The following is a 56,361-nucleotide window of genomic DNA, read 5'->3' on the forward strand; positions in this document are numbered from 1 at the left end:
GCACAACTGCGCGCCTCGTCCTTGGACACACCGTTTGCAAGTTGCGGCAGAACGATATTCTCCAGTGCCGAAAATTCGGGCAGCAGATGGTGGAGCTGGTAGATAAAGCCCACATCCGTCCGCCGCACCGCAGTGCGCCGCCTGTCGGACAGACCCACCATATCCGCGCCACCGATCCGCACCGATCCCGCATCCGGCGTATCCAGCAGACCTGCAATATGCAGCAACGTGGATTTGCCCGCACCTGACGGGGCCACCAGCGCCACGACCTCGCCGCGCCGGACGGTCAGATCGACTCCTTGTAGCACCTGCACCGCGTTGGGCTTACCTTGATTATAGGTCTTGTCGACCCCTGCCAGTTCCAGCACCACCTCACTCATAGCGCAGCGCCTCGACGGGGTTCATCCGCGCGGCGCGCCGTGCCGGAAAGATCGTGACGATGAACGACAGCCCCAGCGAAAGCGCCACAGCCGAGATCACATCACCCAGTTGCAGCTTGGCGGGCAGCGCATAGATGCCGCGCACCGCAGGGTCCCAGACCCCGCCACCCGCGACGTAATTCACGAAAGAGAAAATCGGGTCGATATAGATCGCAAACAGACAGCCCAGAATAACCCCTGCTACAGTCCCGATGATCCCCGTGAACGCCCCGCAAATAAAGAAAACCCGCAACACCGACCCTTCCGACAGGCCCATCGTCCGCAAGATGCCGATATCGCGGCCCTTGTTCTTGACCAGCATGATCAACCCCGAGACGATGTTCATCGCCGCGATCAGCACTAGGATCGACAGGATCACGAACATCACATTATCCTCGATCTCAAGCGCGCGCAGAAACCCGCCGCTGGTATCGCGCCAAGTCCAAAGCTGTGTGCGCGGCCCTGCGGCCTCGAGCAGGGCGTTTTCCATATTCTCGATCCGCTCGGGTGCTGCGACCATAACCTCGATCTCGTCGGCGGTCCCTTCGCGGTTGAAATAGACCTGCGCTTCCGCGAATGGCAGATAGACACGGGTGCGGTCGATATCCCAGCGCCCTGCGGTGAAGATATAGACCACCTCATAGGCTTTGACGCGTGGACTGGTGCCAAAGGCCGTCTTGGCCCCATCGGGCGAGATGACCCGGATGCGGTCGCCCAGACCCAGCCCCAACTCGCGCGCTACGCCCGAGCCGATGGCAATGCCCTCGTCGAACCGCGCCAGATCGCCCTGGGCCTGCGCCGCGTCCCCGCCCACGCGCGGAATTTCCCGCAGGTCCTCGGCACTGATCCCGAAAACCTCGATCCCCGCATTGCGCCCCGATGCGTTGGCCATCACCTGCCCCTTGATCAGGGGGGCAGCACTGGTCACGCCGGGCACGGCGGCCAACGCTTCGGCCAGCGCCGCATAATCCGGCAGGCTGCGGTCAATCACACCGCTGACCGGATCAACCTGTCCAAGGCTATAGACCGTCACATGGGCATTAGCCCCAAGGATGGTATCCACGAATTCCGCACGGAAACCGGACCTAACTGCCAGCGTCGCAATCAAGGCAAAGACCGCCAACGTGATCCCGATCAGGCTGATCCATGTCATCACCGACACGCCGCCCTCGGCGCGGCGCGCCCGCAGGTAGCGCCAGGCAATCATCCATTCGAATCCTGCAAAAGGGGGCGTGGTCCCTGCCATCTGCTTTTCCTTACATGCCTCGGGTCAGCGGGGCGTGGACGTTTCGGCGCCCTGCTTCGTTTTGCAACAAATAACCGTAGCAGCGCCGCATCCGTGACGCTGCTCAGGCATAGATTTCCTGCACCCGCGCAACAGCCGCTTCGGGCGTCATCTCGACGCTTTCGCCCGTACGGCGCGAAGTCAGTTCGACCACACCTGCCGCCAGCCCCCGCGGACCGACGGTTATACGCCACGGCAGACCGATCAGGTCCATGGTAGCGAATTTCGCGCCCGCGCGCTCGTCACGGTCGTCGTAGAGCGGATCAAGCCCTGCCGCGACCAAAGCCATGTAAAGCCCCTCGCAAGCCGCGTCCGCTGCTGCATCGCCTTGCTTGAGGTTCACAATGCCGCAATGGAAAGGCGTGACACCTTCGGGCCAGATGATGCCCTTATCGTCATGGCTGGCCTCGATGATCGCGCCCACCAGACGGCTGACGCCGATGCCGTGGCTGCCCATATGCACCGGGACTTTGGCACCGTCCGGCCCTTGGACAGTGGCGCCCATGGCTTCGGAGTATTTGGTGCCGAAATAGAAAATCTGTCCCACCTCGATACCGCGTGCGGTGCGGCGGCGTTCCTCGGGGATCTGGTTGAAGATCGCCGCGTCATGGGTCTCGTCCGTGCGGGCATAACGGCTGGTAAATTCCTCCAGCACTGCCTTGCACTGATCCACACTGTCATAGTCGATCTCGCGTTCGCCGAATGTCAAATCGGTGATCTGGCTGTCATAGAACACTTCCGACTCGCCCGTCTCGGCCAGAACGAGGAATTCATGCGTATCATCGCCACCTATGGGGCCAGAGTCGGCGCGCATCGGAATGGCTTGCAGGCCCATCCGCTCATAGGTCCGCAGATAGCTGACCAGATGGCGGTTATAGGCATGCAGCGCCGCCTCTTTATCCAGATCGAAGTTATAGCCGTCCTTCATCAGGAATTCGCGGCCCCGCATGACGCCGAAACGCGGGCGCATCTCGTCGCGGAATTTCCACTGGATATGATAAAGGGTCAGCGGCAGATCCTTGTAGCTGCCGACATGGGCGCGGAAAATGTCGGTAATCATTTCCTCGTTGGTGGGACCATATAGCATATCGCGGTCCTGCCGGTCGGTAATGCGCAGCATCTCTTGCCCATAATCGTCGTAGCGCCCGCTTTCACGCCACAGATCGGCAGGTTGCAGTGTCGGCATCAGCATGGGGATATGGCCAGCGCGCACCTGTTCCTCATGCACGATCTGCTCGATCCGGCGCAACACCTTGAAACCCAGCGGCAACCACGAATAGATCCCGGCGGAGGATTGCTTGATCATCCCCGCCCGCAGCATCAACCGGTGGCTGACGATCTGCGCCTCGGCGGGATTTTCTTTCAGAACGGGCAGGAAATAGCGCGACAGACGCATGTGAGACCCCTTGGGAATGGCATTTGCGCACGTTTAGGGCACGGGGCAGACACAGGCAAGCACGATAGGCTTTACCAACTTCACCAGATCTGTCGGCACGTGCGATTCTTCACCGTCACAGGCTGATTACTCTTCATTGCAGAAGTTGTTGACCACTGGGTGATATCAACCCACGCCCTTCTGATTTTCAGCAATAGTTTTTTGGGGAGTAAGCTCGATGACCGGATAGAATCGCATTATCTGCCATGTCGTTGCCGCTCTCTTTTGTTTTCCCAGTGTTGTGGCAGCGCAGGGCGTGAAAACAGGCACCTACAAAGCCAAGGGTGCGGAAGGCTGCGCAACATTGCTCTTGATAGGCGCAGGACCTGGTGGAAACGAATATTCTTTTGATGACGGCTGCGATGGCAATGGCGTGTTTGTCGCAAAATCTGTCAAAGTAACGTCGCGGGGTCTCCAAATTGACCAAGGCTGCTATTTGAACCGAGAAACACATGCAGACGGATTTACCGGCGATTGGTCGTTGGGCGGCACAAGAATTCCCGATGTGAGATTTGTGCGGCAGCAATCAGATACCCGAGCAGACTGTCGGTTCCGAGATGAATGGAATTGAGTAATGCCATGACGCTGCGCGTCATGGCACACTTTGGCTGGATGAAAACCAGCCAAACGTCAAACAATGGGCACTGCAACCCGAACCAAGTACCATACAGAGCGTCACGTGCGCTTTTTCGCATCTGTTTGTAAGTATGGAATTCCATACCTTTTCATACTTCCTGGCCCCCCTTGGCAACACCGCCCGCAACGACAGGCCTTGAATTGCCAAACCCGAAGCGCGACATAGGAAAAAGCCCGAAAAAGGAGCGCGCATGGCCCTGCCTGTCAAAGATCAATTCCGGTATTGGGGCATCGCCACAGCCGCGTTTCTTGTCATCCTGTGGTTTCTGGGGGATGTGATCCTCCCTTTCGTGCTAGGCGGTGCCATCGCCTATTTCCTGGACCCTGTGGCCGACCGGATTCAGCGCCTTGGCGCATCGCGGACCGTGGCGACCACGATCATCACCCTGTCCGCCTTGCTGATCTTTATTCTGATGGCCCTACTGGTCATTCCGGCACTGGTCCAGCAGGCCGTATCCCTGTTCGACACAGCACCCCGGCTATTCCAGGATTTACAGGCCTTCCTGACCGCGCAGTTTCCATCGCTGGTGGACGAGGATTCGGCCCTGCGGCAATCGCTCATCTCGATCGGCGAGACAATCCGCGAGCGAGGGGGCGAGTTGTTGAACACCTTGCTCACCTCGGTGAACTCGCTGGTCAGTATCGTCTTGCTTTTCGTGATCGTGCCGGTTGTGGCCTTCTATCTGCTTTATGACTGGGACAACATGATCGCGCGCATCGACGACTTGCTGCCGCGTGACCATGCGCCGATGATCCGGCATCTGGCGGCCGAGATTGACCGCACACTAGCCAGTTTCATCCGCGGCATGGGCACGGTCAGCCTGATCCTGGGCACCTACTATGCCGTGGCGCTGATGCTGCTCGGTCTGCAATTCGGTCTGGTCGTCGGGGCCATTGCGGGGCTGGTCACCTTCATTCCCTATGTCGGCGCGCTGGTCGGTGGCGCGCTGGCAATCGGGCTTGCCCTGTTCCAGTTCTGGGGCGACTGGGTGTCGATCGGCCTTGTTGGAGGGGTCTTCGTGCTGGGACAGGTCGTCGAGGGCAATATCCTGACGCCCAAACTGGTGGGCAGTTCTGTCGGCCTGCACCCTGTCTGGCTGATTTTCGCGCTCTCGGTTTTCGGGACATTGTTCGGTTTCGTCGGCATGCTGGTGGCTGTGCCGGTCGCTGCGGCTCTCGGGGTTGTGGCCCGCTTCGGGATCAGCGGCTACAAGAAAAGCCAGCTCTATCGCGGCGTTGATTCCGACACAGGTGTCTGATGCACAGGCAACTCAGCTTTGACCTGCCCGTGCGCGCCGCATTGGGGCGCGGGGATTTCTTTGTTGCGCCCGCCAATGCGATGGCCGTGGCGTTGATCGAGGGCTGGCAGAACTGGGTGGGGTGCAAGCTGGTGCTGGAAGGGCCGACAGGATCGGGCAAAACCCATCTTTCCCATGTCTGGGCGCAAGCCTCGGGTGCCCTGATTATCGAGGCCAAGCAGTTAGTTGCAGCCGATATTCCCGCCCTTGCCTCAAGTCATATCGCGGTCGAGGATGTGCCCCTGATCGCAGGCGACACTGCAGCCGAAAACGCCCTGTTCCACCTGCACAATCTGGCACTGGCCGAGGGCAATTCCCTGTTGCTGACCGCAGACCGGCCCGCTGCGCGCTGGGGTCTGGCCCTGCCGGATCTTGCCAGCCGCATGCAGGGCACGCAAGCTACGCGGCTGGAGGCCCCTGATGACAGGCTGCTATCGGCGGTGCTGGCAAAACTCTTCGCGGACCGCCAGTTGATCCCCACGCCGGACACGATCCCCTATCTGGTCGCACGGATGGATCGCGCCTTTGATACAGCGCGCCTGCTGGTGGCTGATCTGGATGCGGCGGCCCTGTCTGAAGGCCGCGCCGTTAACCGCAAGCTTGCCGCTGAGGTGCTGGAGCGGTTCAGCCAGCCGGGCCTGCTGGACAATCCGCCCGACTAAGCGCAGCATCCGGCAAAACCTTTACCAAACCGTCACATTCAGGCAGCATAAGCCGCTCATGACTCACGCAGATTTCCTCAAGGTGCCGTTCGATGCGCCGCTTGACATGCCGGATCTGGACCTGACGGGTCCGGGCCGCTTTTACAATCGTGAACTCAGTTGGCTGGGCTTCAACTGGCGCGTGCTGGAAGAGGCGGAAAATCCTCGTGTCCCCCTGCTGGAGCGGGTGCGGTTCCTGTCGATTTCGGCCAATAACCTTGATGAATTCTATACCGTGCGGGTCGCGGGCCTGCGCGAGCTTGCCCATGCCGGTAACATCACCCCCGCCGCCGACGGGCTGACACCTGCCGAACAGCTTGTGCTGATTAACGATGATGCCCGCCAGTTGATGCAGCGCCAGCAATCCGTATTCGACGCATTGCGCCGCGAGATGGAGGCCGAGCAGATCAGCCTGCTGGACCGGAGTAACCTGTCCGACAGCGACAAGGCCGAGTTGGAGGGGATATTCCTCAACAAGGTCTTTCCGGTTCTGTCGCCGCTGGCTATTGATCCGGCACATCCGTTTCCCTTCATCCCCAACACCGGTTTCAGTCTGGCGCTGCAACTGGAACGTCGCCGCGACAAGCGGGCCTTACGCGCTTTGCTACCAATCCCCGCGCAGATCGCGCGCTTCGTGCCGCTGCCCTCATCCGATGCGGGCCACCGCTTTCTGCCGCTGGAAGAATTGCTGTTGCTGCATGTCGACAGCCTGTTTCCGGGCTATGCGGTCAAGGGACATTGCGCGTTCCGTGTGTTGCGCGACAGCGATCTTGAGGTCGAGGAAGAGGCCGAGGATCTTGTGCGCGAGTTCGAAACCGCCCTGAAACGCCGTCGCCGTGGCGAGGTGGTCCGCATGAAGATTACCGCAGGTGCCCCCGAGGCATTGCGCGATATCATCATGGAAGAACTGCATGTCGATACCGACGAAGTAGTCGAGGTGGACGGCATGATTGGCATTGCCGATGTCAAGGAACTGGTGCTGGACGCGCGGCCTGATCTGCTTTGGCCTGCCTTTACCCCGCGCATTCCGGAACGGGTGCAGGACCATGACGGCGACATGTTTGCCGCCATGCGGCAAAAGGACATGCTGCTGCATCATCCCTACGAGACCTTCGACATGGTGGTGCGCTTCCTTCAGCAAGCCGCGCGCGATCCCGATGTGGTGGCGATCAAGCAAACGCTTTACCGCACATCGCGCAACTCGCCCATTGTCGAGGCGCTGTGCGAGGCCGCCGAGGACGGCAAATCCGTCACCGCACTGGTCGAGTTGAAAGCACGCTTTGACGAGGCCGCGAATATCCGCCAGTCTCGGAGATTGGAACGCGCGGGCGCGCATGTTGTTTATGGCTTCATGGATCTGAAAACGCATGCAAAAATCAGCACTGTTGTGCGCCGCGAAGGTGATACGCTGGTCACCTATACCCATTACGGCACGGGCAATTACCACCCGATCACGGCGCGGATCTATACCGATCTGTCACTCTTTACCTGTGATGCGAAACTGGGACGCGACGCGACCAAGGTGTTCAACTACCTGTCGGGCTATGCGCAGCCCGAACATCTGGACAATCTGGCCATCTCGCCCATCAGCCTCAAGCCGCGCCTGCTTGAAATGATCGCGGCCGAGATCGCGCATGCAAGCCAGGGGCGCCCCGCCGAGATCTGGGCCAAGATGAACGCCCTGATCGACCCCGAGGTGATCGACGCGCTTTATGCGGCCTCAAAAGGCGGGGTGAAGATCAGCCTTGTGATCCGTGGCATTTGCGGCCTGCGTCCGGGCATCAAGGGCCTGTCCGAAAATATCCGCGTCAAATCCATCATCGGCCGATTCCTTGAACATTCCCGCATCGTCTGTTTCGGCAACGGGCACGGTCTGCCCTCGAAAAAGGCGCGCGTCTACATGAGTTCCGCCGACTGGATGGGCCGCAACCTGAACCGTCGCGTGGAAACGCTGGTCGAGATCGAGAACCCCACCGTCAAGGCGCAGATCGTCAGCCAGATCATGGCTGCCAACATGGCCGATGTCGCTCAAAGCTGGGTCATGCTGCCGGATGGACATTTCCAGCGCGCGCCCGTGCCCGAGGGCGAATTTGCGTTCAACTGCCATCGTTTCTTCATGGAAAACCCGTCTTTGTCGGGGCGTGGTTCTGCTGGCGCAAGTGACGTTCCGAAATTGACCCACACGGATGATTGACCTTGCCGCCCGTTCCGGCGCATTTAGGGGGCGGACCAAGGAAAGACGGCATGGACGGCACGACAGAACCCGCCCCGCATGATTGGGGCCCTTTCGGACGGCCTTTGTTCAACGACGCCTCCTCGCGCGCTCTGGCGAGGGTCGGTGTTGTGGACGTCGGATCGAACTCGGTCCGACTGGTTGTTTTTGATGGCGCGGCGCGTTCGCCCGCCTATTTCTACAACGAAAAAATCATGTGCGCCTTGGGCGAAGGGCTGGCTGAAACCGGCCGCTTGAACCCGCAAGGCCGCGTGCGCGCCCTGAATGCGCTGCGCCGCTTCCAGAAACTGGCCGAAGGCATGGCGATCGCACCGCTCACAGCCGTCGCGACCGCCGCTATGCGCGAGGCCGAAGACGGGCCGGAATTTCAGGCGCTGATCGAGGAACAGACTGGCCTGAGGCTTTGGGTGATCGACGGCGAGGAAGAGGCGCGCCTGTCCGCACAAGGCGTGCTGCTGGGCTGGCCCGGGTCTTACGGGCTGGTCTGCGATATCGGCGGCGCCTCGATGGAACTGGCCGAAATCGCGGGCGGCCATGTCGGGCGACGCGTCACATCCCCTTTGGGTCCGCTGAAACTGAGCGCGGTCAAGGGCGGCAAGAAAGGGCGCAAGGCGCATATCAAGGCCGTTCTCGAGGATCTAGCCACCACACTTGGTCCTCAGAAAAACCGGCTGTTTCTTGTGGGCGGGTCATGGCGCGCCATCGCGCGGATCGACATGGAGCGGCGCGGCTATCCGCTTCATGTGCTGCATGAATACAGGATGAGCGCGAAATCCATCGCCGCCACCATCGACTACATCGACCGAAGCGATCCGGTCGAGCTTCGCAACCGCTGCGGTGTGTCGAGCGCGCGTATGGATCTGGTCCCGCTGGCCTGCGAGGTCTTGCGCGGGGTCGTCAAGACCTTCCAGCCGCGCGACATTGCCGTGTCCAGCTATGGTATCCGCGAAGGCATGCTCTATGAGCAGATGCCGCAATCGCTGCGCGACCGCGATCCCCTGATCGAATCGTGCTATTTCGCCGAGGCCAAAGACGCGCGCCTGCCCGGTTTCGGCAAGCAGCTATACAGCTTCATCCTGCCGCTGTTCAAATCCGCCCCGCTGGAGCGCAAGCGTCTGATCCAGGCCGCCTGCCTGCTGCATGATGTCAGCTGGCGCGCGCATCCCGATTACCGCGCCGAGGTCTGTTTCGACAATGCCACACGCGCCAATCTGGGGGGGCTCAAACATTCCGAACGCGTGTTTCTGGGGCTGGCGCTGTTGCACCGCTATTCCAACAAGCGCGAGGGTACACGGTTCGAGCCGATGTTCCGCCTTTTGGACGACGCTGCGATCCACCAGGCCGAAGTGGCAGGCAAAGCCATGCGTTTCGGGGCGATGCTCTGGCTGCAAAAAGATGCGCCGATGGGCGAGATGAAGTGGTTTCCCAAGAAAAAACTGCTGGAATTGCACCTGACCGAAGCCGCCAGCCCGCTTTACGGCGAAGTGGCCGAAGCGCGGTTCATGTCGCTTGCAAACTCGCTTGGCGCGCAGACCTATATCCGCATCAAAGGGTAACAGGGCCGCCTGCCGTCAGATATCAATCTCGCCTTCGGCGGGGGGTGGCAATGGGCCTGCATCGGGTTTACGACGGATAATGATATCACCATTGGGCAGCAGTTCCGGTGCCTCGTAAACCGACAGATCGTCGATCCGGTCCAGCAGTTCTGTCATTGCGGGGCCCATACGCTGGATAAAGTCCTGCATCGCAGGCCCCATTCCCGCCACTAGATCGCGCAGGTCTTCCAGTGCCGGAGACATGTCGCGGCGCAGGCCTTCCAGAAACATCCTCGCGCCGCGCTCCATAAGGCTTAGCCCCTCATCGGGGCTACCCCCCTCTTCGGTGGGTCTGGACGGCGCGTCATTCATCTGCGCTTGCGCGGGCATCATTGCCAGCAGCAGCACCAGAAGAAGGGCAAAGGGTGTTCCAGTTCTCATACCGTCACTATAGGCCCAACCAGCCCCAAGTTTAAGTCAAAGATCAATGTCGAGCGTCACCGGATAGTGATCCGAGGCGTCAATCAGCGCATCGCGCAGTTCCGGCACCTGCAGACAGGATGGATCGTGGAACGGATGCCAGATCCGCCATCGCGGGTTGCGGCGCATCAGGTCGGGCGAGATCATGATGTAATCCAGAAGCGCCTCCAGATAGCGGTCTTCATGCTGGATAAAAAACCGCGCCGTTGTGGGGCTGGCCACACCGGGGCGGCGTTGCACCGCGACGCGGGCATGCGGATCATAAAGCCCTGTGTCATCATCATCACCGATTAGCACCTCGACCGAAGAACGCCCGAACAGGCTCTCGTATTCATCAAGCCCGGGACCGTCGTTGAGATCGCCCAACAGGATCAGGCTTTCGCCCCGTATCAGATGGCGCATGATACGCCCGCGTAACCAAACCGCCTGCGCCATCTGTTTGCGCCGGTTGGCGATAGCCAACCGCATCACCGCATCACGCCCCCGCGCCCCGTGCGGCGCTTTCGACTTCAAATGCGCCCCGATCATACGAACCACCTCGCCCCGCTGCGTGATCAATTCGAGCTCGAGCGGAGGTTTGGAAAAGCCGACAAGATCCTCGGTCCCGTCCAGATCCAGATCAATCCGGAACACCCCGTCAAACCGGGGGTCCGCATCCGATCCTTTTTTGCCCGTAGCGTCGCCCACGGGATCATGGCGCGGCGTGACCACATAGGGATCATACATAAGCGCGATTTCCTGCTGCGTTTCATTGGGAAACCCGATGATCGCCTGCTTGATCCGCAGATCAAAGGCCGCTGCAAACCGCGCAAGCGCCGTGACGGTCGATCTGCGCCCGTTGTGATCAGGTGCCTCGATAACCATCACAAGATCTGCATCAATCGCTGTAAAGACGAATCCCAAAGCCTCAAGCTGGCGCGCGCGGCTGACCCCCTGCCTGCCAGAGGGCTCATCATCGGCGATCAACTGCCCTGCATCATCAAAAAGAGAGTTGAACCATTCGACATTATAGGTCGCGATCCGCATCAGCGGTGCGCCTGTTCGATCTCGGCCCATGCACGGTTGATATCCACCATGCGCCGCTCGGCCAGATGCACGGCCTCCTCTGGCAGACCGCGCGCCACCATCGCATCGGGATGCGTGTCGCGGACCAGCCTTTTCCAAGCTGCCCGCATCTCGTCTACCGGCATGTCGGGGCTGATCCCTAGAACATCATAGGGATCATGCGCGGCATCTGGCACGAAGCGACCACGCAGGCTGCGAAAACGCGCGTCCGGAATTTCGAAAGCCTCGGCCACTTGTGCCAGAAACGCATCCTCGGCCGGATGGTAATTTCCGTCCGCCATGGCGATGTAGAACAACCCTTCCATTACATCGCAAAGGGTCTCGCTGCCGGCGCCGAACATGGTGCGGATCTTCACCGCATAGGCCCGGTATCCCGCCACATCCTGCCGCGCCAGATTGAAAACCCGTGCCGCATCCGCCTCATCCGCAGCGGCGATGTGGAACACCTCGCGAAAGGCCGCCACCTCGTCGCGGGTCACCTGCCCGTCGGCCTTGGCCATTTTCGCTCCCAGCGCGATCACGGCGATGGTAAACGCGACAGAACGCTCCGGCGGAGTGCTCAGCCGGTCGAAAACCGCACTTAGCCCCTCGCCAGACCTTAGCGCGCCAAGCGCGTCCATGATGCGGGTCCAGATCGACATGGCCTTACCCTATCGCGCCCTGCGTCAACTGTCAGCGGGGGATCGTTGTCGCAATCACAGGATTTTCTGCATCAGCACAAGATCCATCCAGCGTCCGAATTTGAACCCCACTTGTGGCAGACGCGCGATCTCTGAAAAGCCGATCGCATTGTGAAAGGCAACGCCGCCCGGATTTTCCGCGCTGACGCCCGCCCAAAGCGAATGCACATCGCCCGCGCGGGCATGCTCCTCCAGCGCGCGCATCAGCGTACGCCCGACACCGCGGCCTCGCGCGGAAGGCGCCAGAATGACAGAATGCTCCATTGTGCGCGCATATCCCGGCCCACCGCGAAACTGGAAATAGGTCGCAAACCCCAAGATCTCACCCGCGTCTTCTGCCAGCAGGAAAACCTTCCCCTCCGCCGCGCGTGTTGCGAAATCTGCCACCAAACTCTCGGGGGTTTTCTCCAATGTGGTGAACGTCGCAGCGCTGTCGCGGATCACCGGATTCCAGATCGCGGCCACAGCGGGCGCATCCCGCACCGCGGCTGTACGCAGGATCATTCCAGCACCCGCAACCCGTGCGGGGTTTCGATCTCGGCGCGCAAAGCGATGCTCTCACCCTGCGCGATCACAACCAGCCTGTCGGCCCCCGCCTTGGCCAGCGCCCCCCGCAAGGCTTGTGCCTCGGGGTGGGCCACGACAAGCCGGTGCAATCTGCAGCCTGAGGATGCAAGACGCGCCGCAGGATGTGCGCCTTGCCACTGGATCAGCGCGGGAAAGCCGCCTGCAAAGGGCATCCGTCCGTCCGGGGCAACGCCCATCCGCCACCGCAAATCCCCGCGTGCCAGTTCCACCGGCGCGCCCGCATCATCCGGAGCCTTGTCCAGCGCCGCCTCCAGATCATCGCAGCGACAGATCCATGTGCCCAAACGCGGCCCGCCCGCGAACCGGTCCAGATCGAACCAGCGCGGCGCGGCAGGCAGAGGCACGGCCGGATCAACCGAGATCACCTCAAGATAAAGCCCGTCCTCAAGACCAAGAAGCAGGTTATGAGTCCCGAAATGCGCGTGTTGCCCGCCCGTCTGCATGGCAACACCCAGCGCTGCCTCGACATGGGCGCGGCCTGCCTCAAGCGTTTCCGCGGCAACTGCCAGATGATCCAGTTCCAGCATAGGGCGTCTTCTTGCCTCAACTATCCTCGGGGGGAGTCCCGCAGGGACGGGGGGCAGACAGCCCCCCTGCCCGTATTCAGCCGCGCGCCGCGCGGATCAGTTCAAGGATGTTCTGCGCGGCATCGGGGATATTCGTGCCGGGACCAAAAATCGCCTTCACCCCGACTCCTTTAAGGAAATCGTAATCCTGCTGCGGAATGACCCCGCCGCAAATCACGATGATATCACCCGCATCCTTTTCCTTGAGCGCCGCGATCAGTTGCGGGGCCAGAGTCTTGTGGCCAGCCGCCTGACTGCTGATGCCGACGACATGCACGTCATTGTCCACCGCGTCCTGCGCGGCTTCTTCCGGCGTCTGGAACAACGGGCCGACATCGACGTCAAATCCGATGTCGGCAAAGGCCGTGGCGATCACCTTGGCGCCACGGTCATGCCCGTCCTGCCCCATCTTGACCACCAGCATGCGCGGGCGGCGGCCTTCTTCTTCGGCAAATGCCTCGACCGAGGCCTGGATGGCGGCGAAACCGGCATCGCCCTCATAGGCCGCGCCATAGACGCCCGCCAATGTCTTGACCTCGGCCCGGTGTCGCCCGAATACCTTTTCCATGCTCATGCTGATCTCTCCCACCGTTGCCCTTGCGCGCGCGGCCTCGACCGCTGCTTCCAGCAGATTGCCGCCCTCGGCGGCGCGGCGCTCCACCTCGGCCAGTGCGGTCTGACATGCTGCCTCGTCGCGCGTGGCGCGGATTCTTTCCAGGCGCGCGACCTGGCTCACCCGCACGGCGGCATTGTCGATATCCATGATGTCGATCGGGTCTTCCTTGTCCTTGCGGTACTTGTTGACACCGACGATCACCTCGGTGCCACGGTCGATCAGCGCCTGACGGGTCGCGGCGGTTTCCTCGATCCGCAGCTTTGGCATGCCGGTGGCGACAGCCTTGGTCATGCCGCCCATCTCCTCGACCTCTTCGATCAGGGCCCATGCTTTCTCGGCCAGTTCATGCGTCAGGTTTTCGACGTAATAGCTGCCCGCCAGCGGGTCGATCACATTTGTGACGCCGGTTTCCTCCTGCAAAATCAACTGAGTATTGCGCGCGATTCGCGCGGCAAACTCGGTGGGCAGGGCAATCGCCTCGTCCAGCGCGTTGGTATGCAGCGACTGCGTGCCGCCCAGCACCGCCGACATCGCCTCATAGGCGGTGCGGATCACGTTGTTATAGGGGTCCTGCTCCTGCAAGCTGACGCCAGAGGTCTGGCAATGCGTCCGCAGCATCGAGGATTGCGGGTTCTTCGGTTCAAACTCCGCCATGATGCGGTGCCAGAGCAGACGCGCGGCCCGCAGCTTGGCCGCTTCCATGAAGAAATTCATCCCGATGGCAAAGAAGAACGACAAACGGCCCGCGAACTTGTCCACATCCATGCCCGCCGCAATCGCCGCGCGCACATATTCGCGCCCGTCGGCCAGCGTATAGGCCAGTTCCTGCACAAGGTTCGCGCCCGCTTCCTGCATGTGATAGCCGGAAATCGAGATCGAGTTGAACTTGGGCATTTCGTCGGACGTATATTGGATAATGTCCGAGATGATCCGCATCGAGGGTTCAGGCGGATAGATATAGGTGTTGCGGACCATGAATTCCTTGAGGATGTCGTTCTGGATCGTGCCCGACAGAACAGACCGGTCATGTCCCTGTTCCTCGCCTGTCACGATGAAATTGGCCAGAACGGGAATAACCGCGCCGTTCATCGTCATCGACACCGACACCTTATCCAGCGGAATACCGTCAAACAGGATTTTCATATCCTCGACACTGTCGATGGCTACGCCGGCCTTGCCGACATCGCCCACAACGCGCGGATGGTCGCTGTCATAGCCGCGATGTGTCGCCAGATCGAAGGCGACGGAGACGCCCTGCTGCCCTGCGGCAAGTGCCTTGCGGTAGAAGGCGTTGCTTTCCTCGGCGGTAGAAAAGCCTGCATATTGGCGGATCGTCCAGGGGCGGCCCGCATACATCGTGGCCTTCACCCCGCGCGTGTAGGGCGCGAAACCGGGCATGCTGCCCAGATGTGGCAGAGCCTTCACATCCTCCTCGGTATAGAGCGGCTGGACAGGAATCCCTTCAAGGGTGTTCCATGTCAGATCCTCAAGCGGTCTTGCGCGCAATTCCTTCTGCGCCATTTCACGCCACGCGTCCTTCTTGCCGGTCATTGTCTTGTCCTCTTGTCAGTTGGTCGCGCTGCGGGCTGATCCCCGTCTGCTCGCGCGTCTTTTCCGTATTCATAATCGCCAGACCATCTGCACCTGATGCCAGCCAGAACAGATCGTCCTGATAAAGCTCGCGCAACCGCGCTTTCTGGTCTGCGGTGAAAGGATCGTAGCGTCCCGCGCCCTGCCCGATCCGTGCAGGATCCTCGCCCCGCAGGGTCAGACACTGCCTGAGCATATCCATATCCGCTGCGCGGTTCAGCCACATGCGATTGGTGTCTACAGGGGCGGTGATCGTCGCCGTAGTCATGATCTGCAACCGCCTGTCGGGCAGGCCCGCAAATGTTTCGTGCGGCAAAACGTGGATCTCGGTATCCGGTATAGCGCTGGCAAGCTCTGTGATCACATCGCGCCACCCCCGCCGCAGGGTGCAGATCGCCTCCAGTTGCGCAGGGTCTGGCAAGGGCGATCCGCGCGCGATGCTGTAGGCCAGTGCCGAGGACCAGTAGCTGTCGAAGGCGCGCACCGACAACACGACCCGCGCAATCCGTCCGCCGAACGCTGCGGCGTGACGTGCCATCCGCACACCGGCCCCGCGATAGAGATCGCTGTCGCGCAGATTGCGCCTTGGCGCGCCTATGATGTTCTCGTCCGAAACAATCAGCCAGCGCATCCCCTGTGCCGCGGCACGGTCCAGATGCAGCTCGATCCGACCTTGGGCCAGTCGCGCCTGCCGTCCCAGTCGTGGCGATCCGTTGGTGGGAATGATCCCCGCGAACAATCCGTTGCGCGTCCGGCGCGGCCCCCAGAAGCCGATGCCCTGTTCCTGTAGCGCCGGTAGATTCGCCCGCATATAGGCCTGAAAACTGGTCGATGCCGTCCGATGCGCTCCGATATGCAGAATGACATCCATTGCAAAGCAAGCCCTTTGATTGCGGGATGCAGTCCGCAGCCCGGAGGAAAAGTGATCCCCCGATCATTGCCCTATACCTCTCACCAAGGTCTTAAACTTCAAATTGTCGCAGTCAGGTGCGAAAAACCCATTCGCAATTACGTCTTCACCCCCTATATCTGAAGGGACAGGAGCACATATGAAAAAGATACTGGCCGTTGTTTTTGCAGGCTTATTGGCGTTTCCAGCCGGTGCCGCAGATACTGCTGAAGGACCGCCCGAATTACCGGTCATGTCGGGCGACGATGTGGATTTGAAAGAATTTCTCTGGATAAAGCGGCCCATCGTGGTGTTTGCAGACACACCCAATGATCCCAGCTTCATCCAGCAGATGGATTTTCTCGAGGAAGATATCCCCGCGATCCTGTTGCGCGACATCATCGTGGTGACCGACACAGACCCTGCAGCAAAATCCGAATTGCGTCGCACTCTGCGCCCGCGCGGTTTCATGCTGGTGCTGATGGACAAGGATGGCGGCGTCAAGATGCGAAAGCCCGCGCCCTGGGACATGCGCGAGATACGTCGCAGCATCGACAAGTGGCCCACCAGACAGCAGGAAATCCGCGACAATCTGGGCAAGGAATAGATCGCCGCGCCCGCATACATGCCCCGAAGATCCCCCGCCAGGGGGGACCAGAGGGGCTTGTATGCGGGCGCGGCGGTCATGGCCTCACTCGAATTCCATGATCACAGCATCCACGGACAAGCTGTCACCGGGTGCGGCATTGATCTTGGCGACAACGCCCTTGCGCTCGGCCCGCAGGATGTTTTCCATCTTCATGGCCTCGACGGTACAAAGCGATTGACCGTCCTGCACCTCGTCCCCGACAGCGACGTTGATCTTTACGATCAGGCCCGGCATCGGACAAAGCAGCAGCTTGGACGTGTCGGGCGGCGTCTTCTCGATCATCAGACCGGCCAGTTCGGCCTGACGTGGCGTGCGGACATGCACCTTGAGGTCCGCCCCGCGCGAGCGGATACGGAACCCGCCCGAGATTTTGCCAACCTTCAGCACCAGCGACTCGTCTCCGACCTGCAAAACGGCCAGTTGATCTCCAGGTGTCCAGTCGCTGGTCACCCGCAGGTCGGACCCGTCCTCGAAACACACGGTCGATCCGCTCTGATCGGCCTTGATCGTCACCGGATAACTGTGACCCTGCAGGCTCACGACCCAGTCGCTGCCAACCTTGCGTTCGTGGTTACCCATCCGGCCCGACACCCGCGCACGGCGGATTTCGCCCACGCGGTGCATGGCGGCGGTCGCGGCGGCAATGCGGCGCAACACATCGTCGGGCAGTGCAACACCGTTGAACCCGTCAGGGAATTCCTCGGCGATGAAGGCCGTGGTGATGTTGCCCGACACGAATTTGGGATGGTCCATCACCGCGCTGAGGAAGGGCAGGTTATGCCCGATGCCTTCCACTTCGAAACCGTCCAGCGCATTGCGCATAGCTTCGATCGAATCCGCGCGCGTCGGCCCCCATGTGCACAGCTTGGCGATCATCGGATCGTAATACATGCTGATCTCGCCACCTTCGTAGACGCCTGTATCGTTGCGCACGACATGGCCCGCCGCGACGACCTCGGCAGGCGGACGGTAACGCGTCAGCCGCCCGATCGAGGGCAGGAACCCGCGATAGGGGTCTTCGGCATAAAGCCGGCTTTCCATCGCCCAACCGTTCAGCTTAACATCCGCCTGTTTGATCGACAGCACCTCGCCATAAGCCACGCGGATCATCTGCTCGACCAGATCGACGCCGGTGATCAACTCGGTCACGGGATGTTCCACCTGAAGGCGGGTATTCATCTCGAGGAAATAGAAATTGCGGTCGCCGTCGACAATGAATTCCACGGTGCCCGCCGAGGTATAGCCCACCGCTGCGGCCAGCGCGCAAGCCTGTTCGCCCATCGCCTTGCGGGTCGCCGCGTCCAGAAACGGGCTTGGCGCCTCTTCGATCACCTTCTGGTTGCGGCGCTGGATCGAACATTCCCGCTCGCCCAGATAGATCGTGTTGCCGTGACTGTCGGCCAGCACCTGAATCTCGATATGGCGCGGCTGGGTCACGAATTTCTCGATAAAGATGCGGTCATCGCCAAAGGAACTGGCTGCCTCGTTTTTCGAGGACTCAAACCCCTCGCGGACTTCGTCTTCCTTCCACGCGATCCGCATACCCTTACCGCCGCCACCGGCCGAGGCCTTGATCATCACCGGATAGCCGATCTCGCCCGAAATCTTGACGGCCTCATCCGCATCCGCGATCAGCCCCATGTAACCAGGGACAGTTGACACGCCCGCCTCGGCTGCGATCTTTTTCGAAGTGATCTTGTCGCCCATCTTCTCAATGGCGCCCACGGGCGGCCCGATAAAGGCCACACCAGCCGCGGCCAAAGCTTCAGCGAACTTGCTGTTTTCGGACAGAAAACCATAGCCCGGATGCACTGCTTCAGCACCTGTTTGGCGGATGGCCTCCATGACCTTGTCGATCACAATATAGGACTGGTTCGCCGGCGCCGGGCCGATATGCACCGCCTCGTCCGCCATCTGCACATGCAACGCCTGACGGTCGGCATCCGAGTAGATCGCCACGGTCTTGATACCCATCTTGCGGGCGGTCTTGATGACACGGCAGGCGATCTCGCCCCGATTTGCGATCAGGATCTTCTTGAACATCTCAGGTTCCTTCTGGTGCTTGGCAACGGGCATGCTGTCCCGCCGATGAGAGGTCTTCGGACATGAAAAAACCACCGCGCCCGATAAGGGCCCGATGGCTATCTGCATGTCTGTTCACAAGGTGCGGACGAATGCCCGCAACGGCCTTGGCGTTAGCAGCGGCCGGGATTGCTCTGGCAGTAAAGCACGTTTGCTGCGCCGCCGATGACCGCGCCGCTGACAGGGTTGCCGTCCAGCACGATCGCTGTGCCGGCACCTGCACCCGCACCGATGACGCCCTGTTCGAGCGCCGTGTCGCCACAAGCTGCAAGTGTGAGAGCGCATACTGCGCCGACGACCCATTTCGTGATTTGCATAATGTATAGCCTTCCAGGTTGAACTTTGTTCCAGCGATGGAGGATGACACAACATTCACAACATAAAAAGGCGCGCGGCTAATTTTCCCGGAATGGGCAAGGCTTCGCCTATCGGGTGAACGCATTGACCTTGCTGTCAAAAAAATGGGCGGGGTGCCTAGGGGAAAGGCACACCGCCCATCAGGGGAAGGGTAACGGAACAGACTGCCAGTCTTCGCCCGAAGGGGTTGGGCTACCACTACCGGGCCGAGACTGCCGCAAGTTTTCTGCCCCGCCAAGCGCGATTCGCAGGCTTGAAAAAACTGGGCCATTTCCTGCCCAAAGCGACCGAACGTCTGCAAAAACCCGCCGATCATTCCTCGAACACCTCGGGAAACGCGGCGCGCGCAGCATCGACGTCGATAACCAGCAGCGCTTCATAACTTTCGGGATCGAAAGGCTCGGACGCGGGCACGACCTCGCGCCCGAACAACCAACTCAGGCGGCCTGCATCCAGATTACCGCGCTCGAATGGCTCATCCCCGAAATGCATCCACAAGGCTTCCATGAATGCCGCATCAGCGCGCCTGTCCACGGCCTTGCGGTCGCGGTAGCGTTCCCGTCGGGACAGGGGCGTGATCCCTTTCGGGTTCGCGCGTCGGATAATGAACTGGAAGTCACTTCCCGGCAGACGCCCCGGAAAACCGCGATGCTTCAGCATAATACGCCCTCCAGGTTTGATTGCCCCGGAACCGCGTCACGATAACAGCCTGTCAATGCAGGGGCAGCCGTGCGGTGCTGTGCCCGACTGTCTACCGCCTTTTGCACTACGATTGTCGCCATCAACGGGTTCTGGCTGGCGATCAAAGGTCGGGGCCGGATAGGGGCCGGCAGCGGCCAGAGGCCTGCCGCCGGTCCCGATTGGTGGTTACTTGTATTTGCCGGTGTAGCTCGGCTCCATCGAGATGGGCGCAGGCTCAACAACGACGAATTCTTCTTCTTTAGGCTTCGAGCAGGCTGCCACGAGGACAACCATGCCAAGAACCAACATGCTCGTGATGTTCTTCGACATCTGTTTCTCCAGTTACTTGTTCCAGACAGAACCCCGCCCTGTGACGCGGCCTGCCTCCTGTACGAGGTATCGGTCACATGGATGCGACCAGTTGTGATCATACCGGAACAAGGTGACGAAACATATCGGGAGCCGTGAAAGTGGCTATGCTGTGTCAGAAAAGACTCATTCGGGCCGCTGAATGAAGTCCGCCCCGCAAGATATTGTGGAAGCATCAGAATTCCTCCCAGATACAGCGGCCTTCACGGATCGTGAAAACCTCGAAATATTGTACCGTTCCGGGATCGGACTGACCGAATTCGAGCGGCTTGTCCATGAGAGAGACAACAACTTGCGAAACCTCCTCGCCCGCCGCATCCAGCATCGGCACTGCAGTGCCATCGCAAAGCACAGCGAAGTCACCCTGCACCTTGTCATAGACGGCATCATCCGCCAACGCGGGCATCACATAGCGAAACCGAGCCCAGCGCGCGCCATCGGGCTGGACTTCGACAAACCCCTCCAGCAGTTCGGCATTGAACCCTGAGGGAAGTGCTGTCTGCCCCTCAGCCATACCAGTGGTAAGGGCGCTGGCCGCAACCATCCAAAGTCCGCAAGACCGGATCATGCCGCCCCCCCTGCATGGCGTAGCCAGCGGGATTGACGGGCCGGATCGGAAAGAAGATCGTATAGCATCGCTTCGACCCGCAGGCGCAGCGCCGCAGCAGGCACGCCGCCCTGCAACGCCCCGCCCGCTGTCAGATGCATCGAATCGCCTGCACGCACGACCCGCACCACAGGCCGGAAACCGCGCAGATCGCGCAGGCGCCGCCAAACATCCTGACGCACTTGATGGGCCAGACGCGCACGACCAACCCCGCGGCCCTGCCCTTGTAGCACAAGCGAGGCCGAGACATCGAAGCGCGCAGGCAAATGCCGCGACAGGGTCAGAACCTCCCCGTCACGCACAAGGTGCCACGCACCCTGCCGCGTTATCCGCGCATCTTCTGCAACCCCGACCATCCGGCGCGACACCCTTTTTACCAAGTTGAATTACCGAAAACTCCGGACCCACCCCTCACGCCTCCTCGCGCGGGGGGCAGGCCTCTTGTCCCGCGCTACAGCGGGATGTTGTCATGCTTCTTCCAAGGATTGGTCAGCTTCTTGCTGCGCAACGCCGCAAAAGCCCGCGACACGCGCCGCCTTGTGCTATGCGGCTGGATCACTTCGTCGATGAAACCGCGTTCGGCGGCGACGAAGGGATTGGCAAACCGGTCCTCGTAATCCTTGACGCGACCCGCGATCTTTTCGGGATCGTTCAATTCGCTGCGATACAGAATCTCTGTCGCACCTTTCGATCCCATCACCGCAATTTCGGATGTGGGCCAGGCGTAGTTCACATCGCCCTGCAAATGCTTGGACGCCATCACGACATAGGCCCCGCCATAAGCTTTGCGGGTAATCACCGTAACCTTCGGCACCGTTGCCTCGCCATAGGCGAACAGCAGTTTCGCACCATGCTTGATCACGCCGTTATATTCCTGCGTCGTGCCCGGCAGGAAGCCCGGCACATCCACCAACGTCAGGATTGGGATTTCAAAGGCATCGCAGAAGCGCACGAAACGCGCGGCCTTGCGGCTGCTGTCGATATCCAGACAGCCTGCCAACACCATCGGTTGGTTGGCCACGACACCTACGCTTTGGCCTTCCAGACGGATAAAGCCGGTGATGATATTGCGTGCAAAGTCTTCCTGTATCTCGTAGAAATCGCCCTCATCCGCGACCTTCAGGATCAACTCCTTCATGTCATAGGGCATGTTGGGGTTTTCCGGCACCAGCGTATCCAGACTCATCTCGATCCGCGCGGGATCGTCGAAGAAAGGACGCACCGGCGGCTTCTCGCGGTTGTTGAGAGGCAGGAAATCCACCAGGCGGCGCACTTCGGCCAAAGCCTCGACATCGTTCTCGAACGCACCATCGGCGACGCTGGATTTCTTGGTATGGGTCGAGGCACCGCCCAGTTCCTCGGCGGTGACAACCTCGTTGGTGACGGTTTTCACCACATCGGGACCGGTCACGAACATGTAGGAGCTGTCTTTCACCATGAAGATGAAATCGGTCATCGCGGGGCTGTAGACAGCGCCACCCGCACATGGTCCCATGATCAGGCTGATCTGCGGCACCACGCCCGAGGCCAAAATATTGCGCTTGAACACCTCGCCGTAAGCGGCAAGCGAAGACACGCCTTCCTGAATCCGCGCACCGCCCGAATCGTTGATACCGATAACAGGGGCACCGTTCTGCACCGCCATATCCATTATCTTGCAGATTTTCGCCGCATGGGTTTCGGACACCGAGCCACCCAGCACGGTGAAATCCTGGCTGAACACATAGACCATCCGGCCATTGATGGTGCCCCAGCCCGTGACGACACCATCACCGCGCGGCTTGCTTTCCTCCATCCCGAAATCGGTGCAGCGATGGGTTACGAACATGTCGTATTCCTCAAAGCTGCCCTCATCCAGCAACAGCTCGATCCGCTCGCGCGCGGTCAGCTTGCCCTTGGAATGCTGTGCATCAATGCGTGGCTGCCCCCCGCCAAGACGTGCGGCGGCGCGGCGCTCTTCGAGTTCCTGAAGGATGTCTTTCATCGGCTCTTCCCTGCTGCTGCCGCCGTGCTCCGGAAGAATATCCGGGCCCGACGGCCTTCATCGCGGACAAGACCTTGCGGTCTGTCTTCTTGCGCTCCGGTATAGGGCGGCTTCATCATCAAACAAAGCAGATTTCGGCAAATTTGCAAACTATTGGCAATAGTCATCCTGCAAATTGCAAAGCGGCATATTTCTGCACCCCGGCAATGGACTTCCCCAAATCGGCATCTTACGCATTCAGCCATGCAAGAGCCGAAACCCGTCCGCTATCTGGACCGCTCCACCGCCCCTCATGTGACGACGCTGATCCTGCTGGCAGGGATCTCGGCTATGGCCATGAATATCTTTCTGCCATCCCTCCCCGGTATGGCGCTGCATTTCGAGGTGGATTACAGCGTCATGCAGCTATCGGTCGCCACCTATCTTTCCATGAGCGCGGTGCTGCAAATCCTGATCGGCCCTATATCGGACAAGATCGGGCGTCGGCCTGTGATCCTGTGGGGTGTGATCCTGTTCTGCCTTGCGACACTGGGTTGCCTACTGGCCCCGAATGCGACCGTCTTTTTGATCTTCCGCGCCCTTCAGGCAGTAGTCGCCGTAGCGATGGTTCTCAGCCGCGCTGTGGTGCGTGATATGTATACGCAAGACCGCGCCGCCTCGATGATTGGCTACGTGACGATGGGCATGGCCGTGGTGCCGATGATCGCCCCCGCGATTGGCGGCATTTTGGAGGATGCCTTTGGCTGGCAGGCAAATTTCGGGATGCTGCTGCTGTGTGGTGTGCTGGTTCTGGTCATTGCATGGCGCGATCTGGGCGAGACAGGAACGCCCAGCGAGAATTCCATCGGGCAGCAATTCCGCGAATATCCCGAATTGCTGCGATCACAGCGTTTTTGGGGCTATTGCCTGGCCTCGGCATTCGGCTCGGGTGCGTTCTTCGCCTATCTCGGCGGCGCGCCTTTTGTCGGCACGCAGGTTTTTGGCCTGACGCCCAGCCAGTTGGGTTTGTATTTCGCAGCCCCTTCGATCGGTTATTTCCTTGGCAACTGGGCCACGGGCGTTCTTGCCGCGCGGCACGGAGTCAACCGGATGGTACTCTCGGGCACGATCATCTCGGTGATCGGCATGGGCCTGTCGCTGATCGTCAGCTATTCCGGCTTTTCCGGCCCCATCACCTTCTTTGGCTTCATGAGCCTTGTCGGTGTGGGCAACGGCATGGTGATCGCCAATGCAACCGCAGGCATGCTGTCGGTGCGTCCGCACCTGGCAGGCACGGCATCAGGCCTAGGCGGGGCAATCATGATTGGCGGCGGCGCGGGCCTATCCGCACTGGCAGGCGCATTGCTGAAGCCCGGACGGGGCGAGTTCCCGCTGGTCTGGATCATGTTCGTCACCTCGGTTCTGGCGGTGCTTGCGATCCTCTACGTCATCCGCCGCGAGCGGCAACTGGGCTTCTGACCCCCCTTGCCCCAACAGATTTGCAAAGTTAGGCTTCCGGTCAATCCGGACTTTGCAAAGGCACCTTCATGGCCACGCAGAAACTTTATGCAGGGGCAAAGCTGCGCGAAACGCGCCAGCGTCTGGCCCTGACGCAAAAAGACTTTGCCACCAAGCTGGGGGTGTCCCTGCCATATCTGAACCAGATGGAGAATAATAACCGTCCGGTATCCACGTCGGTGGTGCTGGCCTTGGCGCAGGAATTCGGTTTTGACGTCACCGAACTTGGCTCTGGCGACAGCGAAAGGTTGGTGTCCGACATGCGCGAGGCGATGGCCGATCCGGTCTTTGCCGAAAACGCACCGCCCTTGGCCGATCTGCGCCTGACAGCCTCGAACGCACCCGCCTTGGTGCGCGCTTTTCTGGATTTGCACCGCGCTTACAGGCAAACCCACGAGCGCCTGGCCTCGCTGGACGAGGCCTTGGGCCGCGAGGACGCCAGAACTCAGCCTTCACCTTGGGATGAGGTGCGCGATTTCTTTCACTATTGCGACAATTACATCGACGCTGTGGACCGCACCGCTGAGCATTTCGCAAGTGCAGCAGGTCCCGCAGGCATCCGCGCCCATGCCCTCAGAACGCTTGAACAGGCAGGCGTAACCGTATCGTTTACAGACATTTCTGGTATGCGCCACTATGATCCGGCAGCCAAGCGATTGACGCTGTCGTCGCGTGCAAGTTTGGAGACTCAAGGGTTCCAGCTTTTGCTACAACTTGCCTTATTGAAGCAGAATGCTCTTCTGGAAGCAACGCTCGATCTGGCACGTTTCCAGACTGATCAAGCGCGCGCCATTGCCAAGATTGGCCTCGCCAACTTCTTTGCCGGTGCCGCCATCATGCCCTATACAACCTTTCAGGCGGCGGCGCGCGATACGCGGCACGATCTGGAATTGCTGGCGCACCGGTTCGGCGCATCAATCGAACAGGTTGCGCACCGCCTGTCCACGCTGCAACGACCCGGCGCCAAAGGCATCCCGTTTTTCTTTGTCCGCGTCGATCAGGCCGGTACGATCACCAAGCGCCATTCCGCGACATTGCTGCAATTCGCCCGTTTCGGCGGGGCCTGCCCGCTCTGGAACGTCCATCGCGCATTCGAGACTCCGGGCAGGTTCCTGCGGCAACTGGCGGAAACGCCGGACGGGGTTCGCTATATCAATCTGGCGCGAGATGTGTCCAAGCCCGGCGGAAGCTTCGGCGCACCGACACGCCGTTTTGCCATCGCGCTGGGGTGCGAGGTGCGGCACGCCGCTGATCTTGTCTATGCCGACGATCTTGACCTTGCCAACCCCCGCGCATTCGAACCTATCGGCATTTCCTGCCGGATTTGCGAGCGCAAGGATTGCCACCAACGCTCGGTCCCGCCGCTGGAACGACGTCTGACCATCAACAGCGACGAACGCGGCATCCTGCCCTATACCGTCGATTGACCGCAAAAAGGGCGCAGGGATCCCCCTGCGCCCCCTGCATCTGTGGCTTTCGGGATCAGTCTTTCAGATAGGCGTAGATCTGATCCTTCAGGGCCGCGCGGGTTTTCCGCATTTCGACCTCGACCAGTTCTTCGACAGGTTCCACATGGGTCTCCGCCCTATGAACCGCGCGGTTGATCTTGTGATAGTCCTCGGCCAGTCGCGCGAAATGGGCATCAGCGGTCTTCAGTTCCGCAATCTTCGCGGCTTTCGAGGGGAATTCGTCATGCAGTTCGTGGGGGGTGTTGGACATCGCGCCTGTCTCCTTCTGGTTGCGTTGGTCAAGACTAGCAAAGCCAGCCCAACCGTACCTTGAGACAGATCAATCCAGCCACAAAACAGCCGGCCTCACGACATTTCCGTCCCGTATTCCAGAACGATCGGCACGATGATCTCTTCCTCGTCCATCAGATGCCGGTTCAGAAAGGTTTTGAACCCTTCCTGCACAGCCAACAGGCGACCCGCTTCGTCCCGCGCCTTTTGGCCCTGCTGCAAGGCCCGCAGAACCTGATTGGTATGATCGGCCAGCGCGTTCAGATGGTGGTCCAGCGCGTGATGATCCACGTCCAGAATGTCGAAAGCCTGCTCCAGCCGCTTGTCCATCGCCATGAATTGCGGGAAATAGTGCTGATCCTCGATCTGGTGATGCCCGTGCAACTGGTCCAGAAAAAAACCTGTGTAGCGCGACAGTTCCGGCCCGTAGCGACCTGTATAGCCGTCAAGATGCGCCTGCGTGTCTCCGATCACCTTGTCCAGCACCTGCCGGAACATCAAGTGACGCTCCAGCCAGAAACCGGTCAGGTCATTGAAATTCATATGCCCGCGCCATTCCGCGCGCGGATAGCGGTCTGCCAGCACACGAAGATGCTCGGGCAGGCCGGTGCGGGTTTCTATCGAAAACGGTTTTGACATGGCAGGTGGATACAACGCCGGCAGACACAGTGCAGCCCCTTATTCGCGCACAATCCGTGTGCAGCGTTTCGGCGGCACAGGTTCAGCGACGCGCGGCGCGCCATCCCGCAGCCTGCGCCTCGGCGGGGGAACAGAACCAACGTTCGCCCTGCGCGGTGTTGATGCGCGTGCGATCATAATGGTCCTGACCCGGACTGTGATAGATCCGCTCGCCCTTGGCGCTGATATTTCCCTTGATGTTGCAATCACTTGCAGCACGCGCTGCGCGCGGAGCAGCCCCGCCATCCCGGCGAAACGCTGCAGGGTCCTGCACCCGCATGGCCCAAAGCCCGCGTTCTGCGACCGCTGCCTGTTTCTCGATCAGGTCATAGTCCATCGCGTAGCGCCGATAGGCAAAGGCCAACCCGTCACCGACAAGTGCCGCTCCCATATCCTGCCCACCCACTTTGCAACGGGCCACGACACGACCATAGCGGTCGCTGTCCAGCGCCTCGCAAGCGGCAGACTTGCCCTGATAGCGGGCGCGCACCTCGCGGCTGACCCATGCCCCGCAATCCCATGTGACACCCTGCTCTGTCTCGCAGCGCTGGTTGGCCTCGGGTGCGTCGATCCCGTGCAAACGGACCCGCACACCCCCGACATCCAGCGTATCGCCGTCAATGACACGGATCAGCCCGTTCGGCGTGCCGGCCATTGCAAAGCTGGCGGCCAGAAGAACGATTGCGAAAAGAAGGAAAAAAATGATTTTGAACATGGGGCGATTTCAAACGCTTTTGAAACCATTTCAACCCAAAGCTTTAACGAATGTTAACGAAAAGTTAACTTCTGGATCATTAAATGACTCAAACTGTTACCTATGCGACAGTTTTCTGCGTTCACCACCTTAGCGCTGCGCACTTTCCCAATCTGGATGGACCCACGGCGCGCGGTTGTCGGCAGGCAAGGGATCACGACCCAACAAATCGTCGCTGACCTTCTCGCCGACCATGATCGAGGGCGCATTGAGATTGCCATTGGTAATGCGCGGAAAAATGCTGCTATCCGCCACACGTAGCCCATCGACCCCGATCACCCGCGCTTTCGGATCGACAACCGCCAGAGGATCACTGGCCCGTCCCATCCGGCATGTGCCGCAAGGGTGATAGGCGCTTTCGGCATGTTCGCGGATGAAATCATCCAGTTCGGAGTCGCTTTGCAGCGAAAGTCCGGGCTGAATCTCATAACTTACAAACGGTTTAAATGCCTTCTGCGCGAATATTTCGCGGGTCAGGCGGATACATTGCCGGAACTCCCACCAGTCCTGCGACTCGGACATATAGTTGAAACGGATCACAGGATCATCCGCAGGATCGGACGAGCGCAAGGTGATCGTCCCGCGCGAGGGGCTGCGCATCGGGCCGACATGGGCCTGAAATCCGTGACCCTCGGCGGCGATCTTGCCGTCATAGCGCACAGCAAGGGGCAGGAAATGGAACTGGATATCGGGATAGTCGATACCAGCCCGCGAGCGGATGAAGCCCGCGCTTTCAAACTGGTTGCTGGCGCCCAACCCCTTGCCGGTAAACAGCCATTGCGCCCCGATCAGCGCCTTGCTCCAGAGGTTCCAGTACTTGAACAGGCTTACAGGCTGGCTGGCCGCCATCTGGATATACAATTCCAGATGGTCCTGAAGGTTGCCCCCAACCCCGGGACGGTCGGCCACGACTGGAATTCCGTGTTCCGTCAGATGCGCGGCGGGGCCGATCCCCGACAGCATCAACAGCTTGGGAGAGTTGATCGAGGACGAGGCCAGCACCACCTCGCGCCGCGCGCGAATGATCTCGATGCCATTGCCGCGCGTCACCTCGACTCCCGTGGCGCGCCCTTCCGAGATGACAACACGTCGCGCGAAGGCACGGATCAGGCCGCAATTGGCGTGTTTCAACGCAGGCCGCAAATAGGCATTGGCCGCCGACCAGCGCCGCCCACGCCAGACGGTCTGCTCCATGGGGCCGAAACCTTCCTGCCGCTCGCCATTATAGTCATCGGTCAGGCCGTAGCCCGCTTGCAGCCCCGCCTCGACAAAAGCATGGAAGAGCGGGTTCTTGCGTGGTCCGCGCTGGACATGCAGCGGCCCGTCGGTGCCGCGCCAACCCTCTTGCCCGCCGTGGGATTGCTCCATCCGGCGGAAATAGGGCAACACATCGGCATAGCCCCAGCCATCCGCGCCCTGATCGCGCCAATGGTCGAAGTCGCGTGCATGGCCGCGCACATAGACCATCCCGTTGATGCTGCTGGAACCACCGATCACCTTGCCGCGCGGCACGGCCAGACGGCGGTTGTTCAGATGCGGTTCGGGTTCGGACTGATAGCCCCAGTCATAGCGCTTCATATTCATCGGATAGGATAGCGCGGCAGGCATCTGGATGAATGGCCCCGCATCGGTGCCGCCATGTTCCACCACCAGAACCGAAGCCCCCGCTTCGGCCAGGCGATAGGCCATGGCGCAGCCTGCACTGCCCGCCCCTATGATCACGAAATCGGCTTCCATCGTCACTGTCTGTCGTCCTGTTCATCTTAAAGATCGCCTGCACTGCTTCGACCGGCCCCGATCCGCCATGCTGGCGCGGGGTGGTCGGGTGGGTGTGCCGGCCTGGTGGCCCCTGACGTTTCAGAAAGGCGCCTCGACCCGCCCCATGCGCACGAAAACCGATTTGAGCTGGCTGTAATGCTCGATCGCGGCCTTGGCGTTCTCGCGCCCGACGCCTGACATCTTGACCCCGCCGAAAGGCACTTCGACCGGCGCATCGTTATAGGTGTTGATATAGCAGGTGCCTGCCTCCATGCGGCCCACGACGCGATGCGCTCGCGCCAGATCGCGGGTGAAAACACCCGCTGACAGGCCGAATTCCGTGTCATTGGCCCGTGCGATGACCTCGTCCTCGTCATCGAAATCCAGAACGCACATGACGGGGCCGAAAATCTCTTCACGTGCGATGGTCATGTCGTCCGTCACATCGGCAAAGACAGCAGGCGTGATCCAGAACCCGTCCTTGTCCAGACGCTTGCCGCCACAGACAAGCCGCGCGCCCTCCTCGACGCCTTTGACGATGTAGGTCTCGACGATCCCCAACTGCCGCTCGGACACCATCGGGCCGAAATTCGTGGTCTCATCCAGCGGATCGCCGATCACGGCCTTGGCCAGACGTTCGGACAGGCGCTTGAGGAACGCCTCGCGGATGCCTTTTTGCACGAAGACCCGCGTTCCGTTTGAGCAAACCTGCCCCGAGGAATAGAAATTCCCCAGAATCGCCCCGCCCACCGCATCGTCCAGATCGGCATCATCAAAGATGATCAGGGGTGACTTGCCACCCAGTTCCATCGTCACATGCTTCAAGCCAGCGGCGGCAGCGGCGTAGACCTTCTTGCCGGTCGGCACCGATCCGGTCAGCGAGACCTTGTCGACGCGGGCATCACCCACCAATGCGCCACCGACGGCGCCACGCCCCTGAATGACGTTGTAAAGCCCCGCAGGAAGCCCCGCCTCATGCAGGATTTCCGCCACTTTCAACGCGCAAAGCGGCGTCACATCGGAGGGTTTGAAGATCATCGCATTGCCGCAGGCCAGCGCAGGTGCGCCCTTCCAGCAGGCGATCTGGGTAGGATAGTTCCAAGCACCAATACCCACGCAAAGGCCCAAAGCTTCGCGCACGGTATAGGCCCAGTTCTCGCCCAAGGGGATGTGATCCCCCGTCAGGCTGGCCGCAATCCCGCCGAAATACTCCAGCGCATCCGCGCCACTGGTCGCGTCGACATAAAGCGTTTCAGAGAGGGGTTTGCCCGTATCATGGCTTTCCAGAATGCTCAGGTCGCGGTTGCGTTCGCGCATGATATCGGCCGCACGCCGCAGGATGCGCCCCCGTTGCACGCCCGGCATTGCAGCCCATGCCTTTTGCGCCGCCCGCGCGCTGGTGATCGCCTCTTCAATGACGGCAGGGGTGGCCTCATGCACACGGGCGATCACCTTGCCGGTGGCCGGATAGATCACATCGATCAGCGCGCCCTCTGTGTCCTCGAGATAGCGGCCGTTCACAAAGTGGCTGGCGGCGGGCTGTGTGGCAAATTGGGTCATGTTGAGTATTTCCGGCAAGATGAAATGGTAAGGCACAGGGATGATCGCGGGCCGATCATTCCCCGCGTGGAAAGCGTTTGCTTTCCTCGAGGATATTCAGGTCCATGTGGTTGCGCATGTAGCGTTCCGAGGCTTTTTGCAGCGGCTGGAAATCCCACGGGTAATAGCCACCCTGACGCAAAGCCTCGTAAACGACCCAGCGTCGCGCCTGACTTTCCCGCACCTCGCCGTCGAAACGGGCCAGATCCCAGCGCGCCTCGGACTTGGCACGCAGGCTTGCCAGCGTGCCTTGATGCGCGGGATCATCCGCAAGATTATGCAATTCGTGCGGGTCGGCATCCAGATCGAACAGCATGTCGGGATCAAGCTGGCAGCGGGTATATTTCCACCGGCCATAGCGCAGACAGACTAGCGGGGCGTTCGATGCTTCTGCCGCATATTCCATCGCCACCGGACTGGCGCGATCAAAGCCCTGAGCAAGCGGCACGAGGCTTTCACCCGTGGTCCACGGCATCACCTCGTCCATGCTGACGCCCGCCAGATCGCACAACGTCGGGCAGACGTCGATCGTGCTGACCGGCGCATCAATACGCCCCGCGGTCATGTCTGGGGCCGCAATCATCAGCGGGACACGGGCCGAGCCTTCGTAAAAGCACATCTTGTACCACAATCCGCGCTCGCCCAGCATATCGCCGTGGTCGCTGACGAACAGGACGATAGCCTGCTGGCGCGTCGCCTCAAGCGTGGCCAGAACCTCGCCGATCTTGTCGTCCAGATAGCTGATATTGGCAAAATAGGCACGTCTTGCACGGGCCACTATCGCGTCAGTCAGATTGTAAGAACGCCAGTTATTGGCATCGAATATCCGCTTGGAGTGCGGGTCCTGCTTCTCATAGGGGATGGGTCCCACCTCGGGCATCAGATGGTCGCAATCCTCGTAGAGATCCCAGTATTTGCGCCGCGCCACGTAGGGGTCATGCGGATGGGTAAAGCTGACGGTCAGGCACCACGGCCGCGCATCCGCCCCGCGTGACAGGTCATAGATTTTCTGCACCGCCTGATGGGTAACATCGTCGTCATATTCCATCTGGTTGGTGATCTCGGCCACACCCGCGCCGGTGACGGATCCCATATTGTGATACCACCAGTCGATCCGCTCGTCCGGCTTGCGGTAATCCGGCGTCCAGCCGAAATCGGCGGGATAGATATCGGTGGTCAGACGCTCCTCGAACCCGTGCAACTGGTCGGGACCGACGAAATGCATTTTGCCGGACAAGCACGTGTAATAGCCCGCACGCCGCAGATGATGCGCGTAGGTCGGGATGCTGGAGGCGAATTCGGCAGCATTGTCATACACCCGCGTGCCACTGGGCAACTGGCCCGACATGAAACTCGCCCGTCCGGGCGCGCAAAGGGGCGAAGCCGTGTAGGCATTTGCAAAGCGCGTGGACCGCGCCGCAAGCGCCTTGAGGTTGGGTGCATGCAGCCAGTTTGCTGGTCCGTCAGGAAACAGCGTGCCGTTCAACTGGTCGACCATCACGATCAGGATATTGGGCCGCGCGCGGTCGTCTTTCATGCCCTACCCCTTTGTAATTCCAGATCAAGATAACCCAGCACGGTCGCCACCGCAGCACCGCTATCGGGCTGTCCCAGCCCCAATGATTGCCGCAGATACACCCCGTCGATCAGCGCCGCGATCCGGTCGGCCACATCCCGCGCTCGCGCGCCCACCAATGGGCGCAAATCATGCGTCAGGTTCGATCTGAGCCTGCGCTGATAGACCGACAGCAATTTCCGCGCATCTTCCGACACCTGTGCCAGCACGTAGAAGTTCAGCCATGCCGCCACCACCTCGCGGCGGAAATTGCTGCCTGCGAAACTGGCGCGCACGATCGCCTCAAGCCGCTGCCTTGAATCATCGGCCATCTCCAGCGCCCCGCGCACACCTGCCGCATAAAGCGTTAAAGTATGGCGCATGGCTGCCAGAAAGATCTGTTCCTTCCCGCCAAAGTAGTGATGCGCCAAAGCCGAGGACATGCCTGCCCGCCGCGCGATCTGCGCGACAGTGACATCCAGCGTGCCGCATTTGCCAATCTCGGTGATTGTCGCTTCCACCAAGGCGGCACGGCGTATAGGCTCCATCCCGAGCTTGGGCATGGTTTTCTCCGATAAACTTGCCACAAGACGCTAAATGTTTTTTTATTGACTAGTCAATCAATAACAACACGGGAGACACAGATGACCAAGAAAACCGCCCTCGCAACCCCGCTGACGGCACTGGCCCTGCTGGTCGCAACACCTGCCTTTGCCCAATGCGACAAGGTCACATTCTCGGATGTCGGCTGGACCGATATCACCGCGACCACCGCCGCGACATCCGTGGTGCTGGAAGCGTTGGGATATGAGACAGAAACCAAGATTCTGTCCGTGCCGGTCACCTATATCTCGCTGTCCAAGGGCGATATCGACGTTTTTCTTGGCAACTGGATGCCCACGATGGAGGCCGATATTGCCCCCTATCGTGACGCGGGCACAGTCGACACTATCCGCACCAACCTGACCGGCGCGAAGTATACTTTGGCCGTGAACGGTGCCGCCGCCGATCTGGGCATCGCCAGCTTTGCCGATATCGCCACGCATGCCGACGCGCTGGAAGGCAAGATCTACGGGATCGAGGCTGGCAATGACGGCAACCGCCTGATCATGGACATGATCGCCGCCGATGCCTTCGGCCTTGGCAGCTTCAGCGTCGCCGAAAGCTCGGAACAGGGGATGCTGGCGCAGGTCACGCGCGCTGACCGACGTGGCGAGCCGATTGTGTTTCTGGGATGGGAACCCCATCCGATGAACGCCAATTTCGACATGACCTATCTGGAAGGCGGCGATGACTGGTTCGGCCCCAACCTTGGCGGCGCCGAGGTGCGCACCAATACGCGCGCGGGCTATGCCGCCGAATGCCCCAATCTGGGCGCCTTCTTCGGCAACCTGGAGTTCACCCTGGCCATGGAGAACGAGATCATGGGCGCGATCTTGAACGATGGCGCTGATCCGGCCGAAGCAGCAAAGACATGGCTAACCGCGAATCCCGACGTGCTGAACGGCTGGCTGTCCGGCGTCACCACCCTCGATGGTGCCGAAGCCCTGCCCGCCGCCCGCGCGGCGCTGGGTCTGTGATCGCAACTGTCACAGCACATTAAGCAAAACACCTTCCCTCTCGCGGGGGAAGGGTATGCGCAGCCCGCCGTGGCAAGCTGCGCCAGAAAAGGGGTCTTAACCCGATGAACTGGCTGACCGAGACCAAGATCCCCGTGGGCGACTACGCCGACAGCGCCTTCATATGGCTGGAAACACATGGCGCCTTTGTCTTCGACGGGATGTCAGACGGGCTGGAGACCCTGATCGCCGCGATCCTGTGGATCCTGCAATCGCCGCATCCTCTGGTCGTGATCGGCGTCTTTGTTGCCCTGACCGTGGTCTTGCAACGCAGCTGGAAACCGGCCGCTCTGGTGGGCTTGGGCTTTCTGTTCATCGTCAATCAGGGCTATTGGATCCAGACCACCCAATCGCTGACGCTGGTGCTGGCGGCCTGCGTGGTCTGTATGGGGCTGGGCGTGCCCATCGGGATTGCTGCGGCGCATCGGCCGGGGCTGTTTCGTGCCCTCCGTCCGGTGCTCGATCTGATGCAAACCCTGCCTACCTTTGTCTATCTCATTCCCGCCATTGTATTTTTCGGCATCGGCATGGTGCCCGGCCTGATCGCCACGGTGATTTTCGTGCTGCCCGCACCGATCCGCCTGACCCATCTGGGAATTACCGCTACACCCACCCCACTGCTGGAGGCGGCGCAAGCCTTCGGTGCCACTCCGCGCCAGACCCTGCTCAAGGTGGAACTGCCTTATGCGCTGCCGCAGATCATGGCGGGACTGAACCAGACCATCATGCTGTCGCTGTCGATGGTGGTGATCGCGGCGCTGGTGGGCGCGGACGGGCTGGGCGTGCCAGTTCTGCAGGCGCTCAACCGCGTGAACCCCGCACTGGGGTTTGAATCCGGTCTGGTGATCGTGGTGCTGGCCATCTTGCTGGACCGCATGCTGAGGATCGAACGGAAATGACCCGCATGACAGCCCCACGAGAGACCGCAGGCATCGCCGTGCGCTTCGACAATGTCTCGATCGTCTTTGGAGATCAGCCCGAACGCGCCCTGCCCCTGATGGACGAGGGCCACAGCCGGTCCGCGATCCAGCAGGAGACGGGCCAGGTGCTGGGCGTGCATGACTGCTCGCTCGAGGTGGCCGAGGGCGAGATCCTGGTGCTCATGGGCCTTTCCGGTTCGGGCAAGTCCACCTTGCTGCGCGCGGTCAACGGGTTGAACCCGGTTTGCCGGGGCGCGGCCCATGTCTGTGACGGCAATGTGCTGGTCGATGTCACCCATGCCGACGCAGCCACGCTGCGCCGCATCCGGCTGCACCGGGTGGCCATGGTGTTCCAGCAATTCGGCCTGCTGCCCTGGCGCACGGTGCGCGAGAACGTGGGCCTTGGGCTGGAGCTGGGCGGCATGGGGCGCGCGGAACGCCGGGCCCGTGTCGAGGCGCAGCTGGAGCTTGTGAACCTGTCGCAATGGGCCGACCGCAAGGTCGCAGAACTGTCAGGCGGCATGCAACAACGCGTGGGTCTTGCCCGCGCCTTCGCGACCGAGGCCCCCATCCTGCTGATGGACGAGCCGTTCTCGGCCCTCGACCCGCTGATCCGCGCGCGCCTTCAGGACGAACTGCTTGAGGTGCAGGCCACGCTGAAACGCACCATCATCTTCGTCAGCCACGACCTTGACGAGGCGTTCAAACTGGGCAACCGGATTGCGATCATGGAAGGTGGCCGCATCGTGCAATGCGGCACCCCGCAGCAGATCTTTACCAATCCCGCCACCGATTACGTGGCCGAATTCGTGGCCCATATGAATCCTTTGGGCGTATTGACTGCGGCCGATGTGATGCAGCCTGTGACCTCAGCAAGCCACGGGTTAAGAATCGCCGCTGGCGCAGGTCTGCGCGCTGTCATGCAAGGGCTGCAACAGGCCGACGAAGCCGGACTGACCGTGACGGACGCCGCAGGGCAAGCTGTGGGCCGGATCACGCGGGCCGATGTACTTGCCGGACTGCTGGACCCGCGCGCAACAGCCTCGAAAGATCAGCGCAAGGGCTAAACCTTGGTGGCCGTCGCGGGCGGCGTGATCGGGCGCCGTTTCAGAACCGCCTCGCGCCATGTGATAAAAGTCACCGATCCCAGGATGACCAGCCCGCCGATGACGACCCAAATATCCACACCCTCGTCAAAGAACAAAGCTCCCAAGGCGACGGCCCAAACCAGTTGTAGAAAGGTGACCGGCTGGGTCACGGTGACTGGCGCCGCGGCAAAGGCCAGTGTCATGGTGTAATGCCCCGTCGTTGCCAGAAGCGCCACCAGCGTCAGGATGCCCAAAGCCTCAAGGCTGGGCGGCACCCAGACCGCAAACGCCATCGGAGCCAGTCCGACTGTCACCCAGATCGACAGCATGCCGACCACAATCGCGGCATTCGTCTCGTCCGTCAGCAGCTTGGCCAACAGATAGGACGCGCCGAATACAACGGCAGCCCCCAGCATCGCCAGATGGCCGGGTCCGATTTCGCGAAAACCGGGACGCAGAATGATCAGCGCGCCCAACAGCGCGATGATCACGGCAATCACGCGGCGGGTGGCCAGTTTCTCGCCCAGAAACAGGGCAGCGCCCAGCGTCACATAGATCGGCGCGAGATAGTTCATCGCCGTCACATCCGCGATTGGGATGCGCGCCATCGCATAAAACCACAGGGCCACACCGATGGAATGGGACAGCCCGCGCAGGGTGAACAGGCTCCATTGGCGGCGCGACAGCTGTGTTGCAAGGATCGGGCGGATCAGCGGGATCAGGAAAACCAGACCAATGGCATAGCGCAGGAACGCTGCCTCTGGTGCAGGGATGCCGGGGCCGAGATATTTCACAAGCGCAGTGACGCCCACGAACAAAAGGCCCGTCACCACCATCCAGAATACACCCAGAACAGGGCGGACGGGTCGTTCTTGAATGATCATGGCGGCATCAAGCCACGAAGCGGGGCGAGCTGCAAGGGCTGCAGGCAAAAACTTGTGCGCTCAGGATAACTTAACCGCCGCGGATCAGGCTTGCGGCAATCGTCCACATCAGCAGGCCCACCGCGAAATCCAGCACGCGCCATGCCTGCGGGCGGGCAAATAGCGGGGCCAAGCGCCGTGCACCATAGCCTAATGTAAAAAAGAACACGACGCTCGCCGTCATGGCGCCTAGCGCAAAACCAAGCCTGTCTTCATATTGCGCTGCCACAGCGCCGAGCAGCACGACTGTATCCAAGTAGACATGCGGATTCAGCCATGTCAGCGCCAGACAGGTCAGCAGAACAGGCCCCAGCGCCTCGCCTCCTTGCCCTTCGGCCACCAGAACAGCGCCCCCGCGCCATGCCGACAGGAAAGAGCGCGCGCCATAGACGACCAGAAACGCCGCGCCGCCCCAGCGCATCACCGGCTCAATCCACGGGGCGGCTTGCGTCAACCGGCCAAAGCCCGCGACACCGGCGGCGATCAGGATCGCATCGCTGAGCGCGCAGGTCAGACAGACCGCCAGCACATGCGAGCGCCGGATACCCTGACGCAGCACAAAGGCATTCTGCGCCCCGATCGCCATGATCAGCGACAGCCCCAGCCCGAACCCCGCCCCTATCGCCTGCATCACACACCCCGATTGTCCGTTTCATCTGCGCGTATCGGGGTGGCAAAGGCAGGTCAAGGCAACCTTGAACCTGTGGATAAAATCCTGCTCAGTTATCCACACAATAGCTAACAAGCTCTAAGCCTGTCGTGGATAAGCTCTGCCAATGATTGGGTATTTAATAAGCGTGCGCGGCTAAAATGATGTTGCCATCTCGTTCAGAACGAAAATTGAAAAGCCTTCCAAAGCGGTCTAGCCAGCTTCTTCATCCCTAAATGTGGACAAACCTGTGCACATCCTACAGCAAAACGATCACCGAACCCGGTTTCTTCTTGCCCGAAATATCCCCGGGGTCCGGGGCGGCGCCCCGGTTGCGCGGGCGCTATTCATCACCGCCATTGTCCAGTTGGGCCAATTCTCCAAGCGTGACGGGCTTGTAAGGCGGTCTGATGCGGAACATTCCGACAGCGGCTGGGCTGACCCCATGCGTTTGCGCCAGCAAGGCGGTAACGCTCAACCCGCAATAGCGCCCCTGACAAGGCCCCATCCCCACCCGTCCAAAGGCTTTGGCCTGGTTCGGTCCGGTGCAACCCAACCGCGCCCAATCGCGGATCTGTCCGGCGGTGACCTCCTCGCAGCGGCAGATGATCGTGGCATCGGTGGGGGCCAGAACCTGATCGGATGGCGGATAGGCGCGTTCCAGAAACGGACGCACGGCGCGTTCTGCCGCAAGCACAGCAAATGGTGCACGCGCTTTGGCATCCCGCGCGGCACTATCCATCCGGCCAAGCTGGTAGGCCACTTGCAAAGCCGCCACCTGGCCCGCCGACGCTGCTGCAATGCCCCCCGCAATCCCGGCCCCGTCACCGGCCACGAAAATACCTGCTGCAGAAGTCTCGCCCCAACGATCGCAGCGCGGCGCAAAAGCATGCTGGCCTTCCAGCCAGACATGCGCAAGCCGCAGCGCCTGACTGATCTGTGTATTTGGCACAACCCCCTGATGCAGTAACACCGTATTGCAAGCGATCCGCTGGCTGCGACCTTTAGCCGTGTATTCAATCGCTTCGGCTCTTTCCGTGCCGGTGATCCGCAGATCGCGCGCGCCGGTGATGCGCCGCACCCCAAAGCGGCGTAGTTCTGCCAGCAGGCCCACCCCCTTGACCAGACTTCGCCAGCCACGCGCGCCACGCGCCAGATGTGGCACTGCGCGCAGGATATCGCCTGCGCCTTGCGTCTCAATCAGTGCCAACGGCGGCTTGCCCGCCCGCGCCATCTGGACCGCCAGCAAATACAAAAGCGGCCCCGATCCCGCCAGCACACAGCGCTCCGGCACCAGCCCAGACGCCTTGAGCAAGATCTGCCCCGCCCCCGCTGTCATCACGCTGGGAAGGGTCCAGCCCGGCACCGGCACGGGCCGCTCCAGTGCGCCAGTGGCCAGGACCAACCGCGCGCACCGTATTTGCGCGGCGTGCCCCTGTTGCGAATAGCTGACGGTGATGCCCGTCGCACCCGGTTCAATCTGCCAGACAACGGCCCCTACCAGATAGCGCCCCCCCCCCGCCTGCATCGCCCGCGCCAGCATTGCACCCACCGGATAGTCCCGTCCCAGCAACGCAGCACGAGTGGCGCCGCCCTGCGTTACCGCGCGGTAAATCTGCCCGCCCGGTCCGGTCTGCTCGTCCAGAACCGCCACGGTCAGACCCGCTGCTGCTGCTTCGGACGCCGCGGCCATGCCAGCGGGTCCGGCCCCGACCACGATCAGATCGGCTGAGTTCATGTCCCCACCTGACCGGCCGGACGCGACAGAACCAAGCCCGCTTGCACCTGCACCATGCAGGCTTGACGTGTCACGCCATCCACTTCGATCAAACAATCGAAACAGGCCCCCATCATGCAGAACGGCCCGCGCGGCGCGCCCAAAACCGGCGTGGCGCGAAACCTGTCGATCCCCGCCCCTAGCAAGGCCGCCGCCAGATTGGCCCCATCCGGCAGATCAACGGGCTGGCCGTCCAGCGTCACCGGGACAAGCGGTCTGTCGGGATCAAGATCATGAAAGCGCAAAGCGGGCCTCACTGAACGCGTCCAGATCGGGGGCATCCGTCGCCGCGTCCAGCCAGCGCGGCAGCAGCAGTGCATGCGCGGCAGCCAGCGTGATACCGGAATGGCAGGTCACAAGACTGACCCCGGGCAAGGTCGCGCTGCGGGCGTAGATCGGCAATCCGTCCGGCGACATGATCCTGAGGGCAGCCCAGCTTCGCACCATCTGCGCGCTGGCCAGACGCGGCATCACTGCTACGGCTTGTGCTGCAATCGCGGCGGCGGTCGGCGTGGACACGCGGTCGTCCAACCCCACCTCTTCCGCGCTGGCCCCGATCTGGATACCGCCCTCGTCGACCTGCCGGATCGTGGCAGAGGGGCGGTTCATCAGCTTGGGCAGTTTTTCGGTCACCAGTACCTGCCCGCGTTGCGGACGCACAGGCGCGGAAAACCCCAGTTTCGGGCCAAGCTCCATCGTGCCAAGCCCTGCACATAGCACCACCTGCGCCGCCTCGACCGGTTGACCCGAAGCGCAGATGATCCGCAAGGCACCACCCTTGGCCTCGACATCCGTGACGGCCTGTCCGGCCAGCACCTGCCCGCCAAGGCGGCGCACATCCACCGCCAGCGCGCGCAACAGGCGTAGCGGGTTCACGTGACCATCCTGATGATGCAGGATCGCACCCGCGACACGCGGCCCAACCTCCGGCTCCTCGCGCTTGAGCGCGTTATGTCCCAGCACCTCGAACGGGTAATCCCCGCGCAAGGCATCGCGTAGCGCGGCATAGCGGGCGACCGTGGCCTCCAGTTTGGCCTCGTCCAAATGGAAGTCGTATCCGCCCTCTTGCCGCAAGGACAGATCGACCCCCGCCCCTGCCCCCAGTTCGGCGGCAAAGCCCTGCCACAACGCAGCCGACCGCTGCGTCCAGCGTGCATAGGCGGGATTGCCCAAGCCTTTGGATTGCACCCAAATCAGGCCGAAATTACCACGGCTGGCGCGAAAGCTGCCATCATCGCCATCCAGCACGATCACGCTTTTTCCGGCCCTGAGCAGGCCCCATGCCACGCTAAGCCCGACAATCCCCCCGCCAATGATCGTGTAATCCGCCTGCACCCGTCCGCCTGACCCGTTGTCTGTGACGCTTCAGTCTTGGCAGGCCCAAACGCGGTTGTCACGACCCTGCAACGCAAAAGGGCACCCCGGCGGGACGCCCTTGCATGTCACTGACCGGACGGGATCAAAGCTGACCCATTACCTCGTCGCTGGCCTCGAAATTGGTGGTGACGCGTTGCACGTCATCATCATCTTCCAGCGCATCGACAAGCTTCATCAGTTTGGTCATGCTGTCCAGATCCATCTCGGTCGTGGTGGTGGGTTTCCAGACCAGCTTGGTGCTGTCGGATTCGCCCAGAACACCCTCAAGCGCGGTAGCAACCTCGTTCAGATCGGTATCGGCGCACCAGATTGTATGGCCGTCCTCACTGCTTTCCACATCCTCGGCACCGGCCTCGATCGCAGCCATCAGCACGGTATCGGCATCGCCCACCTTCGCGGGATAGGTAATCTCGCCCTTGCGGTCGAACATGAAGCCCACCGATCCGGTCTCGCCCAGATTGCCGCCGTTCTTGGTGAAAGTCGAGCGCACGTTGGATGCGGTGCGGTTGCGGTTGTCGGTCATCGCCTCGACGATGATCGCCACACCATTGGGGCCATACCCCTCGTAGCGGATTTCCTCGTAATTGTCGCCCTCGCCGCCGATGGCTTTCTTGATGGCGCGTTCGATCACATCCTTGGGGCAAGATTGCGATTTCGCTTCCTTCACCGCCAATCGCAGACGCGGGTTCTTTTCGGGATCCGGATCGCCCATCTTGGCGGCCACGGTGATTTCCTTGGACATCTTCGAGAAGAGCTTGGCGCGCACCGAATCCTGACGGTTCTTGCGATGCTGGATGTTTGCCCATTTTGAATGGCCGGCCATTGGTGTCTCCGTCTGCCTGTCTGGTTCATCTGTCCGCGATCAGCGTCTCTATATGTCAGCAGACAGGCGGGCTGCAAGACCAGTCGCAACGGGCAAGATACGGCGCGCTACAGTGGCCAGATAAACGGGATCAATGCCGCCGACAACAACCCCACCGAGATATTGAGCGGCACGCCGACCCGCAGGAAATCGGTGAAGCGGTACCCGCCGGGACCATAGACCAGCATATTGGTCTGGTAGCCGATCGGTGTGGCAAAACTGGCCGAGGCCGCCACCATCACCGCCACGACCAGCGGACGCGGATCAATCCCCATCGCTTGCGCCAAACCTATGGCAATCGGCGTCACAACCACGGCCACCGCGTTATTCGATACCATCTCAGTCATCACCGAGGTCAGCAGATAAATCGCCCAGATGATGAAAAACGGCGGCAGATCGGTCAGCGCGGGGGCCACGCCCTGCGCGATCAGGTTGACTGCACCGGTATGTTCCAGTGCCGCACCAATCGCGAGCATGGCAAAGATCAGCGCCAGCAACCGCCCCTCGACAAAGGAAAACGCCTCATCCGCGTCGATGCAACCGGTCAGAAGGACCACCGCCATCGCCAGAACAGCCAGAGACAGGATCGGTGCCACACCAAGCCCCGCCAGAACCACGATGGCCAGCAGCGACACGATGGCCACCGGCGCATGGCCGCGCCGGAAAGCGCGGGCAGACGGATGCGAGACATCAACCAGATCCATTTCCGCCGCAAGGCGCTGGATATCGGCGGGCGCACCTTCCAGCAGCAATGTATCGCCCACGCGCACGACCAGTTCATCCAGTTGCCGCCCGATATTCTGGTTCCGCCGGTGCACCGCCAGCGGATAGACGCCGAAGCGCCGCCGCAAGCGCAACGAGCCGAGCGAGCGGCCCACCATCTTGCAACCCGGCGTGATCAGCACCTCGACGGTCGATGTCTCAACAGCCGAGACCTGATCCATCCGCTTGAGGCTTTTGTCGCGTTGCAGGCTCAGCAATTCGGTCATTTGCGTGCGCAGAACCACACGGTCCCCCACCTCCAGCATCACGCCTTGCAAATCACGTCGCAGCGACTGGTCGCCTCGCACCACGTCGATCAGGCGGACACCCTCGCGTTTGAACAGTTGCACACCCGTCACCTCGCGCCCGATCAGGTTGCTATCGGGGGGAATGACCGCCTCGGTAAAGAACTTCATGCGGCTCTTGTCGGACAGCATATTCGCCATGCTGTCGCGGTCCGGCAACAGCCAGGGTCCGGCAAAGCGAAGATAGATCATGCCCCAGGTGACAAGGATCACCGCCAGGGGCGTGACCTCGAAGATCGTGAAACCTTTCATCCCTTGCGCCCGCGCCACACCATCCACCAGCAGGTTGGTCGACGTGCCGATCAGGGTCAGCGTTCCCCCCAAGATCGCGGCATAACTGAGCGGGATCAAAAGTTTGCTCGCTGAAATGCCCATGGTCCGCGACAGTTGCACGAAAACCGGCAGCATCACCACAACCACGGGCGTGTTGTTCATGATCGCCGAGGCCAGAACAACAAAGACCATCAGCATCACAATGGCCGTGCGCGGATGGGTCCGCGCGCGCCGGTCCGCAACCGAAGTAAAGGCATCCAGCGCCCCTGTCCTTACAAGGGCCCCCATCACGATAAACATCGTGGCAATCGTCCATGGTGCAGGGTTTGCCATGACGGTCAACGCCTTGTCATAAGGCAACAGCCCCAGCACCAGCATCAGGGACGCCCCGCCAATCGCGACAACCTCGGCCGGATAGATCTCTTTGATGAACATCACAAACATACCCAAAACGACAATCAGGCACAGGATCGCTTGGGTGTTCTGGGGTAACTCGAAAACTGTCATCATTATTCCTGCACAGGTGCTCAGGGGCGGATGTCACTGTCGCCGAAGCCAGTCAGCGGGGCAAGCACCGCTTTGGGGCGCGGCTGCACCAATGCCATACCCGCCATCATCAGCACCATCGCCGCCCAGATCATAGGCGCATATCTTTCGTCCAGCAGCAGCATCGCCCAGATTACGCCAAATCCCGTCACCAGATAGCTGACCTGCACGGCAAAGACCGATCCGGCCCGCCCGATCAGCCAAACAAAAGAGGTATAGACCAGCACATGCACGACCGAGGAAGACACAAGCGACCATTCGGCAACCCCGAAAGGCGTGAACGGGCTGATCCAGTGGCCGGACGCCAGCATCAGCGGGGCCACCATCACCGCCCCCGCACTCGATGCCCCTAACAGCACCTGCACAGGGTCCAGCCCCGCGGTGCCCCACCTTGCCACGTAATTGCCTTCGAACGCGTAGCAGAGCGAAGCAAGAATCGCGACCGGCACCCAAGCCACCATCGCGGCATCCGGCAGGCTCGTCTCGGGCAACACCAGAAACGCCACACCCAGCAGGCCCAGCAGCAGACCTGACAGGCGACGCATGCTGAACCGCTCCAGCCCCAGACCCAGCGCGATGGGAAAAGCCATCATCGGGATCAGCGACAGCAGGATCGACAACACGCCCGAGGGCAGATGCACCGCCGCCTGATAGGAGGCGGTATTGGGCAGGACCGTGCCGATCAGGGCAATCGTGGCATAGACACGCAAGGCCGGACGGGTCAGCGGCAAGCGACGTCCGGTCGCCCGCGCAATCACCGCCATGAGGACCGCGCCGATCACCAACTGCCAGAAAATCAGCCCGAAATGGCCATGCCCGGTGCTGACCGCCAGCTTCGTCAAGGGTTGGGTGATACCCCAGCCCGCGCCTAGAACGATCAGCAGACCGAACAACGCCGACCGCTCGCCTGCCGCGCTGCCAAGATACGCGCGCACCAGCGTCAGGGCCCCGACACGTCCAGCCGCCCGCCCTGACGGATCGCGCGCACTTTGATGGCGCGGCCCGTCATGTCGTCGGTTTCGACATAGAGACCCGACAAGGTGCCCTCGCCCATCGCGGGGGTGAAGCGGCTCTTGGCCATGCCAGTCACAAAGCGGCGCAGCGGCTCGACCTTGTCCATGCCGATGACACTGTTGTAATCGCCGCACATACCCGCATCGGACTGGAACGCCGTGCCCGATGGCAGGATCATCGTATCGGCGGTCGGCACATGGGTATGCGTGCCCACCACAACACTGGCGCGCCCGTCGCAGAAGTGGCCCATTCCCATTTTCTCGCTGGTGGCCTCGCAATGGATATCGACCAGCGCCGCCTGCACGGACCCGCCCAGCGGATGCGCCGACAAGACCTGATCCACCGCCGAGAAAGGATCGTCGAAAGCGCGCTTCATGAACACGTTGCCCAGCACCTGCGTCACCAGAATCTTGCGCCCCCGCGCATCCGAAAAGACGCGGTGCCCGCGCCCTGGCGCGCCTTTGGCATAGTTCAGCGGGCGCAGAATGCGCGGCTCTGCCTCGATATATTGCAGCATGTCTTTCTGATCGAAGGCATGGTCACCCAGCGTCAGGCAATCCGCGCCGGCTGCCAGCAGAACCTTGGCATGATCGGCTGTCAGCCCTGACCCGCTAGAGGCGTTCTCGCCATTGACGACGACGAAATCCAGCTTCCACTCCGTCCGCAGGCGCGGAAGGTTCTCGGATATAGCCTGCCGTCCGGCACGGCCCATGACATCGCCAAGGAACAGAATTTTCATCTCTAAAGGCCTAGGGCGAATGCTGGCGCCCGACAAGGGTCAAGCAGCGGCCACCGCCGATTATTTCCGTGCCGCAGCTTCATCTTGCCGCAAATACTCATCTACGGGTCGCGTCGGGTAAAATGACTTCGCGTTCGGTGACGATCAGGTCCAGCGGTTGGTCTGTCGGTTCCAACGGCAGTTCGCCAGCCTCCTGCGCGGCAAAGGCAAAGCCCACGGCCAGCACCGCCCCGCGCGCGCGCAGCGCTTCCAGCGTACGGTCATAGAAGCCGCCGCCATAGCCCAGACGCCCACCGCGCCGGTCGAAACCCACCAGCGGCACGATCAGCACCTCCGGCTCCAGCCAGTCTGTCACCGCAGGCACCATCGCGCCGAATGCGCCCGAGGCCATCGCACCATCCGGCGTCCACTGCGCAAAACGCAAAGGCAACCCCTTGCCCTGAATGACCGGCACACAGACAGGACCGGCCCCGGCCATCAGGGTCATTGCCGCCAGCGGGCTGATCTCGGTCCGCATCGGCATATATCCCGCCAGCACCTTGCCCGCATGCGGTGCCAGAACCTTGACCAGCAAACCAGCATGATCCGGCCCCAACGTCTCGAATGCGGTTTTGCGCCTGTCGAACGCGGCGCGGCGCGCCTCTGCCTTCATCGCGTTCAGGTCCATGCCAGCCACCCTACATCAACACGGCAGCAGCAAGGCCGAGGAAGGCGAAAAAGCCCACGACATCGGTCACAGTCGTCACGAAAGGTCCCGAGGCCAGCGCTGGATCGATACGGAACCGTTCCAACGCCATCGGGATCACGATCCCGCCCAGCGCCGCGGCAACCTGTGTCATCAGCATCGCCACGCCGATCACCACCGCAAGCATCGGCACACCGAACCAGACGCCCGCCACCAAAGCCATCAGCAAGCCGAAGATTACACCGTTCAGCGCGCCTACAGCGACTTCGCGCCGTATTACGCGCCATGCGTTCTGCGCTGTCAGGTCGCGTGTTGCAATCGCCCGCACCGCCACGGTCATGGTCTGCGTACCTGCATTTCCCCCCATCGAGGCCACGATCGGCATCAGAACTGCCAAGGCGACCATCTGGTTGATGGTCTCGGCAAAAGCGTCGATCACCAGCGAGGCAAGGATCGCGGTCAGCAGGTTAACGAAAAGCCAGACCGCCCTGCCTTTGGCGGCTTCAAGGATTGTATCCGACAGGCTCGATTCCTCGCTCACACCCGCCATTCTGAGGATGTCTTCCTCATGCTCCTCGTCCAGCACGGCCATCGCGTCATCAATCGTGATGATACCCACAAGCCGCCCGTCATCATCCACCACAGGGGCCGAAATCAGGTGATACTGGTTGAACGCATAGGCGACATCGCCCTCGTATTGGGTGACGGGGATCTTGTGGAAGATCTCCTCGGTAATGTCGCGCAGCGTCACGTCGCGGCGCGAGCGCATGATCTTGCCCAGCGTGACATTGCCCACCGGATGCAGGCGCGGATCGACCAGCACCATATGATAGAACTGGTCCGGCAACTCTTCGGAATTCCGCAGAAAATCAATCGCCTCGCCCACGGTCCAGTGCTCGGGGGCCATCACCACCTCGCGCTGCATCAGGCGACCTGCGGAATATTCCGGATAGGTCATCGCCTGCTGCACCGCGACGCGGTCGGCATCTTCCAGCGCGTCCAGAATGGCGCCCTGCTGCGGCGCATCCAGATCTTCCAACAGATCGACCACGTCGTCGCTGTCCAGTTCGCGCACGGCATCGGCCAGAACCTGCGGGCTCAGCATGCCGATCACATCCTCGCGGATGCTCTCATCCAGTTCCGACAGAATGTCGCCGTCGAATTCCAGACCGTAAAGATTGATCACCGCCCGCCGGTCGGCACTGCTGATCTGTTCCAGAAGGTCCGCAATATCCGCCGCATGCAGCGGTTCCATCAGCGCGGTCAGAAGGGCGGCATCCCCTGCTTCCACAGCATCCAGAATGGCGCCGACGGTGCGACGCTCCAGAGTGTAGCGGCCCTCGGCATTGCTGTCGCCGGGAGTGTCTGCAGACCGATCAATCACGTCATCGTTCTCTGCCATGTTACCCTCCTGTGCGCGCTGGGGCCTACTTAGCGGAAAGGTCTGGCCGGAAACAATGCCTTCACACCCTCAAAGCCGCGATTTACCTTGCTTTTGCATCACAATAGAGTGGCAGAAAAAGGATATAGAATGCCCTCACAAACCCTTCTGCTGGGACAGACGCTTAGCTTTGTCGCCGATCCCTTTGCCGACGGCCCCGCGGCAGCCCGCCATGACAGCGCCGGCGGCGTGCTGGTCGCGGACGGGCATATCATGGAGGTGGGGCATGGTGCCGATCTGCGCGCGGCATATCCGCAGGCGCAAGTGGTCGATCACGGCCAGGCCCTGCTGATAGCGGGTTTCGTCGATGCCCATGTGCATTATCCGCAGACCGGTATCATCGCAAGCTGGGGTAAACGGCTGATCGACTGGCTGAACAGCTATACCTTTCCCGAAGAGATGCGTTTTGGTGATCCGGCCTATGCTGCTGATATTGCATCTCAATATCTTGACCTGACGCTGGCACATGGGACCACCACCGTTTGCAGCTATTGCACGATCCATCCCGAAAGCGTCGATGCGATCTTCACCGCAGCGCAGGCACGCGGACAGCGGATTGTAGCGGGCAAGACCTGCATGGACCGCAACGCGCCGGACGGCCTGCGGGACACCGCGCGAACGGCCTATGATGACAGCCGCGCGCTTTTACAAAAATGGCAGGGGGTTGACCGGTTGTCCTATGCCATCACGCCGCGTTTCTCGCCGACATCAAGCGTGGCGCAACTTGAAGCGCTGGGGGCTCTGTGGGCCGAACATCCCGATTGCCTGATGCAAACCCATCTGAGCGAGCAGATCGACGAGATCGCATGGGTGCGCGGACTTTTTCCTGAAGCCCGTGACTATCTGGATACCTACGAGGCGCATGGCCTGCTTGGCGCGAACGGGCTTTACGGCCATACCATTCATCTTGAGCAACGCGAGAAGGACCGTCTGCGTGAGGTAGGCGCGGCCTTGGTGCATTGCCCGACCTCGAACACGTTCATCGGATCGGGACTTTTCGACATGGCGGGGTTGGTAGCGGCAGGGCAGCGCGTCGGGCTGGCCACTGATACAGGCGGCGGCTCCAGTTTCTCGATGTTGCGGACGATGGCAGCCGCCTACGAGATAGGCCAGCTCCGCGGCACGCCGCTTCATGCTGCACAACTGCTGTGGCTGGCCACGGTTGGATCAGCGCGCAGCTTGCGGCTGGACGACCGGATCGGCAATCTGGCGCCAAGAATGGAGGCGGATATCATCGCCCTTGATCTGGCATCGACCCCCGCCATCGCACAGCGCAGCGCAAGGGCTACCGATATCTGGGAAGCGGTATTCCCCACCATCATGATGGGTGATGACCGCGCCATTGCGGCTACATGGGTCGCAGGAAAAAGGCTGGTTTAGGAACAGACCAAAGGCCGGCGCAGGTGTCAGGGATCAGCAGGGCCGGCCCATGACCAGAACCCAACTCCGCCCCACAGCGGCAAAGCCGTAATGGGTGACACTGCGCGACAACGCGTTGCGTCGGTGCCCGGGCGATCTGTACCAACCGTCCATCACCTTCGCGGGATCACGAAAGCCCATCGCGATATTCTCGTTCACACTGCGATAGCAAAAGCCCTGCCGTTTAACCCTTTGGGCAACAGTCGACCCGTCAGTGCCACGATGCGACATGAACCCGTTGCGCGCCATATCGGTGGCATGGGCCTGTGCTGCGGCCATCAACAACTGGTGGGGTTGCACAGCATGGACCCCATGCGCCGCCCGTTGCGCGTTCAAGGCCTGATCGACATATCTGTCGGCGCTGGCAAATGCGGGCGATGCCGGTGTCAGCACCATTGCAAGAATGGTCAAGATTGTGCGGATCATGGTCCCTCGTCCAATGCAGCGGATGTGAGTGCTTTCCGTTTTGCTAAGTCATTTTGGTAAAAATATGACCGTTTGACCAGATAGCTTGCCACAATTGAGCGAAAATCCACCGAATCACCGCTCGATCATCGCCCTAGCTTGCCAAAAAAAGCGCAAGCCGGCGCTGTTCCTCCAGAATGCGGGGCATGTCGATGGTGGCAATCTGCCCTTGCCGCACGACGCGGCGGCCCTCGACCAGCAGATCGCGTACACGGGTCGGTCCCGCCAGCACCAGCGCCGCAGGGTCCCAGCTTCCCGCGCTTTCAATCCCCGAGACATCCCAGATGGCAATGTCGGCGCGTTTGCCAATGCTCAAGCGTCCGCAATCAGGCCGCCCCAGCACATCGGCTCCGCCACGGGTGGCGATTTCGAGCGCCTCGCGCGCACCCATCTTGTCGGCCCCCATCGTCACGCGCTGCAACAGCATGGCTTGACGCGCTTCAAGGATCAGGTTGCCGCTGTCATTGCTGGCCGATCCGTCCACACCCAGACCAACGGGCACGCCCGCATCGCGCATCGCCCGCAGCGGGGCGACACCCGACCCAAGGCGGCAGTTCGAACAGGGGCAATGCGCCACGCCCGTGCGGCTGCGGGCGAACAGACCGATCTCGTCGCTGTCCAGCTTGACGCAATGCGCGTGCCAGACATCCGGTCCGGTCCAGCCCAGATCCTCGGCATATTGACCGGGGCGGCAGCCAAATTTGGCCAGTGAATAGGCGATATCCTCGTCATTCTCGGCCAGATGAGTATGCAGCATCACGCCCTTGTCCCGCGCCAGCAAAGCCGCATCGCGCATTAGCTCGCGGCTAACCGAAAAGGGCGAACAGGGTGCAATACCGACACGGCACATGGACCCCTCGCGCGGGTCGTGGAAGGCGTCGATCACGCGGATGCAATCGTTCAGGATATCGCCTTCCCGTTCGACCAGATCATCGGGCGGCAATCCACCCGCGCTTCGCCCGATGCTCATCGCGCCGCGCGTGGGATGAAACCGCAAACCCAGATCGGCGGCGGCATGGATCGTATCCTCCAGCCGCACGCCGTTGGGATAAAGATAGAGATGATCTGAAGACAACGTGCAGCCCGACAGCGCCAGTTCGGCCAAACCCGTCAGCGCGCTGATCCGCATTTCCTCGGGTCCGAACTTTGCCCAGACCGGATAGAGTGTCTGCAACCAGCCAAACAGCAGCGCATCCTGACCGCCGGGTACCGCCCGCGTCAGGCTTTGATAGAGGTGGTGATGCGTGTTCACCAGACCGGGAGTCACAACACAACCCGCCGCATCAAGCATATCAGCCTGTGGATGGTGGCGGGCAAGGTCGGGACCTATGGCAGCGATCACGCCACCGCGGATCACGATATCCGCACCGCGCAATTCGGTGCGGCCATCGTCCATTGTCAGGATATGATCCGCATTGCGGATCAGGATTTCAGTCGCTTGGGAGATCATGGTCAAGGGCGCCTTTTATCAATCAGCGCCCCCTCGTGAACTGGGCGCGCACCGGAAAGGGGCCAAGAGGCGCGCACAGGTTCAGGTTAACGCGACAGCCCGCGCGGGATCAAGCCGGAACCTGGCGCAATATCCCCAACGCCGCTTCATGTTGCGCGGCACCAGCAGCGGCCAGAATGCGCCCGCCGTGATGGGCTGGCCCGCCCTGCCAGTCGGTCACGATACCGCCCGAAGCCTTGATCACCGCGATGGGGGCGTGAACATCGTAGTTGCTCAACCCTGCCTCGATCACCAGATCAATTTGTCCCGCCGCCAGCAAGGCATAGGCGTAGCAATCCATCCCGTAGCGCACCAGTCGGGTTTGCGCGGCGACGGACTGGAATCCGGCCTGTTCGACAGCCGTGCCCACCTCTGGGAAGGTCGTGAACAGGATGCTTTCGGACAAGGGCCGCGAGCCGCGCACCCGCAACGCGCCTTCACCCATCGGCCCGCGCATACCGGCTTGACCGAAGCCGCCCCAGAAACGCTCGCCAATATAAGGCTGGTCGATAATCCCGAAAAGCGGTCCGTTCTGGTCAGAGAGTGCGATCAGCATCCCCCATGTCGGTGTGCCGGACAGAAAGGCGCGGGTGCCGTCCACAGGGTCCAATACCCAAGACAGGCCGGATGTACCCGTGGTCACGCCGAATTCTTCACCCACGATCGCATCATCTGGCCGCATTCGGACAAGAACATCGCGCATGGCCAGTTCGGCCGCACGGTCTGCTTGCGTGACGGGATCAAACCCGCCCGCCAGTTTGTTGTCAGCGGCAAGGCCGGAAGACCGGAACCACGGCAACACCGCTGCACGCGCCGCATTTGCCACTGCATGCGCTGTCGCACTCAAGGCGACTTTATCGGATGAAGTAAGACCGGCCATATTGCCCCCTGCTGCCTGTTGGCGCTTGGGTATCGCAGCCGGGCCTTCGCCTCAAGCCACGTCGGACAGTACGCGCGCCAGATCGAACAGACGCCGACGCTGGTTTTCCGGTATTGCATAATAGGTGCGGACCAGATCCATCGCTTCGCGGTCGCCCATCAGGTCGGCCGCACCGCTGGCCAGCGGCGGCGCGGGACGGTCCGGCATGTTCTGGACAACCGAGATGGCGGGCAAGGCCGACGGCAGGCCTTCGAAAAAGAAGCTCACCGGAACGCCCAGACTGTCGGCTATATCCCACAGCCGCGACGCGCTGACGCGGTTTGCACCCGTTTCATATTTCTGGATTTGCTGGAACTTGATACCGACCTGTTCGGCCAGCTGCTGCTGAGTCATTCCCAACAGCCAACGGCGATGCCGGATACGTTTTCCGACGTGCACATCGACGTGATGCGTCATACTTGGTCCTCTCACTCATACAACGATCCAACCATTTTGGCGACGCCCCTTATTGGCACCAAACGACCGGACCACACTCTTCACGCTGTGTTGTTACACCAAAATGCTTTACAACAATAACAATTTTCGCACCAAGCCTGTCGCAGTATGGTCGAATTATGGTTATGCGGGCACGTGTTACGCTTTGCGCTTGGGAAAACTCTTGCAATAAGCATGCCAGCCACTCTTTTAACGCGAACAGGAAACGCAGATGCGCGCCTATTACAAAGCAACCGCCGAGGCCCCTGCAACCGTGACGCAGATCGACGTACCACACCCGGGCCCGGGACAGATCCTTCTGAAAATAGCGGCTTGCGGGCTGAATTTTGCGGATTTGCTGATGCTGAAAGGCCAGTATCAGGACACGCCCGCCCTGCCCTTCACCCTCGGAATGGAGGTTGCAGGCACGGTCGAGGCTTTGGGCGATGGCGTAACAGGCCCGCCTGTTGGCACACGTGTCGCAGTCTTTGGCGGGCAGGGCGGACTGGCCGACTATGGCTGTTTCGATGCGGAGCGCGCCGTGCCCCTGCCCGACATGATGAGCATGACCGATGCGGCGGCGTTCCTGATCGCCTATGGCACCTCGCATCTGGCGTTGGATCACCGTGCCCGCATGCAACCCGGAGAGACCCTGCTGGTGCTGGGCGCCGCAGGCGGTGTCGGCCTGACAGCGGTCGAGGTCGGCAAGCTGATGGGGGCCACAGTGATTGCCTGCGCGCGCGGTGCCGACAAGCTTGCGGCGGCGCGACAGGCAGGGGCCGATCACCTGATTGATGCGGCAACGGATGATATCCGCGCAGTCGTCAAATCGCTGGGCGGGGCCGATGTGGTCTATGACCCTGTGGGCGGCGATCAATGGCAGGCTGCCTTCCGCGCCTGCAAACCCGAGGCCCGCCTTCTGCCGATCGGCTTTGCCAGTGGCGAGGTGCCGCAAATTCCCGCCAACCATCTGTTGGTCAAGAACCTGAGCGTCCTGGGCGTCTATTGGGGCGGCTATATGAAATTCCGGCCCAAAGCAGTCACGGACAGCCTGCGCGTTCTGATGGGGTGGTATGCCGAGGGCCGGATAAAGCCCCATGTCAGCCATATCCTGCCGCTGGAACAGGTCGACGCGGGGCTGGAACTGCTCAGATCGCGCGCATCGACAGGCAAGGTTGTGATAAAGCTGTAACCAGCGAGCGCGCTACAACCCCTGATAGGCCTGCCGCAACAATCCGCCCAACTGGGTCAGCACCTCGCCGCGCGCCCGGTCCAGACCGTACATGTTGATATTCTGCCGCGTCAGTTCGGGCAGCGCTCCGCCGTGGTCGATCTGTTCCAGATGGCGCGGCTGCATCCCTTCAATCATCGTGTTGATGCCAAGATCGGCGCTGACTGTCGCCTCGATCGTGCGGTCTGATTCGGTCTCGACAGACAGTTCCCAGTTGATCCCTGCCGCATCCAGTGCCGCGATAGCGCCTTTGCGGAAGATGCAGTGGCGCCCGAAAACCAGACGCAAGGGCCGTTGCCGCCACGCGGCACCACCCGGCGCGCCCACCCATTTCAGCGGTAGCGAGGTCAGCGTTTCCCCGCCGGATTCCACTTCGGTTTCCGTGGTCAGGATGATGTCGCATTCGCCCCGCATATAGCGCGTTTTGAGATCGCGCGTCGGTGTTGTGACCAGTTGCACCTTCATCCGCGGAAACATCACATTAAAACGTTGCAACACGCTCGGCACGGCGGGCAGCACGATATCATGCGGCACCCCCAGAACGATCTCACCCTCATAAACCTGATCGGTCAGCCGGCACATGACCTCGTCGTTCATCTCGACCATGCGCCTTGCATAACCCAACATCTGCTGGCCTGCCGCAGTCAGGCTGATATTCCGGCTGGACCGGTCCAGCAGATTCAGGCCCAGCACCTCTTCCAGCCTTTTGAGTTGCATCGACACGGCGGATTGGGTCAGGTGCAGATGCCCAGCCGCGCGGGTTACCCCGCCAAGGTCGGCCACCGCCACGAAAGAGCGCAATGTGGTGATATCGAGGTTCCGCATTATCAGTTTCCGTGATTCATTGGGTCAAAAACATTCATTTTTCTTATGTTTCAGTCGCCCCTATCTATCAAGCAGAATGATGCTTCTGTCATCCACATCACATTTGTGAAAGTCGAATCCATGTCTTTGCCCCTGTTGACGCCGCGCTCTTCCCTTGGCTCCGACCGCTTTCCCGGTCTGACATTTCCAAGCTTGGCGGCGGCAATGCGCCACCTTTCGAACATGCGCGCGATCCGCCGCCAAAGGGTCAGACTGGCCACTCTGGATCAGGCAGCGCTGGACGATATGGGCATCAGCCGTGCCATGGCCGAGACCGAGGCGGCTCGCCCAGTCTGGGACGTTCCGGATGGCTGGCGCGACTGAATCTGCATCTCCACAAGACTGTGACTAAAATGCACGGCGAAAAAGCATGTTTCGGCACCGGAAAACCTTGAAAACGCGGGTCTCCTCTCCGATATTGATCTCAATACGTCCATAAGGGCGTGCGTGTCATTTATCGGAGGCTTCAATGGCTGAGTACAACACTTTCCGGACGGCGACGGCAGGCGTTCGCACCGCCCAGATTGACGAGGGTCTTCGCGCCCACATGAACAAGGTCTACGCGACCATGTCCGTCGGCATGCTGATCACCTTTGCAGTGGCTTGGGCCGTTGGCACCAGCCCCGCATTGCTGGGTATCTTCCGGGATCCCGTCACACTAAGCCCGAACATTCTGGGCTGGATCGTTATGTTCGCTCCGCTGGCAATGGTTTTTGGCTTCTCGGCCATGATCAACCGTTTCTCGGCAGCAGCGGCACAAACATTCTTCTATGCGTTCGCGGCTGTCATGGGCCTGTCGCTGTCGTGGATTTTCGTGGCCTTCACCGGCTTCTCGATCGCACAGGTGTTCCTTGTGACCTCGATCGCCTTCGCGGGCCTGTCGCTCTGGGGCTACACCACGAAAAAAGACATCTCGGGTTGGGGCGCGTTTCTGATCATGGGCGTGATCGGTCTGGTCGTGGCTTCCATCGTCAACATCTTCCTCGGCTCGCCCGCGATCATGTTCGCGATTTCGGTGCTGGGTGTGCTGATCTTTGCCGGTCTGACCGCCTATGACACCCAGAACATCAAGAACACCTATGTCGCCCACGCCGCACATGGTGATCAGGAATGGCTGGCGAAAGCAGGGATCATGGGCGCTCTCAGCCTGTACCTGAACTTCATCAACATGTTCATGATGCTGCTGTCACTGTTCGGCAACCGCGAATAAACCGCGCAGAAACTGCCAGAATGCAAAGGGCCGGTCGTTTGACCGGCCCTTTTTCATTCACGCCTGTGATCAGCGGTCAGACATGCACCCCGAACAATCGCCCCACTCCCGAGGTGACCAGCATCGCAAGGCATCCCCAGAACACCACACGCCGGATCGAGGGCAGCATCGGTGCCCCCCCCATACGTGCGCCCGTCCCGCCCAGAACAACCAGCGCCAGCAGCGCCACAACCGCCACGACGACACCGGTCTGTCCCTGCGGCGCCAGCGCCGCACCGGCCAGGGGCATCCCCGCCCCCAGCGCGAAACTGAGCGACGACGCCCAAGCCGCTTGCAAGGCATTGGCATCACCCGCCAGACCGTGCATCCCCAACTCCTCGCGCGCATGGGCACCCAGCGCATCGTGGTCCGTCATCTGCTGCGCCACTTCCAGCGCCAGCCCTGTTTCGACACCGCGCGCCTCCAGACCTTCGGCCAGTTCGGACAATTCGTAATCGGGATCATCCTCCAGCGCGATGCGCTCGCGCTCCAGGTCGGCAGTCTCGATATCCTGCTGGGTCGAGACCGAGACATATTCCCCTGCCGCCATTGACAGCGCGCCCGCAGTCAGTCCGGCAAGGCCTGCCAGCAAGACACCGCTGCGGTCCATTCCGGCTGCGGCAACGCCGACAAGCAGGCTGGCGGTCGAGACAATCCCGTCATTTGCCCCCAGAACCGAAGCACGCAGCCAGTTGCTGCGATTGATGAAATGGCCTTCTTTGGGCATGGCAATTGGTCCTGAAACTCATTCGCAACGGGGCAGAAATGAAAAAGGCCACGCGCGCGGCGTGGCCCTGATCCAACAGAATGGAAGATCGCTTACTTGATCTTGCCTTCTTTATACTCGACATGCTTACGCACAACGGGGTCATATTTCTTGATCACCATCTTCTCGGTCATGGTGCGGGCGTTCTTTTTGGTCACGTAAAAATGGCCCGTGCCCGCGGTCGAGTTCAGACGGATCTTGATTGTCGTCGGCTTCGCC

56 protein-coding genes (2 of these 56 running past the window's edge) are annotated in these 56,361 nt (G+C 61.1%); 14 read left to right on the plus strand and 42 right to left on the minus strand.

The features are described 5' to 3' along the window. The 3 genes from K7H22_RS05585 to proS form a co-directional block, all read right to left on the minus strand. Nucleotides 1–380 carry the 5' portion of an ABC transporter ATP-binding protein gene (locus K7H22_RS05585; RefSeq protein WP_230799749.1) on the minus strand. The gene continues 307 nt to the left of window position 1, outside the view, so only the first 380 of its 687 coding nucleotides appear in the window; its start codon is at nt 378–380; the stop codon falls past the left edge of the window. Continuing rightward, nucleotides 373–1,665: a lipoprotein-releasing ABC transporter permease subunit gene (locus tag K7H22_RS05590; protein ID WP_230799750.1), complete on the minus strand. Its 1,293-nt coding sequence runs from the start codon at nt 1,663–1,665 to the stop codon at nt 373–375. Before K7H22_RS05590 ends, K7H22_RS05585 begins: the two co-directional genes overlap by 8 nt. Before the next feature lie 103 nt (nt 1,666–1,768). Then, nucleotides 1,769–3,100: a proline--tRNA ligase gene (gene proS / locus K7H22_RS05595; RefSeq protein ID WP_230799751.1), complete on the minus strand. Its 1,332-nt coding sequence runs from the start codon at nt 3,098–3,100 to the stop codon at nt 1,769–1,771. A gap of 866 nt (nt 3,101–3,966) precedes the next feature. On the opposite strand from proS, the gene K7H22_RS05600 reads away from it, so the two are divergent. The 4 genes from K7H22_RS05600 to K7H22_RS05615 are packed head-to-tail and all read left to right on the plus strand — an operon-like array spanning nt 3,967 to nt 9,563. Then, complete coding sequence (locus K7H22_RS05600; protein ID WP_230799752.1) at nt 3,967–5,034, plus strand: AI-2E family transporter; 1,068 nt, start codon at nt 3,967–3,969, stop codon at nt 5,032–5,034. After that, a complete protein-coding gene (locus K7H22_RS05605; protein WP_230799753.1) occupies nt 5,034–5,735 on the plus strand; it encodes a DnaA/Hda family protein in 702 nt (233 codons plus the stop codon). Before K7H22_RS05600 ends, K7H22_RS05605 begins: the two co-directional genes overlap by 1 nt. A 58-nt stretch (nt 5,736–5,793) precedes the next feature. After that, nucleotides 5,794–7,968, plus strand: a complete 2,175-nt coding sequence (locus K7H22_RS05610) for an RNA degradosome polyphosphate kinase (protein WP_230799754.1) — start codon at nt 5,794–5,796, stop codon at nt 7,966–7,968. Nucleotides 7,969–8,018: 50 nt separating this feature from the next. Beyond that, nucleotides 8,019–9,563, plus strand: a complete 1,545-nt coding sequence (locus K7H22_RS05615; RefSeq protein WP_230799755.1) for a Ppx/GppA family phosphatase — start codon at nt 8,019–8,021, stop codon at nt 9,561–9,563. Nucleotides 9,564–9,578: 15 nt separating this feature from the next. On the opposite strand, the gene K7H22_RS05620 is transcribed toward K7H22_RS05615, so the two are convergent. The 7 genes from K7H22_RS05620 to K7H22_RS05650 form a co-directional block, all read right to left on the minus strand. Next, nucleotides 9,579–9,983 (minus strand): hypothetical protein, encoded by a 405-nt coding sequence (locus tag K7H22_RS05620; protein WP_230799756.1) that lies wholly within the window; start codon nt 9,981–9,983, stop codon nt 9,579–9,581. 36 nt (nt 9,984–10,019) lie between these two features. After that, entirely contained in the window at nt 10,020–11,048 is a 1,029-nt protein-coding gene (locus K7H22_RS05625) for an endonuclease/exonuclease/phosphatase family protein (RefSeq protein WP_230799757.1), read from the minus strand. Further along, the gene (locus K7H22_RS05630) at nt 11,048–11,728 is read right to left on the minus strand and encodes a molecular chaperone DjiA (protein ID WP_230799758.1); all 681 of its coding nucleotides are present in this window, start codon (nt 11,726–11,728) and stop codon (nt 11,048–11,050) included. The genes K7H22_RS05625 and K7H22_RS05630 overlap by 1 nt, the downstream gene beginning before the upstream one ends. A gap of 54 nt (nt 11,729–11,782) precedes the next feature. After that, entirely contained in the window at nt 11,783–12,271 is a 489-nt protein-coding gene (locus tag K7H22_RS05635) for a GNAT family N-acetyltransferase (RefSeq protein ID WP_230799759.1), read from the minus strand. Beyond that, entirely contained in the window at nt 12,268–12,882 is a 615-nt protein-coding gene (locus tag K7H22_RS05640) for a VOC family protein (protein ID WP_230799760.1), read from the minus strand. Before K7H22_RS05640 ends, K7H22_RS05635 begins: the two co-directional genes overlap by 4 nt. 76 nt (nt 12,883–12,958) lie before the next feature. Then, nucleotides 12,959–15,088 carry a methylmalonyl-CoA mutase gene (scpA, locus tag K7H22_RS05645; protein WP_230799761.1) on the minus strand — a complete coding sequence of 710 codons (2,130 nt, stop codon included), beginning with the start codon at nt 15,086–15,088 and terminating at the stop codon, nt 12,959–12,961. Then, nucleotides 15,060–15,998, minus strand: coding sequence for a hypothetical protein (locus K7H22_RS05650; protein ID WP_230799762.1), 939 nt, complete (start codon nt 15,996–15,998; stop codon nt 15,060–15,062). The genes scpA and K7H22_RS05650 overlap by 29 nt, the downstream gene beginning before the upstream one ends. Before the next feature lie 178 nt (nt 15,999–16,176). Here K7H22_RS05650 and K7H22_RS05655 point away from each other — a divergent pair, with 178 nt between their 5' ends. Then, nucleotides 16,177–16,623: a DUF4174 domain-containing protein gene (locus tag K7H22_RS05655; protein WP_230799763.1), complete on the plus strand. Its 447-nt coding sequence runs from the start codon at nt 16,177–16,179 to the stop codon at nt 16,621–16,623. Between the two features lie 84 nt (nt 16,624–16,707). Here K7H22_RS05655 and K7H22_RS05660 read toward each other — a convergent pair whose 3' ends face one another. The 7 genes from K7H22_RS05660 to K7H22_RS05690 all read right to left on the minus strand — a co-directional run bounded on the left by K7H22_RS05660 (nt 16,708) and on the right by K7H22_RS05690 (nt 22,745). After that, nucleotides 16,708–18,708, minus strand: coding sequence for an acetyl-CoA carboxylase biotin carboxylase subunit (locus tag K7H22_RS05660; protein WP_230799764.1), 2,001 nt, complete (start codon nt 18,706–18,708; stop codon nt 16,708–16,710). A gap of 152 nt (nt 18,709–18,860) precedes the next feature. Then, complete coding sequence (locus K7H22_RS05665) at nt 18,861–19,064, minus strand: hypothetical protein (protein ID WP_230799765.1); 204 nt, start codon at nt 19,062–19,064, stop codon at nt 18,861–18,863. 352 nt (nt 19,065–19,416) lie between these two features. Next, complete coding sequence (locus tag K7H22_RS05670; protein ID WP_230799766.1) at nt 19,417–19,764, minus strand: hypothetical protein; 348 nt, start codon at nt 19,762–19,764, stop codon at nt 19,417–19,419. 207 nt (nt 19,765–19,971) lie between these two features. After that, entirely contained in the window at nt 19,972–20,115 is a 144-nt protein-coding gene (locus K7H22_RS05675; RefSeq protein WP_230799767.1) for a hypothetical protein, read from the minus strand. 214 nt (nt 20,116–20,329) lie between these two features. Continuing rightward, nucleotides 20,330–20,722, minus strand: coding sequence for a DUF6497 family protein (locus K7H22_RS05680; protein WP_230799768.1), 393 nt, complete (start codon nt 20,720–20,722; stop codon nt 20,330–20,332). Then, nucleotides 20,719–21,117, minus strand: coding sequence for a hypothetical protein (locus K7H22_RS05685; RefSeq protein WP_230799769.1), 399 nt, complete (start codon nt 21,115–21,117; stop codon nt 20,719–20,721). Before K7H22_RS05685 ends, K7H22_RS05680 begins: the two co-directional genes overlap by 4 nt. Nucleotides 21,118–21,212: 95 nt before the next feature. After that, nucleotides 21,213–22,745, minus strand: coding sequence for an acyl-CoA carboxylase subunit beta (locus K7H22_RS05690; RefSeq protein WP_230799770.1), 1,533 nt, complete (start codon nt 22,743–22,745; stop codon nt 21,213–21,215). A 243-nt stretch (nt 22,746–22,988) separates the two neighbouring features. Between K7H22_RS05690 and K7H22_RS05695 the strand changes: the two genes are divergently transcribed. Next, nucleotides 22,989–24,203: a multidrug effflux MFS transporter gene (locus tag K7H22_RS05695; RefSeq protein ID WP_230799771.1), complete on the plus strand. Its 1,215-nt coding sequence runs from the start codon at nt 22,989–22,991 to the stop codon at nt 24,201–24,203. Between the two features lie 68 nt (nt 24,204–24,271). Further along, nucleotides 24,272–25,669 (plus strand): helix-turn-helix domain-containing protein, encoded by a 1,398-nt coding sequence (locus K7H22_RS05700; protein ID WP_230799772.1) that lies wholly within the window; start codon nt 24,272–24,274, stop codon nt 25,667–25,669. Nucleotides 25,670–25,724: 55 nt separating this feature from the next. Here the strand turns inward: K7H22_RS05700 and K7H22_RS05705 are convergent, their stop codons facing one another. The 7 genes from K7H22_RS05705 to betI all read right to left on the minus strand — a co-directional run bounded on the left by K7H22_RS05705 (nt 25,725) and on the right by betI (nt 32,888). Then, on the minus strand, nt 25,725–25,961 hold the full coding sequence (locus tag K7H22_RS05705) for a YdcH family protein (protein ID WP_230799773.1): 237 nt from the start codon (nt 25,959–25,961) through the stop codon (nt 25,725–25,727). Nucleotides 25,962–26,056: 95 nt separating this feature from the next. Further along, a complete protein-coding gene (locus K7H22_RS05710) occupies nt 26,057–26,620 on the minus strand; it encodes a hemerythrin domain-containing protein (protein ID WP_230799774.1) in 564 nt (187 codons plus the stop codon). Between the two features lie 82 nt (nt 26,621–26,702). Then, nucleotides 26,703–27,374, minus strand: a complete 672-nt coding sequence (locus K7H22_RS05715) for a thermonuclease family protein (protein ID WP_230799775.1) — start codon at nt 27,372–27,374, stop codon at nt 26,703–26,705. A 129-nt stretch (nt 27,375–27,503) separates the two neighbouring features. Next, nucleotides 27,504–29,150, minus strand: coding sequence for a choline dehydrogenase (betA, locus tag K7H22_RS05720; protein ID WP_230799968.1), 1,647 nt, complete (start codon nt 29,148–29,150; stop codon nt 27,504–27,506). Between the two features lie 120 nt (nt 29,151–29,270). Further along, nucleotides 29,271–30,731, minus strand: coding sequence for a betaine-aldehyde dehydrogenase (gene betB / locus K7H22_RS05725; protein ID WP_230799776.1), 1,461 nt, complete (start codon nt 30,729–30,731; stop codon nt 29,271–29,273). A gap of 55 nt (nt 30,732–30,786) precedes the next feature. Further along, nucleotides 30,787–32,307, minus strand: coding sequence for a choline-sulfatase (betC, locus tag K7H22_RS05730; RefSeq protein WP_230799777.1), 1,521 nt, complete (start codon nt 32,305–32,307; stop codon nt 30,787–30,789). Beyond that, nucleotides 32,304–32,888 (minus strand): choline-responsive transcriptional repressor BetI, encoded by a 585-nt coding sequence (gene betI, locus K7H22_RS05735; RefSeq protein WP_230799778.1) that lies wholly within the window; start codon nt 32,886–32,888, stop codon nt 32,304–32,306. The genes betC and betI overlap by 4 nt, the downstream gene beginning before the upstream one ends. An 81-nt stretch (nt 32,889–32,969) precedes the next feature. Between betI and choX the strand changes: the two genes are divergently transcribed. The 3 genes from choX to choV all read left to right on the plus strand — a co-directional run bounded on the left by choX (nt 32,970) and on the right by choV (nt 35,931). Next, nucleotides 32,970–33,905, plus strand: a complete 936-nt coding sequence (gene choX, locus K7H22_RS05740; protein WP_230799779.1) for a choline ABC transporter substrate-binding protein — start codon at nt 32,970–32,972, stop codon at nt 33,903–33,905. Between the two features lie 104 nt (nt 33,906–34,009). Further along, complete coding sequence (gene choW, locus K7H22_RS05745; protein WP_230799780.1) at nt 34,010–34,843, plus strand: choline ABC transporter permease subunit; 834 nt, start codon at nt 34,010–34,012, stop codon at nt 34,841–34,843. A 5-nt stretch (nt 34,844–34,848) separates the two neighbouring features. Continuing rightward, a complete protein-coding gene (gene choV, locus K7H22_RS05750) occupies nt 34,849–35,931 on the plus strand; it encodes a choline ABC transporter ATP-binding protein (RefSeq protein ID WP_230799781.1) in 1,083 nt (360 codons plus the stop codon). On the opposite strand, the gene K7H22_RS05755 is transcribed toward choV, so the two are convergent. The 11 genes from K7H22_RS05755 to mgtE all read right to left on the minus strand — a co-directional run bounded on the left by K7H22_RS05755 (nt 35,928) and on the right by mgtE (nt 47,266). Continuing rightward, the gene (locus K7H22_RS05755) at nt 35,928–36,836 is read right to left on the minus strand and encodes a DMT family transporter (RefSeq protein WP_230799782.1); all 909 of its coding nucleotides are present in this window, start codon (nt 36,834–36,836) and stop codon (nt 35,928–35,930) included. The two genes, choV and K7H22_RS05755, sit on opposite strands and share 4 nt — an antisense overlap. Before the next feature lie 70 nt (nt 36,837–36,906). After that, a complete protein-coding gene (locus tag K7H22_RS05760) occupies nt 36,907–37,506 on the minus strand; it encodes a LysE/ArgO family amino acid transporter (RefSeq protein WP_230799783.1) in 600 nt (199 codons plus the stop codon). Between the two features lie 361 nt (nt 37,507–37,867). Then, complete coding sequence (locus K7H22_RS05765; RefSeq protein WP_230799784.1) at nt 37,868–39,262, minus strand: NAD(P)/FAD-dependent oxidoreductase; 1,395 nt, start codon at nt 39,260–39,262, stop codon at nt 37,868–37,870. Then, the gene (locus K7H22_RS05770; RefSeq protein ID WP_230799785.1) at nt 39,259–39,546 is read right to left on the minus strand and encodes a 2Fe-2S iron-sulfur cluster-binding protein; all 288 of its coding nucleotides are present in this window, start codon (nt 39,544–39,546) and stop codon (nt 39,259–39,261) included. Before K7H22_RS05770 ends, K7H22_RS05765 begins: the two co-directional genes overlap by 4 nt. After that, nucleotides 39,533–40,636, minus strand: a complete 1,104-nt coding sequence (locus tag K7H22_RS05775; protein WP_230799786.1) for an NAD(P)/FAD-dependent oxidoreductase — start codon at nt 40,634–40,636, stop codon at nt 39,533–39,535. The genes K7H22_RS05770 and K7H22_RS05775 overlap by 14 nt, the downstream gene beginning before the upstream one ends. A 124-nt stretch (nt 40,637–40,760) precedes the next feature. Then, entirely contained in the window at nt 40,761–41,501 is a 741-nt protein-coding gene (locus K7H22_RS05780) for a YebC/PmpR family DNA-binding transcriptional regulator (protein WP_230799787.1), read from the minus strand. A 107-nt stretch (nt 41,502–41,608) separates the two neighbouring features. Further along, nucleotides 41,609–43,387 (minus strand): SLC13 family permease, encoded by a 1,779-nt coding sequence (locus K7H22_RS05785; protein ID WP_230799788.1) that lies wholly within the window; start codon nt 43,385–43,387, stop codon nt 41,609–41,611. A gap of 20 nt (nt 43,388–43,407) precedes the next feature. Continuing rightward, complete coding sequence (locus K7H22_RS05790) at nt 43,408–44,361, minus strand: DMT family transporter (protein WP_230799789.1); 954 nt, start codon at nt 44,359–44,361, stop codon at nt 43,408–43,410. 5 nt (nt 44,362–44,366) lie between these two features. Further along, nucleotides 44,367–45,179: a TIGR00282 family metallophosphoesterase gene (locus K7H22_RS05795; RefSeq protein ID WP_230799790.1), complete on the minus strand. Its 813-nt coding sequence runs from the start codon at nt 45,177–45,179 to the stop codon at nt 44,367–44,369. Between the two features lie 97 nt (nt 45,180–45,276). After that, the gene (locus tag K7H22_RS05800) at nt 45,277–45,846 is read right to left on the minus strand and encodes a 5-formyltetrahydrofolate cyclo-ligase (RefSeq protein ID WP_230799791.1); all 570 of its coding nucleotides are present in this window, start codon (nt 45,844–45,846) and stop codon (nt 45,277–45,279) included. Between the two features lie 10 nt (nt 45,847–45,856). Beyond that, nucleotides 45,857–47,266, minus strand: coding sequence for a magnesium transporter (mgtE, locus tag K7H22_RS05805; protein ID WP_230799792.1), 1,410 nt, complete (start codon nt 47,264–47,266; stop codon nt 45,857–45,859). 129 nt (nt 47,267–47,395) lie between these two features. Between mgtE and guaD the strand changes: the two genes are divergently transcribed. Continuing rightward, the gene (guaD, locus tag K7H22_RS05810; protein ID WP_230799793.1) at nt 47,396–48,685 is read left to right on the plus strand and encodes a guanine deaminase; all 1,290 of its coding nucleotides are present in this window, start codon (nt 47,396–47,398) and stop codon (nt 48,683–48,685) included. 33 nt (nt 48,686–48,718) lie between these two features. Here the strand turns inward: guaD and K7H22_RS05815 are convergent, their stop codons facing one another. From K7H22_RS05815 to K7H22_RS05830, 4 genes are all read right to left on the minus strand, one after another. Further along, nucleotides 48,719–49,150 carry a CAP domain-containing protein gene (locus K7H22_RS05815; protein WP_230799794.1) on the minus strand — a complete coding sequence of 144 codons (432 nt, stop codon included), beginning with the start codon at nt 49,148–49,150 and terminating at the stop codon, nt 48,719–48,721. A gap of 133 nt (nt 49,151–49,283) precedes the next feature. Then, nucleotides 49,284–50,639, minus strand: a complete 1,356-nt coding sequence (locus K7H22_RS05820; protein WP_230799795.1) for an 8-oxoguanine deaminase — start codon at nt 50,637–50,639, stop codon at nt 49,284–49,286. Nucleotides 50,640–50,748: 109 nt separating this feature from the next. Beyond that, the gene (locus K7H22_RS05825; RefSeq protein WP_230799796.1) at nt 50,749–51,558 is read right to left on the minus strand and encodes an inositol monophosphatase family protein; all 810 of its coding nucleotides are present in this window, start codon (nt 51,556–51,558) and stop codon (nt 50,749–50,751) included. Between the two features lie 51 nt (nt 51,559–51,609). Then, on the minus strand, nt 51,610–52,014 hold the full coding sequence (locus K7H22_RS05830) for a helix-turn-helix domain-containing protein (protein WP_230799797.1): 405 nt from the start codon (nt 52,012–52,014) through the stop codon (nt 51,610–51,612). Between the two features lie 250 nt (nt 52,015–52,264). On the opposite strand from K7H22_RS05830, the gene K7H22_RS05835 reads away from it, so the two are divergent. Continuing rightward, a complete protein-coding gene (locus tag K7H22_RS05835; protein ID WP_230799798.1) occupies nt 52,265–53,224 on the plus strand; it encodes an NADPH:quinone oxidoreductase family protein in 960 nt (319 codons plus the stop codon). 12 nt (nt 53,225–53,236) lie between these two features. On the opposite strand, the gene K7H22_RS05840 is transcribed toward K7H22_RS05835, so the two are convergent. Then, nucleotides 53,237–54,088, minus strand: coding sequence for a LysR family transcriptional regulator (locus tag K7H22_RS05840; RefSeq protein WP_230799799.1), 852 nt, complete (start codon nt 54,086–54,088; stop codon nt 53,237–53,239). A gap of 120 nt (nt 54,089–54,208) precedes the next feature. Between K7H22_RS05840 and K7H22_RS05845 the strand changes: the two genes are divergently transcribed. After that, nucleotides 54,209–54,451 (plus strand): DUF1127 domain-containing protein, encoded by a 243-nt coding sequence (locus K7H22_RS05845; protein ID WP_230799800.1) that lies wholly within the window; start codon nt 54,209–54,211, stop codon nt 54,449–54,451. 145 nt (nt 54,452–54,596) lie between these two features. After that, nucleotides 54,597–55,337, plus strand: a complete 741-nt coding sequence (locus tag K7H22_RS05850; RefSeq protein WP_230799801.1) for a Bax inhibitor-1 family protein — start codon at nt 54,597–54,599, stop codon at nt 55,335–55,337. Between the two features lie 76 nt (nt 55,338–55,413). Here the strand turns inward: K7H22_RS05850 and K7H22_RS05855 are convergent, their stop codons facing one another. Together K7H22_RS05855 and rpmG are read right to left on the minus strand one after the other, a co-directional pair. Continuing rightward, complete coding sequence (locus tag K7H22_RS05855; protein WP_230799802.1) at nt 55,414–56,103, minus strand: VIT1/CCC1 transporter family protein; 690 nt, start codon at nt 56,101–56,103, stop codon at nt 55,414–55,416. Between the two features lie 92 nt (nt 56,104–56,195). Further along, nucleotides 56,196–56,361, minus strand: partial view of a 50S ribosomal protein L33 gene (rpmG, locus tag K7H22_RS05860; RefSeq protein WP_008233681.1) — the 3' portion only. The gene runs 2 nt beyond the window's last position; the window shows 166 of its 168 coding nt (coding positions 3–168); the start codon is cut by the window's right edge — 1 of its three bases falls inside, at nt 56,361; it ends in the stop codon at nt 56,196–56,198.

Source organism: Seohaeicola saemankumensis, assembly GCF_021021435.1.
Lineage (GTDB): Bacteria > Pseudomonadota > Alphaproteobacteria > Rhodobacterales > Rhodobacteraceae > Seohaeicola.

What these genes read in the sequence shown, in the direction of transcription:
- K7H22_RS05590 (WP_230799750.1), bottom strand. Translation starts at nt 1,665, where the DNA reads ATGGCAGGGACCACGCCCCCTTTTGCAGGATTCGAATGGATGATTGCC.
- proS (WP_230799751.1), bottom strand. Translation starts at nt 3,100, where the DNA reads ATGCGTCTGTCGCGCTATTTCCTGCCCGTTCTGAAAGAAAATCCCGCC.
- K7H22_RS05600 (WP_230799752.1), top strand. Translation starts at nt 3,967, where the DNA reads ATGGCCCTGCCTGTCAAAGATCAATTCCGGTATTGGGGCATCGCCACA.
- K7H22_RS05605 (WP_230799753.1), top strand. Translation starts at nt 5,034, where the DNA reads ATGCACAGGCAACTCAGCTTTGACCTGCCCGTGCGCGCCGCATTGGGG.
- K7H22_RS05610 (WP_230799754.1), top strand. Translation starts at nt 5,794, where the DNA reads ATGACTCACGCAGATTTCCTCAAGGTGCCGTTCGATGCGCCGCTTGAC.
- K7H22_RS05615 (WP_230799755.1), top strand. Translation starts at nt 8,019, where the DNA reads ATGGACGGCACGACAGAACCCGCCCCGCATGATTGGGGCCCTTTCGGA.
- K7H22_RS05620 (WP_230799756.1), bottom strand. Translation starts at nt 9,983, where the DNA reads ATGAGAACTGGAACACCCTTTGCCCTTCTTCTGGTGCTGCTGCTGGCA.
- K7H22_RS05625 (WP_230799757.1), bottom strand. Translation starts at nt 11,048, where the DNA reads ATGCGGATCGCGACCTATAATGTCGAATGGTTCAACTCTCTTTTTGAT.
- K7H22_RS05630 (WP_230799758.1), bottom strand. Translation starts at nt 11,728, where the DNA reads ATGTCGATCTGGACCCGCATCATGGACGCGCTTGGCGCGCTAAGGTCT.
- K7H22_RS05635 (WP_230799759.1), bottom strand. Translation starts at nt 12,271, where the DNA reads ATGATCCTGCGTACAGCCGCGGTGCGGGATGCGCCCGCTGTGGCCGCG.
- K7H22_RS05640 (WP_230799760.1), bottom strand. Translation starts at nt 12,882, where the DNA reads ATGCTGGAACTGGATCATCTGGCAGTTGCCGCGGAAACGCTTGAGGCA.
- scpA (WP_230799761.1), bottom strand. Translation starts at nt 15,088, where the DNA reads ATGACCGGCAAGAAGGACGCGTGGCGTGAAATGGCGCAGAAGGAATTG.
- K7H22_RS05650 (WP_230799762.1), bottom strand. Translation starts at nt 15,998, where the DNA reads ATGGATGTCATTCTGCATATCGGAGCGCATCGGACGGCATCGACCAGT.
- K7H22_RS05655 (WP_230799763.1), top strand. Translation starts at nt 16,177, where the DNA reads ATGAAAAAGATACTGGCCGTTGTTTTTGCAGGCTTATTGGCGTTTCCA.
- K7H22_RS05660 (WP_230799764.1), bottom strand. Translation starts at nt 18,708, where the DNA reads ATGTTCAAGAAGATCCTGATCGCAAATCGGGGCGAGATCGCCTGCCGT.
- K7H22_RS05665 (WP_230799765.1), bottom strand. Translation starts at nt 19,064, where the DNA reads ATGCAAATCACGAAATGGGTCGTCGGCGCAGTATGCGCTCTCACACTT.
- K7H22_RS05670 (WP_230799766.1), bottom strand. Translation starts at nt 19,764, where the DNA reads ATGCTGAAGCATCGCGGTTTTCCGGGGCGTCTGCCGGGAAGTGACTTC.
- K7H22_RS05675 (WP_230799767.1), bottom strand. Translation starts at nt 20,115, where the DNA reads ATGTCGAAGAACATCACGAGCATGTTGGTTCTTGGCATGGTTGTCCTC.
- K7H22_RS05680 (WP_230799768.1), bottom strand. Translation starts at nt 20,722, where the DNA reads ATGATCCGGTCTTGCGGACTTTGGATGGTTGCGGCCAGCGCCCTTACC.
- K7H22_RS05685 (WP_230799769.1), bottom strand. Translation starts at nt 21,117, where the DNA reads ATGGTCGGGGTTGCAGAAGATGCGCGGATAACGCGGCAGGGTGCGTGG.
- K7H22_RS05690 (WP_230799770.1), bottom strand. Translation starts at nt 22,745, where the DNA reads ATGAAAGACATCCTTCAGGAACTCGAAGAGCGCCGCGCCGCCGCACGT.
- K7H22_RS05695 (WP_230799771.1), top strand. Translation starts at nt 22,989, where the DNA reads ATGCAAGAGCCGAAACCCGTCCGCTATCTGGACCGCTCCACCGCCCCT.
- K7H22_RS05700 (WP_230799772.1), top strand. Translation starts at nt 24,272, where the DNA reads ATGGCCACGCAGAAACTTTATGCAGGGGCAAAGCTGCGCGAAACGCGC.
- K7H22_RS05705 (WP_230799773.1), bottom strand. Translation starts at nt 25,961, where the DNA reads ATGTCCAACACCCCCCACGAACTGCATGACGAATTCCCCTCGAAAGCC.
- K7H22_RS05710 (WP_230799774.1), bottom strand. Translation starts at nt 26,620, where the DNA reads ATGTCAAAACCGTTTTCGATAGAAACCCGCACCGGCCTGCCCGAGCAT.
- K7H22_RS05715 (WP_230799775.1), bottom strand. Translation starts at nt 27,374, where the DNA reads ATGTTCAAAATCATTTTTTTCCTTCTTTTCGCAATCGTTCTTCTGGCC.
- betA (WP_230799968.1), bottom strand. Translation starts at nt 29,150, where the DNA reads ATGGAAGCCGATTTCGTGATCATAGGGGCGGGCAGTGCAGGCTGCGCC.
- betB (WP_230799776.1), bottom strand. Translation starts at nt 30,731, where the DNA reads ATGACCCAATTTGCCACACAGCCCGCCGCCAGCCACTTTGTGAACGGC.
- betC (WP_230799777.1), bottom strand. Translation starts at nt 32,307, where the DNA reads ATGAAAGACGACCGCGCGCGGCCCAATATCCTGATCGTGATGGTCGAC.
- betI (WP_230799778.1), bottom strand. Translation starts at nt 32,888, where the DNA reads ATGCCCAAGCTCGGGATGGAGCCTATACGCCGTGCCGCCTTGGTGGAA.
- choX (WP_230799779.1), top strand. Translation starts at nt 32,970, where the DNA reads ATGACCAAGAAAACCGCCCTCGCAACCCCGCTGACGGCACTGGCCCTG.
- choW (WP_230799780.1), top strand. Translation starts at nt 34,010, where the DNA reads ATGAACTGGCTGACCGAGACCAAGATCCCCGTGGGCGACTACGCCGAC.
- choV (WP_230799781.1), top strand. Translation starts at nt 34,849, where the DNA reads ATGACAGCCCCACGAGAGACCGCAGGCATCGCCGTGCGCTTCGACAAT.
- K7H22_RS05755 (WP_230799782.1), bottom strand. Translation starts at nt 36,836, where the DNA reads ATGATCATTCAAGAACGACCCGTCCGCCCTGTTCTGGGTGTATTCTGG.
- K7H22_RS05760 (WP_230799783.1), bottom strand. Translation starts at nt 37,506, where the DNA reads ATGCAGGCGATAGGGGCGGGGTTCGGGCTGGGGCTGTCGCTGATCATG.
- K7H22_RS05765 (WP_230799784.1), bottom strand. Translation starts at nt 39,262, where the DNA reads ATGAACTCAGCCGATCTGATCGTGGTCGGGGCCGGACCCGCTGGCATG.
- K7H22_RS05780 (WP_230799787.1), bottom strand. Translation starts at nt 41,501, where the DNA reads ATGGCCGGCCATTCAAAATGGGCAAACATCCAGCATCGCAAGAACCGT.
- K7H22_RS05785 (WP_230799788.1), bottom strand. Translation starts at nt 43,387, where the DNA reads ATGACAGTTTTCGAGTTACCCCAGAACACCCAAGCGATCCTGTGCCTG.
- K7H22_RS05795 (WP_230799790.1), bottom strand. Translation starts at nt 45,179, where the DNA reads ATGAAAATTCTGTTCCTTGGCGATGTCATGGGCCGTGCCGGACGGCAG.
- K7H22_RS05800 (WP_230799791.1), bottom strand. Translation starts at nt 45,846, where the DNA reads ATGGACCTGAACGCGATGAAGGCAGAGGCGCGCCGCGCCGCGTTCGAC.
- mgtE (WP_230799792.1), bottom strand. Translation starts at nt 47,266, where the DNA reads ATGGCAGAGAACGATGACGTGATTGATCGGTCTGCAGACACTCCCGGC.
- guaD (WP_230799793.1), top strand. Translation starts at nt 47,396, where the DNA reads ATGCCCTCACAAACCCTTCTGCTGGGACAGACGCTTAGCTTTGTCGCC.
- K7H22_RS05815 (WP_230799794.1), bottom strand. Translation starts at nt 49,150, where the DNA reads ATGATCCGCACAATCTTGACCATTCTTGCAATGGTGCTGACACCGGCA.
- K7H22_RS05820 (WP_230799795.1), bottom strand. Translation starts at nt 50,639, where the DNA reads ATGATCTCCCAAGCGACTGAAATCCTGATCCGCAATGCGGATCATATC.
- K7H22_RS05825 (WP_230799796.1), bottom strand. Translation starts at nt 51,558, where the DNA reads ATGGCCGGTCTTACTTCATCCGATAAAGTCGCCTTGAGTGCGACAGCG.
- K7H22_RS05830 (WP_230799797.1), bottom strand. Translation starts at nt 52,014, where the DNA reads ATGACGCATCACGTCGATGTGCACGTCGGAAAACGTATCCGGCATCGC.
- K7H22_RS05835 (WP_230799798.1), top strand. Translation starts at nt 52,265, where the DNA reads ATGCGCGCCTATTACAAAGCAACCGCCGAGGCCCCTGCAACCGTGACG.
- K7H22_RS05840 (WP_230799799.1), bottom strand. Translation starts at nt 54,088, where the DNA reads ATGCGGAACCTCGATATCACCACATTGCGCTCTTTCGTGGCGGTGGCC.
- K7H22_RS05845 (WP_230799800.1), top strand. Translation starts at nt 54,209, where the DNA reads ATGTCTTTGCCCCTGTTGACGCCGCGCTCTTCCCTTGGCTCCGACCGC.
- K7H22_RS05850 (WP_230799801.1), top strand. Translation starts at nt 54,597, where the DNA reads ATGGCTGAGTACAACACTTTCCGGACGGCGACGGCAGGCGTTCGCACC.
- K7H22_RS05855 (WP_230799802.1), bottom strand. Translation starts at nt 56,103, where the DNA reads ATGCCCAAAGAAGGCCATTTCATCAATCGCAGCAACTGGCTGCGTGCT.